Source organism: Paenibacillus guangzhouensis (assembly GCF_009363075.1).
Lineage (GTDB): Bacteria > Bacillota > Bacilli > Paenibacillales > Paenibacillaceae > Paenibacillus_K > Paenibacillus_K guangzhouensis.
In genome coordinates, this window is the sequence record NZ_CP045293.1 from 4,825,001 (window position 1) to 4,880,674 (window position 55,674).

The 55,674-nt window shown below is 45.8% G+C and carries 70 protein-coding genes and 2 other annotated features (2 of these 72 only partly in view); of the genes, 2 read left to right on the forward strand and 68 right to left on the reverse strand.

The window, feature by feature from the left end:
- On the forward strand, positions 1-216 hold the end of the coding sequence (gerD, locus tag GCU39_RS21655; protein ID WP_193726578.1) for a spore germination lipoprotein GerD. 474 nt of this gene lie to the left of the window's left edge; the window shows 216 of its 690 coding nt (coding positions 475-690); its start codon lies beyond the left edge, outside the window; the stop codon is at positions 214-216.
- 65 nt (positions 217-281) lie between these two features.
- Here gerD and GCU39_RS21665 read toward each other — a convergent pair whose 3' ends face one another.
- The 63 genes from GCU39_RS21665 to GCU39_RS21975 form a co-directional block, all read right to left on the reverse strand.
- Positions 282-1,379: an Mrp/NBP35 family ATP-binding protein gene (locus tag GCU39_RS21665; RefSeq protein ID WP_152395396.1), complete on the reverse strand. Its 1,098-nt coding sequence runs from the start codon at positions 1,377-1,379 to the stop codon at positions 282-284.
- Positions 1,380-1,445: 66 nt separating this feature from the next.
- On the reverse strand, positions 1,446-2,210 hold the full coding sequence (gene cwlD, locus GCU39_RS21670) for an N-acetylmuramoyl-L-alanine amidase CwlD (RefSeq protein ID WP_152395397.1): 765 nt from the start codon (positions 2,208-2,210) through the stop codon (positions 1,446-1,448).
- 133 nt (positions 2,211-2,343) lie between these two features.
- Positions 2,344-3,513, reverse strand: coding sequence for a sulfate adenylyltransferase (gene sat, locus GCU39_RS21675; RefSeq protein ID WP_152395398.1), 1,170 nt, complete (start codon positions 3,511-3,513; stop codon positions 2,344-2,346).
- A 29-nt stretch (positions 3,514-3,542) separates the two neighbouring features.
- Positions 3,543-4,235 carry a phosphoadenylyl-sulfate reductase gene (locus tag GCU39_RS21680; RefSeq protein ID WP_152395399.1) on the reverse strand — a complete coding sequence of 231 codons (693 nt, stop codon included), beginning with the start codon at positions 4,233-4,235 and terminating at the stop codon, positions 3,543-3,545.
- 281 nt (positions 4,236-4,516) lie between these two features.
- Positions 4,517-4,909 carry a 30S ribosomal protein S9 gene (gene rpsI / locus GCU39_RS21685; protein WP_018759684.1) on the reverse strand — a complete coding sequence of 131 codons (393 nt, stop codon included), beginning with the start codon at positions 4,907-4,909 and terminating at the stop codon, positions 4,517-4,519.
- Positions 4,910-4,929: 20 nt separating this feature from the next.
- The gene (gene rplM, locus GCU39_RS21690) at positions 4,930-5,367 is read right to left on the reverse strand and encodes a 50S ribosomal protein L13 (protein WP_152395400.1); all 438 of its coding nucleotides are present in this window, start codon (positions 5,365-5,367) and stop codon (positions 4,930-4,932) included.
- Positions 5,368-5,533: 166 nt separating this feature from the next.
- Positions 5,534-6,325 carry a tRNA pseudouridine(38-40) synthase TruA gene (gene truA, locus GCU39_RS21695; protein WP_152395401.1) on the reverse strand — a complete coding sequence of 264 codons (792 nt, stop codon included), beginning with the start codon at positions 6,323-6,325 and terminating at the stop codon, positions 5,534-5,536.
- Between the two features lie 478 nt (positions 6,326-6,803).
- Positions 6,804-7,169, reverse strand: a complete 366-nt coding sequence (gene rplQ, locus GCU39_RS21700; protein WP_018759687.1) for a 50S ribosomal protein L17 — start codon at positions 7,167-7,169, stop codon at positions 6,804-6,806.
- A gap of 28 nt (positions 7,170-7,197) precedes the next feature.
- A complete protein-coding gene (locus GCU39_RS21705) occupies positions 7,198-8,142 on the reverse strand; it encodes a DNA-directed RNA polymerase subunit alpha (RefSeq protein ID WP_152395402.1) in 945 nt (314 codons plus the stop codon).
- A 123-nt stretch (positions 8,143-8,265) separates the two neighbouring features.
- Complete coding sequence (rpsK, locus tag GCU39_RS21710) at positions 8,266-8,661, reverse strand: 30S ribosomal protein S11 (RefSeq protein WP_018753969.1); 396 nt, start codon at positions 8,659-8,661, stop codon at positions 8,266-8,268.
- Between the two features lie 18 nt (positions 8,662-8,679).
- Entirely contained in the window at positions 8,680-9,048 is a 369-nt protein-coding gene (gene rpsM, locus GCU39_RS21715) for a 30S ribosomal protein S13 (protein WP_018759689.1), read from the reverse strand.
- Positions 9,049-9,067: 19 nt separating this feature from the next.
- A complete protein-coding gene (gene rpmJ / locus GCU39_RS21720) occupies positions 9,068-9,181 on the reverse strand; it encodes a 50S ribosomal protein L36 (protein WP_003333770.1) in 114 nt (37 codons plus the stop codon).
- A gap of 61 nt (positions 9,182-9,242) precedes the next feature.
- On the reverse strand, positions 9,243-9,458 hold the full coding sequence (gene infA / locus GCU39_RS21725; RefSeq protein ID WP_015847200.1) for a translation initiation factor IF-1: 216 nt from the start codon (positions 9,456-9,458) through the stop codon (positions 9,243-9,245).
- A 2-nt stretch (positions 9,459-9,460) separates the two neighbouring features.
- The gene (locus GCU39_RS21730) at positions 9,461-9,751 is read right to left on the reverse strand and encodes a KOW domain-containing RNA-binding protein (protein WP_227793295.1); all 291 of its coding nucleotides are present in this window, start codon (positions 9,749-9,751) and stop codon (positions 9,461-9,463) included.
- A 24-nt stretch (positions 9,752-9,775) separates the two neighbouring features.
- Positions 9,776-10,528, reverse strand: a complete 753-nt coding sequence (gene map / locus GCU39_RS21735) for a type I methionyl aminopeptidase (protein WP_152395404.1) — start codon at positions 10,526-10,528, stop codon at positions 9,776-9,778.
- Between the two features lie 5 nt (positions 10,529-10,533).
- Positions 10,534-11,178 (reverse strand): adenylate kinase, encoded by a 645-nt coding sequence (locus GCU39_RS21740; protein WP_152395405.1) that lies wholly within the window; start codon positions 11,176-11,178, stop codon positions 10,534-10,536.
- Positions 11,179-11,264: 86 nt separating this feature from the next.
- Positions 11,265-12,566 carry a preprotein translocase subunit SecY gene (secY, locus tag GCU39_RS21745; RefSeq protein WP_152395406.1) on the reverse strand — a complete coding sequence of 434 codons (1,302 nt, stop codon included), beginning with the start codon at positions 12,564-12,566 and terminating at the stop codon, positions 11,265-11,267.
- Entirely contained in the window at positions 12,566-13,006 is a 441-nt protein-coding gene (gene rplO, locus GCU39_RS21750) for a 50S ribosomal protein L15 (RefSeq protein ID WP_152395407.1), read from the reverse strand. The genes secY and rplO overlap by 1 nt, the downstream gene beginning before the upstream one ends.
- Before the next feature lie 41 nt (positions 13,007-13,047).
- Positions 13,048-13,233 carry a 50S ribosomal protein L30 gene (rpmD, locus tag GCU39_RS21755; RefSeq protein WP_018759695.1) on the reverse strand — a complete coding sequence of 62 codons (186 nt, stop codon included), beginning with the start codon at positions 13,231-13,233 and terminating at the stop codon, positions 13,048-13,050.
- Positions 13,234-13,246: 13 nt separating this feature from the next.
- Positions 13,247-13,744: a 30S ribosomal protein S5 gene (gene rpsE, locus GCU39_RS21760; protein WP_018759696.1), complete on the reverse strand. Its 498-nt coding sequence runs from the start codon at positions 13,742-13,744 to the stop codon at positions 13,247-13,249.
- Positions 13,745-13,768: 24 nt separating this feature from the next.
- Positions 13,769-14,137, reverse strand: a complete 369-nt coding sequence (gene rplR, locus GCU39_RS21765; protein WP_152395408.1) for a 50S ribosomal protein L18 — start codon at positions 14,135-14,137, stop codon at positions 13,769-13,771.
- Positions 14,138-14,211: 74 nt separating this feature from the next.
- Complete coding sequence (gene rplF, locus GCU39_RS21770) at positions 14,212-14,754, reverse strand: 50S ribosomal protein L6 (protein WP_152395409.1); 543 nt, start codon at positions 14,752-14,754, stop codon at positions 14,212-14,214.
- A gap of 29 nt (positions 14,755-14,783) precedes the next feature.
- The gene (gene rpsH, locus GCU39_RS21775; RefSeq protein ID WP_018759699.1) at positions 14,784-15,182 is read right to left on the reverse strand and encodes a 30S ribosomal protein S8; all 399 of its coding nucleotides are present in this window, start codon (positions 15,180-15,182) and stop codon (positions 14,784-14,786) included.
- A 31-nt stretch (positions 15,183-15,213) separates the two neighbouring features.
- Positions 15,214-15,399, reverse strand: coding sequence for a type Z 30S ribosomal protein S14 (locus GCU39_RS21780; protein ID WP_013312154.1), 186 nt, complete (start codon positions 15,397-15,399; stop codon positions 15,214-15,216).
- Between the two features lie 50 nt (positions 15,400-15,449).
- The gene (gene rplE / locus GCU39_RS21785) at positions 15,450-15,992 is read right to left on the reverse strand and encodes a 50S ribosomal protein L5 (protein ID WP_152395410.1); all 543 of its coding nucleotides are present in this window, start codon (positions 15,990-15,992) and stop codon (positions 15,450-15,452) included.
- A 32-nt stretch (positions 15,993-16,024) separates the two neighbouring features.
- Positions 16,025-16,378: a 50S ribosomal protein L24 gene (gene rplX / locus GCU39_RS21790; RefSeq protein ID WP_227793296.1), complete on the reverse strand. Its 354-nt coding sequence runs from the start codon at positions 16,376-16,378 to the stop codon at positions 16,025-16,027.
- 63 nt (positions 16,379-16,441) lie between these two features.
- Positions 16,442-16,810 carry a 50S ribosomal protein L14 gene (rplN, locus tag GCU39_RS21795; protein ID WP_018759702.1) on the reverse strand — a complete coding sequence of 123 codons (369 nt, stop codon included), beginning with the start codon at positions 16,808-16,810 and terminating at the stop codon, positions 16,442-16,444.
- 35 nt (positions 16,811-16,845) lie between these two features.
- Positions 16,846-17,112: a 30S ribosomal protein S17 gene (rpsQ, locus tag GCU39_RS21800; RefSeq protein ID WP_152395411.1), complete on the reverse strand. Its 267-nt coding sequence runs from the start codon at positions 17,110-17,112 to the stop codon at positions 16,846-16,848.
- Positions 17,113-17,168: 56 nt separating this feature from the next.
- Positions 17,169-17,369, reverse strand: coding sequence for a 50S ribosomal protein L29 (rpmC, locus tag GCU39_RS21805; RefSeq protein ID WP_018759704.1), 201 nt, complete (start codon positions 17,367-17,369; stop codon positions 17,169-17,171).
- Positions 17,359-17,793 carry a 50S ribosomal protein L16 gene (rplP, locus tag GCU39_RS21810; RefSeq protein WP_152395412.1) on the reverse strand — a complete coding sequence of 145 codons (435 nt, stop codon included), beginning with the start codon at positions 17,791-17,793 and terminating at the stop codon, positions 17,359-17,361. Before rplP ends, rpmC begins: the two co-directional genes overlap by 11 nt.
- A gap of 2 nt (positions 17,794-17,795) precedes the next feature.
- The gene (rpsC, locus tag GCU39_RS21815; RefSeq protein WP_152395413.1) at positions 17,796-18,461 is read right to left on the reverse strand and encodes a 30S ribosomal protein S3; all 666 of its coding nucleotides are present in this window, start codon (positions 18,459-18,461) and stop codon (positions 17,796-17,798) included.
- Between the two features lie 13 nt (positions 18,462-18,474).
- The gene (gene rplV, locus GCU39_RS21820; RefSeq protein ID WP_152395414.1) at positions 18,475-18,807 is read right to left on the reverse strand and encodes a 50S ribosomal protein L22; all 333 of its coding nucleotides are present in this window, start codon (positions 18,805-18,807) and stop codon (positions 18,475-18,477) included.
- Positions 18,808-18,846: 39 nt separating this feature from the next.
- The gene (gene rpsS, locus GCU39_RS21825; protein ID WP_018759708.1) at positions 18,847-19,125 is read right to left on the reverse strand and encodes a 30S ribosomal protein S19; all 279 of its coding nucleotides are present in this window, start codon (positions 19,123-19,125) and stop codon (positions 18,847-18,849) included.
- 112 nt (positions 19,126-19,237) lie between these two features.
- Positions 19,238-20,068: a 50S ribosomal protein L2 gene (gene rplB / locus GCU39_RS21830; RefSeq protein ID WP_152395415.1), complete on the reverse strand. Its 831-nt coding sequence runs from the start codon at positions 20,066-20,068 to the stop codon at positions 19,238-19,240.
- A gap of 32 nt (positions 20,069-20,100) precedes the next feature.
- Complete coding sequence (rplW, locus tag GCU39_RS21835; RefSeq protein WP_078502949.1) at positions 20,101-20,391, reverse strand: 50S ribosomal protein L23; 291 nt, start codon at positions 20,389-20,391, stop codon at positions 20,101-20,103.
- Positions 20,391-21,014: a 50S ribosomal protein L4 gene (gene rplD / locus GCU39_RS21840; protein WP_152395416.1), complete on the reverse strand. Its 624-nt coding sequence runs from the start codon at positions 21,012-21,014 to the stop codon at positions 20,391-20,393. Before rplD ends, rplW begins: the two co-directional genes overlap by 1 nt.
- Positions 21,015-21,039: 25 nt before the next feature.
- Entirely contained in the window at positions 21,040-21,660 is a 621-nt protein-coding gene (rplC, locus tag GCU39_RS21845; protein ID WP_018759712.1) for a 50S ribosomal protein L3, read from the reverse strand.
- A gap of 38 nt (positions 21,661-21,698) precedes the next feature.
- Complete coding sequence (gene rpsJ, locus GCU39_RS21850; RefSeq protein ID WP_017692074.1) at positions 21,699-22,007, reverse strand: 30S ribosomal protein S10; 309 nt, start codon at positions 22,005-22,007, stop codon at positions 21,699-21,701.
- A gap of 277 nt (positions 22,008-22,284) precedes the next feature.
- A complete protein-coding gene (gene tuf, locus GCU39_RS21855) occupies positions 22,285-23,475 on the reverse strand; it encodes an elongation factor Tu (protein ID WP_152395417.1) in 1,191 nt (396 codons plus the stop codon).
- Positions 23,476-23,566: 91 nt separating this feature from the next.
- Positions 23,567-25,636: an elongation factor G gene (gene fusA / locus GCU39_RS21860; RefSeq protein WP_152395418.1), complete on the reverse strand. Its 2,070-nt coding sequence runs from the start codon at positions 25,634-25,636 to the stop codon at positions 23,567-23,569.
- Positions 25,637-25,705: 69 nt separating this feature from the next.
- Positions 25,706-26,176, reverse strand: a complete 471-nt coding sequence (rpsG, locus tag GCU39_RS21865) for a 30S ribosomal protein S7 (protein ID WP_018759715.1) — start codon at positions 26,174-26,176, stop codon at positions 25,706-25,708.
- 50 nt (positions 26,177-26,226) lie between these two features.
- Positions 26,227-26,646, reverse strand: a complete 420-nt coding sequence (gene rpsL, locus GCU39_RS21870) for a 30S ribosomal protein S12 (RefSeq protein WP_018759716.1) — start codon at positions 26,644-26,646, stop codon at positions 26,227-26,229.
- 129 nt (positions 26,647-26,775) lie between these two features.
- Positions 26,776-27,027: a ribosomal L7Ae/L30e/S12e/Gadd45 family protein gene (locus GCU39_RS21875; RefSeq protein WP_152395419.1), complete on the reverse strand. Its 252-nt coding sequence runs from the start codon at positions 27,025-27,027 to the stop codon at positions 26,776-26,778.
- Between the two features lie 150 nt (positions 27,028-27,177).
- The gene (gene rpoC, locus GCU39_RS21880; protein ID WP_152395420.1) at positions 27,178-30,813 is read right to left on the reverse strand and encodes a DNA-directed RNA polymerase subunit beta'; all 3,636 of its coding nucleotides are present in this window, start codon (positions 30,811-30,813) and stop codon (positions 27,178-27,180) included.
- Positions 30,814-30,864: 51 nt separating this feature from the next.
- A complete protein-coding gene (gene rpoB / locus GCU39_RS21885; protein ID WP_152395421.1) occupies positions 30,865-34,410 on the reverse strand; it encodes a DNA-directed RNA polymerase subunit beta in 3,546 nt (1,181 codons plus the stop codon).
- Between the two features lie 410 nt (positions 34,411-34,820).
- Positions 34,821-35,429, reverse strand: coding sequence for a class I SAM-dependent methyltransferase (locus GCU39_RS21890; RefSeq protein ID WP_152397374.1), 609 nt, complete (start codon positions 35,427-35,429; stop codon positions 34,821-34,823).
- A 355-nt stretch (positions 35,430-35,784) separates the two neighbouring features.
- Positions 35,785-36,150, reverse strand: a complete 366-nt coding sequence (rplL, locus tag GCU39_RS21895) for a 50S ribosomal protein L7/L12 (protein ID WP_152395422.1) — start codon at positions 36,148-36,150, stop codon at positions 35,785-35,787.
- A 52-nt stretch (positions 36,151-36,202) separates the two neighbouring features.
- Complete coding sequence (rplJ, locus tag GCU39_RS21900) at positions 36,203-36,706, reverse strand: 50S ribosomal protein L10 (protein WP_152395423.1); 504 nt, start codon at positions 36,704-36,706, stop codon at positions 36,203-36,205.
- 27 nt (positions 36,707-36,733) lie between these two features.
- Positions 36,734-36,887 (reverse strand) — a sequence feature (ribosomal protein L10 leader region).
- An 84-nt stretch (positions 36,888-36,971) separates the two neighbouring features.
- The gene (gene rplA, locus GCU39_RS21905; protein ID WP_152395424.1) at positions 36,972-37,664 is read right to left on the reverse strand and encodes a 50S ribosomal protein L1; all 693 of its coding nucleotides are present in this window, start codon (positions 37,662-37,664) and stop codon (positions 36,972-36,974) included.
- A gap of 165 nt (positions 37,665-37,829) precedes the next feature.
- Positions 37,830-38,255 (reverse strand): 50S ribosomal protein L11, encoded by a 426-nt coding sequence (rplK, locus tag GCU39_RS21910; protein WP_018759725.1) that lies wholly within the window; start codon positions 38,253-38,255, stop codon positions 37,830-37,832.
- 66 nt (positions 38,256-38,321) lie between these two features.
- A complete protein-coding gene (gene nusG / locus GCU39_RS21915) occupies positions 38,322-38,855 on the reverse strand; it encodes a transcription termination/antitermination protein NusG (protein ID WP_152395425.1) in 534 nt (177 codons plus the stop codon).
- 22 nt (positions 38,856-38,877) lie between these two features.
- On the reverse strand, positions 38,878-39,048 hold the full coding sequence (gene secE / locus GCU39_RS21920) for a preprotein translocase subunit SecE (RefSeq protein WP_152397375.1): 171 nt from the start codon (positions 39,046-39,048) through the stop codon (positions 38,878-38,880).
- Positions 39,049-39,105: 57 nt separating this feature from the next.
- Entirely contained in the window at positions 39,106-39,255 is a 150-nt protein-coding gene (gene rpmG / locus GCU39_RS21925) for a 50S ribosomal protein L33 (protein WP_078502963.1), read from the reverse strand.
- Positions 39,256-39,563: 308 nt separating this feature from the next.
- Entirely contained in the window at positions 39,564-40,214 is a 651-nt protein-coding gene (sigH, locus tag GCU39_RS21930; RefSeq protein ID WP_018759728.1) for an RNA polymerase sporulation sigma factor SigH, read from the reverse strand.
- Between the two features lie 169 nt (positions 40,215-40,383).
- A complete protein-coding gene (locus GCU39_RS21935; RefSeq protein ID WP_152395426.1) occupies positions 40,384-40,923 on the reverse strand; it encodes an NYN domain-containing protein in 540 nt (179 codons plus the stop codon).
- A 3-nt stretch (positions 40,924-40,926) separates the two neighbouring features.
- The gene (gene rlmB, locus GCU39_RS21940; RefSeq protein WP_152395427.1) at positions 40,927-41,670 is read right to left on the reverse strand and encodes a 23S rRNA (guanosine(2251)-2'-O)-methyltransferase RlmB; all 744 of its coding nucleotides are present in this window, start codon (positions 41,668-41,670) and stop codon (positions 40,927-40,929) included.
- A 21-nt stretch (positions 41,671-41,691) separates the two neighbouring features.
- Positions 41,692-42,138 carry a Mini-ribonuclease 3 gene (locus tag GCU39_RS21945; RefSeq protein ID WP_152395428.1) on the reverse strand — a complete coding sequence of 149 codons (447 nt, stop codon included), beginning with the start codon at positions 42,136-42,138 and terminating at the stop codon, positions 41,692-41,694.
- Between the two features lie 13 nt (positions 42,139-42,151).
- The gene (gene cysS, locus GCU39_RS21950) at positions 42,152-43,552 is read right to left on the reverse strand and encodes a cysteine--tRNA ligase (RefSeq protein ID WP_152395429.1); all 1,401 of its coding nucleotides are present in this window, start codon (positions 43,550-43,552) and stop codon (positions 42,152-42,154) included.
- 3 nt (positions 43,553-43,555) lie between these two features.
- Positions 43,556-44,212: a serine O-acetyltransferase gene (gene cysE, locus GCU39_RS21955; RefSeq protein WP_152395430.1), complete on the reverse strand. Its 657-nt coding sequence runs from the start codon at positions 44,210-44,212 to the stop codon at positions 43,556-43,558.
- Positions 44,213-44,273: 61 nt separating this feature from the next.
- Positions 44,274-44,518: a binding site (T-box leader), on the reverse strand.
- Positions 44,519-44,620: 102 nt separating this feature from the next.
- Positions 44,621-46,078: a glutamate--tRNA ligase gene (gene gltX / locus GCU39_RS21960; RefSeq protein ID WP_152395431.1), complete on the reverse strand. Its 1,458-nt coding sequence runs from the start codon at positions 46,076-46,078 to the stop codon at positions 44,621-44,623.
- Between the two features lie 60 nt (positions 46,079-46,138).
- Positions 46,139-46,621: a 2-C-methyl-D-erythritol 2,4-cyclodiphosphate synthase gene (ispF, locus tag GCU39_RS21965; protein WP_152395432.1), complete on the reverse strand. Its 483-nt coding sequence runs from the start codon at positions 46,619-46,621 to the stop codon at positions 46,139-46,141.
- Complete coding sequence (gene ispD / locus GCU39_RS21970) at positions 46,618-47,316, reverse strand: 2-C-methyl-D-erythritol 4-phosphate cytidylyltransferase (RefSeq protein WP_152395433.1); 699 nt, start codon at positions 47,314-47,316, stop codon at positions 46,618-46,620. The genes ispF and ispD overlap by 4 nt, the downstream gene beginning before the upstream one ends.
- 159 nt (positions 47,317-47,475) lie before the next feature.
- Entirely contained in the window at positions 47,476-48,558 is a 1,083-nt protein-coding gene (locus tag GCU39_RS21975) for a PIN/TRAM domain-containing protein (RefSeq protein WP_152395434.1), read from the reverse strand.
- Between the two features lie 167 nt (positions 48,559-48,725).
- Between GCU39_RS21975 and GCU39_RS21980 the strand changes: the two genes are divergently transcribed.
- Entirely contained in the window at positions 48,726-49,115 is a 390-nt protein-coding gene (locus GCU39_RS21980; RefSeq protein WP_152395435.1) for a DUF1573 domain-containing protein, read from the forward strand.
- An 84-nt stretch (positions 49,116-49,199) separates the two neighbouring features.
- Here the strand turns inward: GCU39_RS21980 and pssA are convergent, their stop codons facing one another.
- The 5 genes from pssA to GCU39_RS22005 all read right to left on the reverse strand — a co-directional run.
- Positions 49,200-49,943 carry a CDP-diacylglycerol--serine O-phosphatidyltransferase gene (gene pssA / locus GCU39_RS21985; protein WP_152395436.1) on the reverse strand — a complete coding sequence of 248 codons (744 nt, stop codon included), beginning with the start codon at positions 49,941-49,943 and terminating at the stop codon, positions 49,200-49,202.
- A 54-nt stretch (positions 49,944-49,997) separates the two neighbouring features.
- Positions 49,998-51,074 (reverse strand): DNA integrity scanning diadenylate cyclase DisA, encoded by a 1,077-nt coding sequence (gene disA / locus GCU39_RS21990; RefSeq protein ID WP_152395437.1) that lies wholly within the window; start codon positions 51,072-51,074, stop codon positions 49,998-50,000.
- A gap of 15 nt (positions 51,075-51,089) precedes the next feature.
- A complete protein-coding gene (gene radA / locus GCU39_RS21995; RefSeq protein WP_152395438.1) occupies positions 51,090-52,457 on the reverse strand; it encodes a DNA repair protein RadA in 1,368 nt (455 codons plus the stop codon).
- A gap of 163 nt (positions 52,458-52,620) precedes the next feature.
- Positions 52,621-55,044 carry an ATP-dependent protease ATP-binding subunit ClpC gene (clpC, locus tag GCU39_RS22000; protein WP_152395439.1) on the reverse strand — a complete coding sequence of 808 codons (2,424 nt, stop codon included), beginning with the start codon at positions 55,042-55,044 and terminating at the stop codon, positions 52,621-52,623.
- Positions 55,045-55,083: 39 nt separating this feature from the next.
- Positions 55,084-55,674 carry the 3' portion of a protein-arginine kinase McsB gene (locus GCU39_RS22005; RefSeq protein ID WP_152395440.1) on the reverse strand. It continues 471 nt past the right edge of the window, so 591 of the gene's 1,062 nt are visible here — the last part of the coding sequence; its start codon lies off the right edge, out of view — the gene reads right to left on this strand; its stop codon occupies positions 55,084-55,086.

Consider the following 55,674-nt stretch of genomic DNA (forward strand, 5'->3'; position numbering starts at 1 on the left):
AAACAGATCACGACGATTGTCAAAGACTCCATGCAGAGCCCATTGTTTAAAATGCAAATTATGGAGCTCTTGACCAAGGTCGTTCAAGAAGAACTGCAGCCAAAGCAGCAAGAACAAGGGAAAAAGAAAGGCGGCGGTGGCGGTGAGGGCGGCCAAGAAGGTGGTGGCGGCGGAGAAGGCGGCGGTGGCGGTGGTGGCAGCGGCGGTGGACAATAAAACGTCCCGGCTTATGCCTAACCAGAAATATCGCACGCAAATAACACAAAAGGTTGAGCATTCGCTCAACCTTTTTCATTCTTCGATATGATTTGCTTCGCAATCTCATCATAAATTTGACCTGTCTCTGTATTCGCGCGATACACAGAAGGCGAAAAATCCGGCTCAGACGGATGATTATCCGGCGCACCCAGCGGGATCTGTGCGAGTAAATCGCATTTCAGGGATTCCGCAAGGCGAGCACCGCCCCCACGTCCAAATACGTAGTCCTTGTGTCCGCATTCACCACACGCATAATAAGACATGTTCTCAACAACACCGATGATCTCATGTTTCGTATGAATCGCCATCGTACCTGCACGTGCTGCAACGAATGCTGCGGTCGCATGAGGCGTTGTGACGATAATCTCCTGGCTCTGAGGCAACATTTGGTGGACATCTAGCGCAATATCCCCAGTCCCTGGCGGCAAATCTAGGAGCATATAGTCCAGCTCGCCCCAATTAACTTCTTGGAAGAAGTTGCGAAGCATTTTGCCAAGCATCGGTCCGCGCCATACGATCGGGCTGTTATCCTCCACGAAGAATCCCATGGAGATGACTTTGACACCAAACCGTTCAATCGGTACGATACGCTCATCCACTATCTCTGGCCGTTCTTCAATACCCATCATATCCGGCACACTGAATCCATAGATATCTGCATCGATAATACCGACTTTACGTCCTTGCCGCGCAAGTGCTGCAGCAATGTTCACCGTAACTGTCGATTTCCCTACACCTCCTTTTCCACTCGCAATCGCGATAAAGGTAGTATTGGATTCTGGATGCAGCAGCGGATTACTCTCCATGCCGGCTCCATGCCCTTTAGGCGCTTCTTGATGTCCGGATTGACTCTTTCCCTCTGATTCAGCTCTCTCGTGCTCTGACATAACTCTGAAACGCACATGGATATCTTGTATACCTGCTTCCGTTAATTTCTCACGAATCGAACGTTCTAATTGAAAACGATGCTGCTCTTGCTCCGATGAAGTGACAACTGTTAAAGATACTTTGTTTTCTTTGGCCATAATATCCCGGACATAATGATGTTCAACGATATTCTGACCTGAGATCGGGTCGACGATATCTCGTAATGCTTCAAGCACTTGTTCTCTTGCCCCCATGATGCCAGCACCTCTACTTTATGGAATGGTTTACTTCTAACCTAGATTATACCATAAAACATCCTATTATTTGCCGATCTGTTCACCCGAGAGATATCGAAGAATTCCCGTATAGATGGAGGCAGATACTTTGCGTTGATACTTCTCATCGGCGAGCAGCTGCGACTCCTGCGGGTGCGAGAGGAATCCTACTTCCACAAGGGCTGTCGGAATTTGCAGAGCTTTCAATAAATACACATTGGTCGTGACGATCTTCGCAACGCGATCCGTATTCTCCAAATTACGCTTCATCTCTGTCTGAATGAATTTGGCCAGCCGTTCATTTTCCGGATGATTGGAGGTATAGAACGTCTGTGCACCGCTCCATCGATTCGAAGGGAAGCTGTTCATATGAATACTTATAAGCAGATCCACTTTGCGCTTCTCAATCATCTCCACGCGGCGATGCAGATCTTCTGTTTTGCGTTTACGCAGCTTGGTTGTCCCTTCTTGCGCTAGATCATAGTCCCCTTCGCGCGTCAATACGACAACCGCACCAGCCTGCTGCAGGAAATCTCTTAAATAGAGGGCAATCGTTAAATTAATATCTTTCTCAATCACACCTTGCTTGCTGACCGCGCCGCCATCAGGTCCGCCATGTCCTGCATCAATCGCAATGACTTTCCCGGACAGCGGTAAGGTCCAGTAGGTCCATGTTTTCGTGGAAGGCACTTCATATGTAAAAATTACAGTTAACAGGACGAGCAAGCACGCCGCAATTATCCATTTACGAATATCGCGAAGTGGAATCAGGATCACCGTCTTCTTACGACGCCCACCTCTTTTGCTCATAAAAAAACCACCTCCGTTCCCATACAGACTCCTAATCATCTATATGGGACGAGGTGGACAAATATACCTTTGACATACATGTTCAAAAAGTCGGCTTTTCAGCACCGAGAAAGTTGACTTTTTGACAACCACTTTAAGTTGTGACTTGTTCGGACATGCCTTCAATTAGTATTTTGGCAACGACCGGTCTTGAAAATTCAGGCGGCGGACAGATCCCATCTCGCAGCAAAGCGCGAACCTTTGTCCCCGACAGCGTTAAATGATCTTCCTTAGGATGTGGACAAGTCTTGCTAGATGCCATATTGCCACATGTCGTGCAGAAGAAGCTATGTTCGAAGAACAATAATGTTATCCCCAGCTCTTCGGACGTAAAGTTACTGAATATCTCTTGCGCTTCATACGTACCATAATAATCACCGACGCCTGCATGATCCCGGCCTACAATAAAGTGTGTACAACCGAAATTTTTGCGGACCATCGCGTGGAAAATCGCTTCTCGTGGACCTGCATAACGCATCGCTGCCGGGAATACACCGAGGAACGTACGATCCTGTGGATAATAATGCTCAAGAAGTGCAACATAACTCTTCATTCGAACATTCGCGGGCACATCATCAGATTTGGTCTCGCCGACAAGCGGATTTAAGAACAATGCATCCACAATTTCCATCGCACTCTTCTGAATATATTCATGTGCACGATGTACGGGATTACGTGTCTGGAAGCCTACAACGGTTCTCCAGCCCTTCTGCGCGAAGATTGCACGCGTCTCAGCCGGATCATAGTAGAACTCCTGGAACTTCTCAGGTTGTGGACGGTTAAGAACCGTAATTTCCCCGCCAACATAAGTGTTAGAGCGTTCAAACAGCTTCTGTACGCCGGGGTGTGCCGTATCATCCGTCTTGAACACTTGCTTCGCTTCATAAGCATGATCCACAGTATAAACACTACCAATGTGGATAATCCCATAAATCACATCATCTTGCTCTCCAACAAGCGCAACTTGTTCACCTGTGGATAACAATTTAGCCTGAATCGGATCTACAGCAAGTGTAATCGGAATACTCCATACCGTTCCATCAGCAAGTCTCATCCGGTCTACCACAGAGCGGTAATCCGCTTCGTTCAGGAAACCTGTCAAAGGGGAGAATGCGCCGACGCCGATTAAGTCTAAATCAGATATGGTCCATGTATTAATTCGTATGGATTGCAAGGATCCTGCTAGGGCCAATAGGCGCTCACGCTCTTCTCCCGTAGCTACTCGGTTAATCAATTGCCCGCCATGCGGTTGTATCTTCGTCATCGTACACTGTCCTCCTCGGTTCTAGTAGCTTATTTATGCAGACCGCACTCAGTCTTCTCATGCCCTGACCAACGCCCAGCACGTGGATCTTCCCCAGGCATAACTTGACGTGTGCAATAGGAACAGCCGATGCTCGGGTAGTGCTGATCATGCAATGGATTGTAGATGACATCGTTCGTGCGGATATAATTCCATACGTCATCGGATGTCCAATGTGCGATGGGATTAAATTTGATGAGTCCAAATTTATAATCGTATTCAATCTTCTTTGCGTTCGCCCGCGTAGGCGCCTGATCACGTCGAATGCCTGTAATCCATGCATCGTATTTGCCCAAGATCTCTGTTAGAGGTTCCACCTTGCGAATATTACAGCATTCATTCGGCGCGGACTTCCACAATTCTTCGCCATATTTCTCCGCTTGCTCCACAGGCGTCAATTTAGGGAATGCACGAACAAATTCGAGGTTATATCGTTCAGCCAAACGATCTCTAGTTGCATAGGTCTCAGGGAAATGAAAATCGGTATCCAGATAAAAAATGTCTGTCTTTGGACTGATTCGCTGCAGCATATCAACAAGCACGACATCTTCCGCACCAAAACTACAAGCAAAAGTAATGTTCGGGAAGGTCGTTACCGCCCATTCTAGAATGGCTTCAGGACTTGCATTTTCAAGCTCAACTGCTTTCTGTTCAACCAATGCTTCCTTCTCAAATAAGTTCATACGTATACTCCCTCTTTGCACTTAATTTCAATTCCGAGTAAACATCTATGAATATAATAATTATATTATAAATCTTGCCAGTTAAATGTCAATCCTTTTCCTTTGAAAATACTGGGCTATTTAGCATATCTATTCGATTGTGTATAAAGTGTGCATAGATGAATCGGGAGTCTTTATTGTGTTGTGGATAAAAGTCGAAGCTTTGTGAGGATCCGCTCCTCGGGGAAAAAGCAAAAAACACCTCTCCTGCCGAAGCAAGAAAGGTGTTCGATGTATAGATATTAACGTTTCGAGAATTGTGGCGCGCGACGAGCTGCTTTAAGACCGTATTTTTTACGCTCTTTCATACGAGGGTCACGAGTCAAGAATCCTGCTTTTTTAAGCGATGGACGGAACTCAGGGTCTGCTTTAAGCAATGCACGGGAAATACCGTGACGGATTGCTCCTGCTTGACCGGACATACCGCCACCATGAGCGATAACGAGAACATCGTACTTCGACAATGTTTCTGTTAGGTTCAAAGGTTGCTTAACGATCAATTTTAAAGTTTCCAAACCGAAATATTCGTTGATATCACGCTTATTGATTAGGATACGTCCTTCACCCGGTACAAGGCGAACACGAGCTACCGAATGTTTACGACGACCTGTACCATAGTATTGTACTTGTGCCATGAAACTGTCCTCCTTTTTTATTAACCGCGAAGTTCGTAAACTTCTGGTTTTTGTGCTGCGTGTGGATGCTCAGAACCTGCATAAACTTTCAATTTAAGCTTCATTGCGTTACCAAGACGGTTCTTAGGAAGCATGCCGTGGATAGCTTGTTCCAACACGCGCTCTGGGTGCTTCTTGATCATGTCTTGAGCTGGAGTTACTTTCAAACCGCCAGAGTAAAGGGAGTGACTGTAGTAGTTCTTGTCCGTCATTTTCTTACCAGTCAATACGATTTTCTCTGCATTGATGATAACTACAAAATCTCCTGTATCTACATGTGGAGTAAATTGTGGTTTGTGTTTACCGCGAATCAGGCTAGCAGCTTCTGTCGCAAGACGACCAAGAGTTTTGCCTTCAGCGTCAATGATGTACCATTTACGCTCAACTTCATTAGGCTTCGCCATATATGTGCTACGCATTGAATAGATCCTCCTTGTAATGTGGAAAAGCAAATTTCCGATTTATATTCGTTCATTATTATCGTTGTTAGATCTGTAATTCATAAAGTCATCTTAATTGGGGCTGTGGGAAAGCCATTAAGAAAACACAAGTTTTATCTTACTATATTCAGGCCTAAAAAGCAAGCTATTTTTCCAGTTTCATATCACTCAGATCATAACCGACTTCCCAAAGCGTTAAGCCGTGAGAAACGGCCGTAGGCCCTGCAGCAGCGCGGTCCATTTGAGCGATAATTCCGGGTATATCCTCACTCTTAAACTTGCCTTGTCCAACTCGGAGCAAGGTCCCCATCATGATCCGAACCATGTGTTGAAGAAACCCGTTCCCCGTCACATAGGTATGGATAATACCTTGATCTCTCGTGCCTGGAATCGCTGAACTCGTATCGTGCTCCATCCACGCTTTGTAGATCGTACGAACATGACTTGCTTTCGTCGATTTGCGGGAGGCGAACGAGGTATAGTCAAACGTTCCTACCATATGCGCTAGCGCTTTACGCATCTCCTCGATATCTAGCTTCGTAGGATGATGAAATTCATAAGATCGGTTGAAGACATCGGGAAAAGCATTCGCGTTAATCGTATAGCGGTATGTCTTCCAATGCGCGCTGTGGCGCGAATGGAATGACAGAGGCACTTCCTGAGCGGACCGAATAACGATGTCGTTCGGGAGTCGTGTATTAAGGGCAAGACACCATCGTTCGGTGGGGATGGCCGATTGCGTCTCGAAATTGAAGACCTGTGCTCGTGCGTGCACACCGGCATCGGTACGGCCGGAAGATATAATCTTCACCGTCTCGCCGGTTAGCGCCCGGATCGAGGCTTCAATATAATCTTGTATGGTATTCTCGCCAGGCTGCGTCTGAAAGCCGTGGTAACGAGTCCCGTCGTAGCTGACGACCATAAAAAGATTGCGCATTGGATCCCCTCCTGATGATGTATTACAAAGCTTCGAAGCGTTGATGTTGATCTATGATGTATTCTTCGAAGCATTGAACGCTACCAAAGGTAGTCGTTCCCCCTCAAAGACGTAACTGTGAGCACGAGCAGGAAGCGTGTCCAGCCAAAAAGGCTGGACGGTAGCGCTCCCCATGAGCCCCCGTAACTCCCCAGCATTCCCGCACGACTTCAAGCGTGTCCTGTAAACCTAAGCCGGTGCCGCAAGGCATTCGGTTTAGGTTTACAGGACAGACGCGGTCCCCCACCCCACGCCGCCATCGAAGCACCAAACAGCACTCCTATGAGCGACATTTCCGGGTGTCCAGAGGGTGGAGCCCTCTGGGGTCCCCCTTCCTGAGGAGGAAGGGGGATTTAGGGGGATGGTCGCCCCATGCGCAAAAGAAAAAAGGGCTTGTTCAGAACCCGAGGATTCTGTCCACCCTTTCTCATAAGGTCAATTAAGCGCGATCCACTAATTCTAAGTAAACCATAGGAGCTGAGTCTCCACGACGAGGCCCCAGTTTTAGAATACGAGTGTATCCACCTGGACGCTCCGAGTAACGAGTGGCTAATTCCGAGAACAATTTTTGAATTGCATCTTGCTCACCGTTAATGGTTTCGCGACGAACGTAAGCTGCTACTTGACGACGAGCGTGAAGATCACCTTGCTTCGCTTTCGTAATCAGCTTTTCAGCGATCGAACGAACTTCTTTCGCTTTTGCTTCAGTCGTTTGAATGCGCTCATATAAGAACAAGTCAGTAACCAAGTCACGGAACAATGCTTTACGTGCGCTAGAGTTACGACCTAACTTTTGGTATGCCATATTTTTCCCCTCCTTGCTGCAGTTAAGATTAGTCTTCCATCCGTAAACCCAAACCTAGTTCTTCGAGTTTCTCCTGAACTTCTTCCAAAGATTTGCGTCCGAGGTTACGGACTTTCATCATATCTTCTTCCGTTTTCGTGATCAACTCTTGAACGGTATTGATACCAGCGCGTTTCAAGCAGTTATAAGAACGAACCGAAAGGTCAAGTTCTTCGATAGTCATCTCAAGAACTTTTTCTTTCTTATCTTCTTCTTTCTCCACCATGATTTCCGCATCTTTCGCTTCGTCCGTCAATCCAACGAAGAGCAACAAGTGCTCTGTTAAGATTTTCGCACCAAGGCTTACTGCTTCTTCAGGGCGAATACTACCGTCAGTCCACACTTCGAGGGTCAGCTTGTCATAATTCGTTACTTGCCCGACACGAGTGTTCTCAATCGTGTAGTTCACACGTGAAATTGGCGTGTAGATCGAATCCACTGGAATCACACCGATTGGCTGATCCTCAGATTTGTTCCGATCCGCTTGCACATAACCGCGGCCACGATTTGCAAAGATACGCATATGCAAACGCGAACCAGGCGATAGTGTTGCAATGTGAAGATCTGGGTTCAAGATTTCAACATCGCTATCAGCGCGAATGTCTCCAGCTGTTACCGGACCCTCACCTTCCGCATCAATCTCGAGCACTTTCTCCTCGTCGGAATGAATTTTAAGCGATAGGCCTTTTAGGTTTAGAATAATTTCCGTTACGTCTTCAATGACGCCCGGAATCGTCGAGAACTCATGCAGTACACCATCGATTTGCACCGATGTTACTGCTGCACCTGGAAGCGATGATAGTAGAATACGACGCAATGAGTTACCAAGCGTTGTACCATAACCACGCTCAAGCGGTTCTACAACGAATTTTCCGTAAGTCCCCTCATCATTGAGATCAACGGTTTCTATTTTCGGCTTTTCGATTTCAATCACTGAATTACCCTCCTTCAAAACGTCGTTCCGTTTGAAACCTTCTTTTCAGTCGAGTCATGTAGTATGCCTAAGCAACCATTATTCACAGCTTCTTAGCAAATTATACCACACTAAGGTCTGCCATTAGACACGACGACGTTTTGGCGGGCGGCATCCGTTATGCGGGATAGGAGTAACGTCTTTGATCATGTTAACTTCAAGACCTGCTGCTTGCAAAGAGCGGATTGCCGCTTCGCGACCAGCACCTGGACCTTTAACCATAACCTCAACAGATTTCATCCCGTGTTCCATTGCTGCTTTAGCTGCAGATTCTGCTGCCATTTGCGCTGCGAATGGAGTACTTTTGCGCGATCCTTTGAATCCAAGACCGCCTGAGCTCGCCCAAGAAATTGCATTTCCGTGCGGGTCAGTAATCGTTACGATCGTGTTGTTGAACGTAGAACGAATATGTGCAACGCCGGACTCAATATTCTTGCGATCACGACGTTTCGTACGTACGACTTTTTTCGGTTTAGCCATGTCTGTTATCCTCCCTTCTTATTTCTTTTTATTCGCTACAGTACGACGAGGACCTTTACGCGTACGAGCGTTAGTTTTTGTACGTTGTCCACGAACCGGAAGACCACGACGGTGACGAACACCACGGTAGCAACCAATCTCGATTAAACGTTTAATATTCAAACTGATTTCACGACGAAGGTCACCTTCAACCTTGATCGTTTTGTCGATTACCTCACGAAGTTTACTAACTTCGTCCTCTGTTAGATCGCGAACACGAGTGTTCACATCAATGCCTGTTGTGCTTAGGATTTTCTGGGAAGTTGTTCTTCCGATACCGAAAATGTAAGTTAAGGCGATCTCAACGCGCTTATCACGTGGCAAATCCACACCAGCTATACGTGCCATTTTACGCTACACCCCCTTCTTAACCTTGTTTTTGTTTGTGCTTAGGATTTTCGCAAATTACCATTACGTTCCCTTTGCGGCGAATGACTTTGCATTTTTCGCAAATTGGTTTTACAGAAGGTCTCACCTTCATGTTAATTACCTCCTAAAAGTTTCTGCAATAGAAACTGGATTACACGATATAGATCCGGGACCTATTTGCGGTACGTTATACGACCTCTGGATAAATCATAAGGTGATAACTGTATGACCACTTTGTCTCCTGTTAGGATACGAATGAAGTGCATCCGCAGCTTACCAGAAACGTGGGCAAGAATTTGATGACCATTCTCCAGTTCAACTTTAAACATTGCATTCGGCAACGGCTCGATGACCGTACCTTCTACTTCAATGACATCTTCTTTAGCCACAGTTATTCTCCTTTCTGTGCATGGTTTGCGGTGGTTGCTATAAACTTGGAAATCGCAAAACGAAGTTTCCCGTTCGTTACCCGACCGCTCTCGTCTAAACTGTTAACAACTTCAGCACTTATCTCACTCAACAATTGCAAATGTATGAGGTTCTTCTTCTTAGGCTGGTCAAACTTTCGTTTGTCCCCATCGGCTAGGAGTACGAACTTGGAATCAACGATTCCGACGATTACCGCATACTGCCCAGCATCACGACCTCGTATTATTTCGACGATCTGACCGATTTGAGGCATTGGATTGTTATTCACATTCATCACCTAGCTATCCAGTCTCGTCAAAATTTCTAAGCCATCTGCTGTAACCGCAACGGTGTGTTCAAAGTGAGCACAGATATCGCCGTTAAGCGTTACAACCGTCCAATTATCTTGTAACGTCTTCACATACCGTTCACCTGCAATGACCATCGGCTCAATCGCCAAGACCATGCCAGGCTTAAGTCTCGGACCGCGATCGGGAGTACCATAGTTCGGAATCTGAGGTTCTTCATGGAGGTTCTCCCCAATGCCGTGCCCTACATATTCACGAACAACTGAAAAACCGGCATCTTCAATGCAACGTTGAATCGCGTAAGAAATTGTATATAAACGAACATCCGGTTTGACAAGCGCGAGTCCAGCATACAAGGATTGTTCTGTTACCTCTAAGAGCTTCTTAGCTGTATCAGATATTGCCCCAACCGGATAGGTCCATGCCGAATCGCCATGGTAACCACGATACTGAGCCCCGATGTCAATACTTATGATGTCGCCCTCGTTTAATTTCCGATCGCCGGGTATGCCATGAACCAACTCTTCATTGACTGAAGCGCAAATGCTTCCAGGAAAACCATTGTAGCCTTTGAAAGAAGGTGTAGCATTCTGACTGCGAATATAGTTCTCCGCAATGGCGTCTAACTCTCGCGTCGTAATGCCTGGTTGAACGGATTTTGCCATCAAACGATGCGTTTCCGCAACAATCCTACCTGCTTCCTTCATGAAGCCTAACTCCACTTCAGACTTACAAATGATCATTACGTCTAACCTCTCAGTAAAGATACAATCTCCGAAGTGACTGTATCAATTTCTTTCTCCCCGTCCACTTGGCGAAGCAGCCCTTTAGCTTCATAGTAAGCTAATAATGGAGCTGTTTTATTGATATACTCATCAAGACGCGTACCCACTTTTTCTTCCGAGTCGTCCGAACGTTGGTACAATTCGCCGGAGCATTTATCACATACACCGGATTGTTGTGGTGGATTGAAAATGACATGGTAGGTAGCGCCGCATGATTTACAAATCCGACGGCCTGTTAAGCGCGCAAGCAGTAAATCGCGATCCACCTTTAGGTCAATGACATGATCGAGTTTACGACTCATCGACGTAAGGATATCATCAAGAGCTTCGGCTTGAGATAGTGTTCTAGGGAATCCATCAAGTAGGAACCCTTTCTCACAATCCGGCTGCGCGAGTCTCTCGCGAACGATCCCAATCGTCACATCATCGGGTACAAGCAAACCTTGATCAATATATTCTTTGGCTTTAACACCAATTGGAGTACCTTGTTTCATCGCAAGACGAAATGCATCGCCTGTCGAAATGTGGGGAACACCGAATTCATTGACAATACGTTCTGCCTGCGTTCCTTTTCCTGCCCCAGGAGGCCCCATGAAAAGAATGTTCATTGAACTTCCTCCTCCTCTTAACGAAGAAACAGCACAATAGGTGCCAGAGCGAATGCCGCAAGCGGACTCGCATAGGAACCTATTGACTATTTGTTAATGAAACCTTTGTAATGGCGTTTCATTAATTGGCTTTCGATTTGCTTCATCGTATCCAAAGCAACCCCAATAACGATCAGTAGGGATGTTCCCCCGATTTGCACAGATTTAGGCAATCCAGCAAGTGCACCGAAAAATACAGGGAGAATCGAAACTGCCGCTAAGAAGATCGCACCAGATAACGTAATTCTCGACATGACTTTCGTCAAGTACGAAGAAGTTGGTTTACCTGGTCGGATACCTGGAATGTATCCACCGTTCTTTTTCATCTGGTCTGCCATCTGAACAGGATTGATCTGCACGAACGTATAGAAGAACGTGAAACCAACGATCATAAGGACATACAAGACCATACCGAGCGGTTTATCATGCGAGAAATTCTGGATAGTCCATTGCGCCCAGGCTTTATCAGCCCAGAAGTTCGCAATTGTAATCGGGAACATCAAGAGTGAGGATGCAAAGATTACCGGAATAACCCCAGCGCCGTTCACTTTGAGTGGAATGTGTGTATTTTGTCCACCGTACATTTTGTTCCCTACAACACGCTTCGCGTATTGAACAGGAATTTTGCGTACGCCTTGTTGGATAAAGATAACACCCACGATAACCGCAAAAATAACAAGCAGAATGATAATAACCTTTGCGATGCTCAAGAACAATTGGCTCTGAGAATCAACAAACTCCGCTTGGTATACTTCACGGGCCAATTCTGGAAAGCGGGATACGATCCCGGCAAAGATCAGAATTGAGATCCCGTTGCCGATCCCCTTCTCTGTGATTTGTTCACCAAGCCACATGAGGAAGGATACACCTGCCGTTAATACAATTGCAATAACGAGATACGTCGTTAAGCTTGCATTTGGAACCATCTTGAAGCTGTACAACCGATTAAACCCGATTGCTGTACCGTATGCTTGGATAAGACCAAGTATTACGGTACCATAACGAGTAATTTGGGCGAGTTTACGTTTACCGAGCTCGCCTTCCTTAGCCCATTCTGCGAACTTCGGAATGACATCCATCGACAGTAACTGTACGATGATGGATGCTGTGATATATGGCATAATCCCGAGAGCAAAGATAGAAAAGTGGAACAATGCGCCACCAGAGAATGTGTTCAGCAAGCCGAACAAGTCACTGCCCTGTTGGTTCGTCATTGTGAAAACCGATTTATCGACACCCGGTACTGGAATAAAAGCACCGATACGGTAGACGATCAAAATCATCAGTGTAAACAAGATTTTTTTTCTAAGGTCTTCAACTCGCCATATATTGGACAGCGTTTTAAACATTAGATCACCTCGGTTTTACCGCCGGCAGCCTCGATTTTCTCTACCGCAGATTGAGAGAACTTATTCGCTTTAACAGTAAGTTTAACAGTAACTTCACCGTTTCCTAGAACCTTGATTCCAGCTTTAGGATTGTTTACAATTCCGCGCTCCATAAGAACTTCTGGAGTCACTTCAGTACCTTCTGCAAAGTTGTTAAGTTCCTCGATGTTCACAATAGCAAACTCTTTACGAGTAGGGTTATTGAAACCGCGTTTCGGCAAGCGACGATATAGTGGATTTTGTCCACCCTCGAAGCCTGGGCGCACGCCACCGCCAGAACGTGAATTTTGACCTTTGTGACCGCGACCAGCCGTTTTACCCGTGCCGCTCGAAGTACCGCGACCTACACGCTTACGCTCTTTGCGGGCACCAGGAGAAGAAACAAGTTCATGTAACTTCATCGTTCGTTGCACCTCCTTCATAGTTCTAAACATTCATGTTATTAAGCTTCAACTTCTTGAACAGAAACCAAGTGGTTAACTTGATTAACCATTCCACGAATCGCCGGGCTATCGTTATGAACAACAGTTTGGTTGATTTTACGCAATCCAAGGCTATTGACCGTTTTACGTTGTGTTTCCGGACGACCAATCAAACTGCGAACGAGGGTAACTTGTAATTTAGCCAACGTGAATCCCTCCTTAACCTAACAGTTCTTCTACGGTTTTACCGCGCAATTTAGCAACATCTTCAGCACGTTTCAGACGAGACAAGCCTTCAAGTGTTGCGTTCACCATATTCATGGAGTTCGAAGAACCTAAAGATTTTGTTAAAATATCGCCTACACCAGCAAGCTCAAGAACCGCACGAACCGGTCCGCCTGCGATAACTCCAGTACCTTCAGAAGCTGGCTTCAAAAGAACATGGCCTGCTCCGAATTTGCCGTTAACAAGGTGAGGGATTGTAGTTCCTACGAATGGAACGTGGATCAGGTTTTTCTTCGCATCTTCGATACCTTTGCGAATCGCATCAGGTACTTCAGAAGCTTTACCGATACCAGCGCCAACCCAACCTTTGCCGTCGCCGACAACTACTAGCGCACTAAAGCTGAAACGGCGTCCGCCTTTTACAACTTTCGCTACGCGATTAATATTTACAACTTTTTCAGTTAGTTCTAAAGTGTTCGGATCTACACGCAAGTCGTTTACCTCCTTATAAATTGATTAGAATTCAAGACCTGCTTCGCGAGCTGCGTCAGCTAATGCTTGAATCCGTCCATGATACAAATATCCGCCACGGTCGAAAACGATCTGTACGTGTCCAGCTTCTTTCGCACGTTTAGCGACTAATTCGCCAACCTTACGAGCAGCTTCAACGTTACCACCGTTACTAACTTGGCCTTGTAGTTCTTTATCCATTGTGGATGCAGAAGCAACCGTTTTTCCAGTTACATCATCGATCAATTGTGCGTAAATGTGTTTCGATGAACGGAAAACGCTCAAACGTGGGCGAGCTGTTGTTCCTTCAATTTTCTTACGAACACGAAGGTGTCTTTTCAAACGAGCTTTGTTTTTATCTCCTTTGGTAATCATGCCTTGTTCACTCCCTTCTGTCTGCCATATGGCCCCAGGGCCTTTAAGCTACAAGCAAAAGATCAACGATGATCTTATTTTTTCTTACCAGCTTTACCTTCTTTACGGATAATGCGTTCGCCTTCGTACTTGATACCTTTACCTTTGTACGGCTCAGGTTCACGAACGGAACGGATTTTCGCAGCATAAGCACCTACGCGCTCTTTGTCGATCCCTTTAACGATGATTTTCGTGTTGGATGGAACTTCGAACTCGATGCCTGCTTCTGGTGTAATCTCAACTGGGTGAGAGTAACCAACGTTAAGAACGACTTTATCACCGGATTTATTAGCACGGTAACCAACGCCCACAAGCTCAAGGTTTTTAGAGAAACCTTCAGTTACACCACTAACCATGTTAGAGATGATGCTGCGTGTTGTTCCGTGTAACGAACGATGAAGTTTATTTTCAGAAGGACGAACAACCGTGATCACGTTCTCCTCAACAGATACTTGCATATCTTTGTGGACTTCACGAGTTAATGTTCCTTTAGGTCCTTTAACTGTAATGTTGCTGTTATCTAAAGTGACAGTTACGCCACTCGGTACTGTAATTGGTTTGCGACCAATACGAGACATATGTTGCACCTCCTATCTTTACGGTTGTATTACCAAACGTAGCAGACTACTTCTCCGCCGGATTTCGTTTGACGAGCTTCTTTATCTGTCATAACTCCTTTGGATGTGGAGATAATCGCAATACCCAGTCCGCCTAATACGCGAGGAACTTCATTGCTCTTCGTGTATACGCGTAGACCTGGCTTACTGATTCTCTTCAAACCGGAGATGACACGTTCATTGTTAGAGCCATATTTCAAGAAAATACGGATAATCCCTTGTTTGTTATCTTCGATGTACTCAGCGTCACGGATAAAGCCTTCACGCTTAAGGATTTCTGCGATTTGCTTCTTAATAGTCGAAGCAGGCATTTCAACCGTCTCATGACGCACTACGTTCGCGTTGCGAATGCGTGTTAGCATATCTGCAATCGGATCTGACATAACCATAAGTGTAAACCTCCTTCCCGTTGTAGGGTGATTACCAACTTGCTTTTTTAACGCCAGGGATCTGGCCTTTATACGCTAATTCGCGGAAACAAATCCGGCAAATTTTGAATTTCTGTAATACGGAATGTGGGCGACCACAACGCTCGCAACGTGTGTAAGCACGTACTTTGAATTTCGGTGTGCGTTGTTGTTTAACTTTCATCGAAGTTTTTGCCACTTATTTTTGCACCTCCTGCAAACTTGTCTACCAAGTTATCCTCGTAAGGATTATTTTACGAAAGGCATGCCAAGTTGAGTTAACAACTCGCGGGACTCTTCGTCAGTTTTAGCTGTTGTTACGATAACGATATCCATACCGCGTACTTTATCAACTTTATCGTATTCAACCTCAGGGAAAATTAATTGCTCTTTCAAGCCAAGTGTGTAGTTACCGCGACCATCAAATGCTTTGTTTGATACACCGCGGAAGTCACGTACACGCGGAAGCGTGATGTTGAACAATTTGTCTAAGAAGTAGTACATACGCTCGCCACGAAGTGTTACTTTAACACCGATTGGCATATTCTCACGAAGTTTGAATCCAGCAATGGATTTCTTCGCACGAGTGATAACCGGTTTTTGACCAGAGATTAACTGCATGTCTGCTACTGCTGCATCAAGCACTTTGGAGTTAGCAACCGCGTCGCCCACACCCATGTTGATTACAACTTTTTCGATTTTCGGTACTTGCATCACCGTCGTGTAGCTGAACTTTTGCATTAACGCTGGCGTAATTTCATTTAAGAAACGTTCTTTCATTCTTGCTGCCATGTTACATGGACCTCCTTTCTTTCAAAAGTGGATTAGTCGATAACTTCTCCGGATTTTTTCGCTACGCGAACTTTTTTACCGTTATCCAATACTTTGTATCCGATACGTGTTACGCCGCCGCTCTTTGGATCCACGTGCATGACGTTCGATACGTGAACTGGAGCTTCTTGCTCGATAATTCCGCCTTGTGGGTTCGCTTGCGATGGCTTCGCATGTTTCTTGATCATGTTTACGCCTTCCACGAGCACGCGGTTTTCACGAGGATATGCTGCGATAACGCGGCCTTTTTTGCCTTTATCTTTACCGGAAATAACAATAACCGTATCGTCTTTTTTCACGTGCAATTTATTGTTATGAGACTCGAGAATCTTCTTCAATCTCGGCATTTCGTTACACCTCCTGTTTCTTGCAACAAGCAAGTCGATCTGTTCATGTCCCTATAAAGGGAATTAGATTACTTCAGGAGCCAAGGAAACGATTTTCATGAAGTCCTTGTCGCGAAGTTCGCGAGCAACAGGTCCGAAAATACGAGTTCCGCGTGGTCCTTTATCGTCCTTAACAACAACCGCTGCATTCTCGTCAAATGCGATGTAAGAACCATCTTTACGACGAACAGAACGCTTCGTACGTACGATAACAGCTTTTACAACATCACCCTTTTTGACAACGCCGCCTGGTGTTGCTTGTTTGACGGAACATACAATTACATCACCGATGTGGCCTACACGACGTCCTGTGCCACCTAATACACGGATACACATTAATTCTTTTGCACCAGAGTTGTCAGCGACTGCCAAACGTGTAAATGGTTGAATCATTCGAATTTCCTCCTTTCGGAAAAATGAGCCGTCCTTTAGATAATTACTGCTTTCTCAACAATCTCAACGAGTCTCCAGCGTTTATCTTTAGAGATTGGACGAGTTTCCATGATTTTTACGGAATCGCCAATTTTAGCTTCATTGTTCTCATCATGCGCCTTAAATTTTTTCGTGTATTTAATACGCTTGTGGTACAAGTTGTGCATTTTGTATGTCTCAACAGCAACAACGATTGTTTTGTCCATCTTGTCACTTACCACTTTACCGATTTGCACTTTACGAGCATTACGTTCTTCGCTCATATTCTGCCTCCTTCCTGAATGCGTTATGTCCCATCATGATGACACATAAGCTTCAATTAACTGATGATCCCAAGTTCTCTTTCACGTAATACGGTTTTAGCACGAGCTATTTCTTTACGCACATCACGGATACGAGTCGGGTTATCAAGCTGACCAGTAGCTAATTGAAAACGGAGATTAAAGAGTTCTTCTTTAAATCCGGCAATTTTTTGTTCGATCTCAGCAGTGGTTAAGTTGCGAAGTTCATTAGCTTTCATTTGCTTCACCACCCAATTCTTCTCGTTTCACAAACTTCGTTTTGCATGGCAGTTTGTGAGCCGCAAGACGCATTGCTTCACGAGCAATCTCTTCGGAAACACCAGCAAGTTCAAACATGATCTTACCAGGTTTGACTACTGCCACCCATTTTTCTACGTTACCTTTACCGGAACCCATCCGCACCTCTAGAGGTTTTTGAGTAATCGGTTTATCAGGGAAAATTTTGATCCAAACTTGACCGCCACGTTTGATGTAACGAGTCATCGCGATACGAGCTGCTTCGATTTGGCGGTTAGTAATCCATGTAGGTTCCATAGCTACCAAACCGTATTGACCGAAGTTAATCTCAGTGCCGCCTTTAGCGCGACCTCTCATGCTACCGCGTTGTTGCTTACGATGCTTAACACGTTTAGGTACCAACATGATTAGTTTCCTCCTTCCTCAACAGCCTTTTTCTTAGCTGCAGGAAGAACTTCACCACGATAGATCCATACTTTTACGCCGATACGGCCGTAGGTTGTATGTGCTTCAGCTGTACCATAGTCGATATCTGCACGAAGCGTATGAAGTGGAACAGTTCCTTCACTGTAGCCTTCTGAACGAGCAATCTCAGCGCCGCCAAGACGACCGCTAACTGCTGTTTTAATACCTTTTGCGCCGGAACGCATAGTTCTTTGGATCGCTTGTTTCAATGCACGACGGAAAGAAACACGACGCTCCAATTGTTGTGCAATGCTCTCTGCAACCAAGATTGCATCAAGATCTGCTTGTTTGATTTCGTTGATGTTGATGTGTACTTTTTTGCCTTTGGAGATTTTAGCAATCTCTGTGCGAAGTACTTCAACTTCGGAGCCACCTTTACCGATAACCATACCTGGTTTCGCTGTGTGGATTGTTACATTCACACGGTTAGCCGCTCTCTCGATCTCAATACGAGAAACGGAAGAGTCTTTCAATTTATTTTTGAGGTATTCGCGGATTTTTACGTCCTCAAGCAGAAGATCTCCGAAATCTTTGTCTGCATACCATTTGGATTCCCAATCACGAATAACACCTACACGTAATCCGACTGGATTTACCTTTTGACCCACACCTTATCCCTCCTTATTTCTCAGATACCACCAAAGTAATGTGGCTTGTTCTCTTGTTGATCCGGCTTGCACGTCCCATTGCACGAGGGCGGAAACGTTTCATTGTCGGACCTTGGTTAGCGAATACTTCAGTAACAACTAATTTATTAACGTCCATGGAATAGTTGTGTTCTGCGTTAGCAATTGCCGAGTTAAGTAACTTCTCTACTACCGGAGAAGCAGCTTTAGGCGTGTGACGAAGAATCGCGATTGCTTCGCCTGCTTGTTTACCGCGGATCAAATCGATAACGAGTTTAACTTTGCGGGCAGAAATACGAATGTTCCTTGCATGTGCTTTCGCTTGCATTGAGTAACCTCCTCTCAAACATTTAGGCCACGCATTCTATTAGCGTTTGCCAGTTTTCTTGTCGTCATCGTGACCTTTGTACGTACGTGTTGGAGCAAATTCGCCGAGCTTGTGTCCAACCATATCTTCCGTTACGTATACAGGCACGTGTTTACGACCATCATATACTCCGAAAGTGTGTCCGATGAATTGTGGAAAAATCGTAGAACGACGGGACCAAGTTTTGATCACGGTTTTCTTACCAGACGCATCCACTTCTTCAACCTTTTTCAACATATAACCATCGATAAATGGTCCTTTTTTAAGACTGCGACCCATGTGTAAATCCTCCCTTCACCAATCCATTCGTTCCGCTATTCAAGCGGAACGTGATGAATATAAGAATTTATCTTTGTATTCATAAATCCTTATATTGTTAGGCAACCATATATTATTTCGTGCGACGACGAATGATATATTTATCAGAAGCTTTGTTTTTCTTACGCGTTTTGTAACCAAGAGTTGGTTTACCCCATGGAGACATCGGAGATTTACGTCCGATTGGAGCGCGGCCTTCACCACCACCGTGTGGGTGATCGTTCGGGTTCATTACTACCCCACGAACTTCAGGACGTTTACCTAACCAACGATTACGACCAGCTTTACCGATTTTCACGAGCTCATGATCTCCGTTACCTACAGATCCGATTGTCGCACGACAAACTTTGAGCAATTTGCGAACCTCGCCAGAGGACAAACGAACGGAAACATAACGTTCTTCTTTACCAAGTAGTTGTGCTTCTGTACCAGCTGCACGTACTAATTGTCCACCTTTACCTGGTTGAAGCTCGATATTGTGGATAACTGTACCTACTGGAATATTTTCAAGTGCAAGTGCGTTACCAATTTTGATGTCAGCTGTTGGGCCAGACATAACTTCGTCTCCAACTTTCAATCCTTTTGGAGCGATGATGTAACGTTTTTCACCATCCGCATAGTTGATCAACGCAATGTTGGAAGTACGGTTCGGGTCATACTCGATTGTAGCAACGCGACCTGGTATTCCATCTTTAGTACGTTTGAAATCGATGATACGGTATTTACGCTTGTGTCCACCACCATGGTGACGAGTCGTAATTTTACCTTGGTTGTTGCGGCCAGCAGTTTTGCTAAGTGGCGCTAGCAACGATTTTTCCGGCACGTTTGTTGTGATCTCTTCGAATGTCGATACGGACATTGCACGGCGAGCCGGGGATGTCGGTTTATACTTTTTAATTGGCACGTAGTTTCCCTCCTTACTTTAGGAATGTTTTATTATGCTTGTTCAAAAATTTCAATCGCTTTGCTGTCCGCGCTTAACGATACGATAGCTTTTTTCCACTCGGAAGTATATCCGGAGTGACGGCCATAGCGTTTCGGTTTCGCAGGAACGCGCATTACGTTAACTTTCTTAACTTTAACGCCGAAGATTGCTTCGATCGCTTGTTTAACCTCGGTTTTGTTCGAACGCATATCAACTTCGAATGCATATTTCATCTCAGCCATATAGTCGCTCGTACGTTCCGTGATTACGGGGCGCTTGATAATATCGCGAGGATCCTTCATTACGCGAACACCTCCTCTACTTTCTGAACTGCTTCTTTCGTAATGATCAATTGATCATAAACCATTACGTCCAAAACGTTAATGCCGTCAGCTGCTACGAATTTAACACCTGGGATGTTACGAGCAGATAGAGCAACATTGTCATCATAGCTAGGCGTCACAACTAAAGCTTTACGATCCACTTTCAAGTTGTTCAAGATAGCTACGATTTCTTTTGTTTTTGGTGCGTTAAGTGCTAGTTGATCCAATACAATGATTTGGTTTTCCAATACTTTGGAAGACAAAGCAGATTTGATCGCTAGACGACGAACCTTTTTAGGCAATTTAAAGGAATAGCTGCGAGGTGTTGGTCCAAATACGATACCGCCGCCTTTCCATTGTGGGGCACGAATCGAACCTTGACGAGCACGTCCAGTTCCTTTTTGTTTCCATGGTTTACGACCACCGCCGCGAACCTCAGAACGACCTTTAACTTTGTGAGTACCTTGACGTACTGCAGCTTGTTGAAGCAACACCATCTCATGCAATGCATGAACGTGAGGCTCGATACCAAACACGCTGTCCGCCAATTCGATTTCACCAACTTGAGCTCCGCTCACGTTATATAAAGATACTTTTGGCATTTCTAGTTCCTCCTTCCTTTAGCGATTACTTCTTCACCGTGGATTTTATTTTCACGAAGCTGTTTTTCGCACCTGGAATGGAACCTTTAACGAGAATTACGTTACGTTCTGCATCCACACGAACAACTTCTAATTTTTGAATTGTAACAGTCTCAGCACCCATGTGACCTGGAAGGTGTTTACCTTTTGGCACGCGGTTCGCTTGAATCGAACCCATGGAACCTGGGCCGCGGTGGTAACGAGAACCGTGAGTCATAGGACCACGACTTTGTCCCCAACGTTTGATCGTACCCGTGAAACCTTTACCTTTGGAAATACCAGTTACGTCAACAAACTCGCCTGCTGCAAATAGATCAGCTTTCAATTCCTGGCCAACTTCATATGCTGCGAAATCAACACCGCGGAATTCACGAACGTAGCGCTTAGGAGCCGTATTGGCTTTTTTAGCGTGTGCAGTTTCCGGTTTGTTAGCATTCTTCTTCTTGTCGACGAAACCAAGCTGAATTGCTTCGTATCCATCATTCTCAAGATCTTTCTTTTGAAGAACCACACAAGGACCTACTTCGATTACAGTAACAGGCAATACGTTACCTTCAGGAGTAAATACTTGAGTCATTCCTAATTTTTTACCTAAGATACCTTTCATGTTGACACCTCATTCCCTTTCATAAATACAAGCTTGAATTACAATTTGATTTCGATATCTACACCGGACGGTAAATCCAAGCGCATAAGAGCATCCACAGTTTGTGGCGTTGGGTTAACAATGTCGATCAAACGCTTGTGTGTGCGTTGCTCGAATTGCTCCCGAGAATCCTTATACTTGTGTACCGCACGGAGAATAGTAATGATTTGTTTCTCAGTCGGAAGCGGAATCGGTCCGGATACACCTGCACCAGAACGTTTTGCCGTTTCAACGATTTTCTCTGCGGATTGATCAAGAATTCTGTGATCATAAGCTTTCAAACGAATACGAATTTTTTGCTTTGCCATTTTAGTCCCTCCTTCTATCGCCCAATTTGGTATCGGACATACTCCGTGAAAATTCTCTAACACACTCCCCATGGCAAAGGGGCCGGGTGTGTCAGCAACCTCTCACATCATCGCAACGTCTCAGAACAACATTAGTAATTATACATAAAATCGTAGGCGAATGCAAGCGAAAATATCGAATGCAAAATTACATCCGATTTCTTCTATATATATGTGATCCCGAAGAAAACAAAAGCCCACATCCGAGGACGTGGGCTTCTTAAATTCGTCAAACGAATTATTTGTTGATTGTAGCAACCGCACCTGCACCAACTGTACGTCCGCCTTCACGGATCGCAAAGCGAGTACCTTCTTCGATCGCGATTGGAGCGATCAAATCAACAGTTACAGTGATGTTGTCACCAGGCATAACCATTTCAGTACCTTCTGGCAAGTTGATGATACCAGTTACGTCAGTTGTACGGAAGTAGAACTGTGGACGGTATCCAGTGAAGAATGGCTTATGACGGCCACCCTCTTCTTTTGTCAAAACATAGATTTGTGCGGAGAAGTTTGTGTGTGGTTTAACAGAACCCACTTTCGCCAATACTTGACCACGCTCGATGTCTTTGCGGTCTACACCACGAAGAAGGGCACCGATGTTGTCGCCCGCTTGTGCGGAATCGAGCAATTTACGGAACATTTCTACGCCTGTAACTACGCATTTGCGAGTTTCTTCAGCGATACCAACGATTTCAACTTCGTCTTGTACTTTAACAGTACCACGCTCTACACGACCTGTAGCAACAGTACCACGGCCAGTGATGGAGAATACGTCCTCGACAGGCATCAAGAAAGGCTTGTCAGTGTCGCGCTCTGGTTGTGGGATGTAGCTGTCAACTTGTTCGAACAACTCAACAATTTTGTCAGCCCATGCGCCATCAGGGTTTTGCAACGCTTCACGAGCAGAACCACGGATGATTGGAGTGTCGTCGCCTGGGAATTCGTATTCGCTAAGAAGGTCACGAATTTCCATTTCAACTAGCTCTAGCAACTCTTCGTCTTCAACCATGTCACATTTGTTCATGAACACAACGATGTATGGAACGCCTACTTGGCGGGACAACAAGATGTGCTCACGAGTTTGTGGCATAGGACCGTCGGAAGCGGATACTACTAGGATCGCTCCGTCCATTTGTGCTGCACCAGTGATCATGTTTTTAACATAGTCGGCGTGACCTGGGCAGTCAACGTGTGCATAGTGACGGTTAGGTGTTTCATACTCAACGTGTGCAGTCGAGATTGTGATACCGCGCTCGCGCTCTTCTGGAGCTTTGTCGATTTGGTCGAATGCTACTGCAGCACCGCCATATCTTTTGGACAATACAGTTGTGATTGCAGCTGTAAGAGTTGTTTTACCATGGTCAACGTGACCGATTGTACCGATGTTAACATGCGGTTTATTACGTTCAAACTTAGCCTTTGCCATTTGAAACGATGCCTCCTTAATATATAGGAAATTATATTTTGCCTCGCAGGGTTCAGACGTATCCTCCGCCTACGCGGTTAGTAAACAAGTATTAGCCTTTTTTCGATACGATCTCTTCAGCGATGCTGCGTGGTACTTCTTCATAGTGAGAAAGTTCCATTGCGAACACGCCGCGTCCTTGTGTACCGGAACGAAGAGTTGTGGAATAACCAAACATCTCAGCGAGAGGTACCTTAGCACGGATAATTTGAGCTCCACCACGGGAATCCATACCTTCGATACGACCACGACGGGAGTTCAACATACCCATAACGTCGCCCATGTACTCTTCAGGAACTGTAACTTCAACTTTCATGATTGGCTCAAGAAGCACTGGGTTACATTTGTCTTTCGCCGCTTTAAGCGCCATGGAACCCGCGATCTTAAACGCCATCTCATTGGAGTCAACGTCATGGTAAGATCCGTCGAATACTGTAGCTTTGATATCAACAAGCGGGAATCCAGCAAGTACGCCGTTCTTCATCGCTTCTTCGATACCAGCAAGTGCCGGTGCGATGTATTCACGAGGAACCGATCCACCAACAACTTTACTTTCGAACTTGGAGCCTGCACCAGCTTCTTGTGGTTCGAACTCGACCCATACGTGACCGTATTGACCGCGACCACCAGACTGACGTACAAACTTACCTTCAACCTTAGCTGCAGTTTTGAATGTCTCACGGTAAGCAACTTGTGGTTTACCTACGTTCGTCTCAACCTTGAATTCGCGACGCATACGGTCAACGATGATATCAAGGTGAAGCTCACCCATACCCGCTAGGATTGTCTGACCAGTCTCTTCATCTGTGTGTGCACGTAATGTCGGATCTTCTTCCGTCAATTTACCAAGTGCAACACCCATTTTGTCTTGGTCAGCTTTTGTTTTTGGTTCTACAGCGATTTGAATTACCGGATCAGGGAAGTTCATGGACTCCAAGATGATCGGTGCTTTCTCATCACAAAGTGTATCACCAGTACCTGTATCTTTCAAACCTACCGCAGCAGCGATATCACCCGAATAAACAACATCAATTTCTTGACGGCTATTCGCATGCATTTGAAGGATACGGCCGATACGCTCACGTTTGCCTTTTGTTGCATTCAACACGTATGATCCGGAGTTAAGAACACCAGAGTATACGCGGAAGAATGTCAATTTACCAACGTAAGGATCCGTCATAATTTTGAATGCAAGAGCTGAGAACGGCTCTTCATCGGAAGAATGACGAACTTCTTCTGTCCCATCTTCAAGATGACCGTTGATCGCAGGAACATCGATCGGAGCTGGCAAGTAATCAATAACTGCGTCCAACATCAATTGAACACCTTTATTTTTGTACGAAGAACCACAAATTACCGGGAAGATTTTAACTTCACATACACCTTTGCGAAGCGCTGCTTTCAGCTCAGGAACTGTGATTTCTTCACCTTCAAGGTATTTCATAGTTAATTCTTCGTCAAGCTCAGCAACTTTCTCGATCAATTCGTTGCGCAGTTCTTCTACTTTGTCTTTGAACTCAGCAGGAACTTCAACGACATCGATATCTTTACCAAGATCGTCTTTGAACATATGAGCTACGTTCTCAACGATATCGATAATACCGATGAAATCATTTTCTGCGCCAATTGGAAGCTGAATAGCAACCGCATTCGCTTGAAGACGATCTTTCATCGTTTGGATTACATTTAAGTAGTCCGCACCGATGATGTCCATTTTATTGACATAAGCAATACGTGGAACACCGTAACGGTCAGCTTGTCTCCAAACTGTCTCGGACTGAGGCTCAACGCCTTCTTTAGCACTGAAAACACCAACTGCCCCATCTAATACGCGAAGGGAACGCTCTACTTCAACCGTGAAGTCAACGTGACCCGGAGTATCAATGATATTAACGCGGTTACCTTTCCAAGCAGCAGTCGTAGCAGCGGAAGTAATCGTAATTCCGCGCTCTTGTTCTTGCTCCATCCAGTCCATTGTCGCAGCACCTTCGTGAACCTCACCGATCTTGTGCGTACGGCCTGTATAGAACAAAATGCGCTCAGTCGTAGTTGTCTTACCAGCGTCAATATGCGCCATGATCCCGATATTGCGGGTATTAGCTAAGGAGAACTCTCTTGACATGAAACGGTCTCCCTTCAAAATCTCAATTTATAGTGGCGCGGGCACGAAAGTACCCACGCTATTATGATTCTACCAACGGTAGTGAGCAAACGCTTTGTTCGCTTCTGCCATTTTGTGCGTGTCTTCACGTTTCTTAACGGAAGCACCTGTGTTGTTGGATGCATCTAGAATTTCAGCTGCTAGACGCTCTTCCATTGTTTTCTCACCGCGATTGCGGGAGTAGTTCACGAGCCAACGTAAGCCTAATGCTGTACGTCTCTCAGGTTTAACTTCGATCGGAACTTGATAGTTCGCACCACCAACACGACGAGCTTTAACCTCAAGAACTGGCATGATATTTTTGATCGCTGCTTCAAACACTTCCATAGGATCTTTACCGGAACGTTCTTGAATCAACTTGAACGCATCATAAAGAATTGTTTGGGCAACGCCTCTTTTACCATCAAGCATGATGCGGTTGATCAAGCGAGTAACCAACTTGCTGTTATACACCGGATCTGGCAACACGTCTCTTTTTGTAACTGGACCTTTGCGTGGCATTGTAATCCCCCTTTCCCAAATAATCGTTTTAGAAATTTACGTTACGTAAATTATTTTTTAGCTTTTGGACGTTTCGTACCGTATTTCGAACGAGCCTGCATACGGTTATTCACACCTGCAGTATCAAGCGCACCGCGAACGATATGGTAACGCACCCCTGGAAGGTCTTTTACCCGTCCTCCACGTACTAATACGACACTGTGCTCTTGCAAGTTGTGACCGATACCTCCGATATAAGCTGTAACCTCTACACGGTTCGTCAAACGAACACGGGCATATTTACGAAGCGCGGAGTTCGGTTTTTTCGGAGTCATTGTACCTACACGAGTACAAACACCACGTTTTTGTGGAGCGCTCAAATCAGTCTCTTCACGCTTAAGTGCGTTGAATCCTTTTTGAAGTGCTGGGGATTTCGACTTAGTGATTTTCGCTTGACGTCCTTTACGAACTAGCTGGTTAATTGTTGGCATGTTGCCACCCCCTTCCCATATTTTTAACCTTCATAAACCTTCAACATAAGTCCACAGACCCAGGTGGTTCATTAAAAGACAAATGAAAAGTCTTTGCAATACTTTCGCATCACAAAAACATCGGTTTAACTAATCATTTACAATGGCAACCATCGCTGCACCAACATCAATCCCGCAAGCCTTGCCGAGATTCTTCATCGTGTCCACGTAGGTAATCTTCACACCCTTGTCCTCACAGAGAAGAACAACTTTAGATGTAATTCTCGAATCGGCATCTTGCGCAACATATACTTCCGTCGCTTTACCGAGCTCTACCATTCGAATTGTTTGTTTCGTGCCAACGCGAATATTCTCTTCCTGTAGTCCTTTGTCATTAGACATAAACTTCATCCTCCAAAAGAACAGGTGACAATCTCTCAGGCACACTACGATATATTATCACCTAGAAATACTATTGTCAAGAATAAAAGATGCAAGAAACGCATTTTTTGCGAGAACTGCCAAACCATACGTTCCTTGCATCCTATTTAATTACTCTACAGTAACAGTTTCTAGTGCTGCTTCAACGGTTTCTTCCGATTCCGGCTCCACAAACTTCACGCTGCGGTAACGGTTCATACCTGTACCCGCAGGGATCAGTTTACCAATGATGACATTCTCTTTCAAGCCGAGCAACTTATCGACTTTTCCTTTGATTGCGGCATCTGTAAGAACACGTGTTGTCTCTTGGAAGGATGCAGCAGACAAGAAGGAATCTGTCTCAAGGGATGCTTTGGTAATACCAAGCAATACCGGTTTCGCAACCGCAGGTTCTTTATCCGAAAGAATTGCTTCTTTGTTCGCAGCTTCATATTCATGAATATCCACGAAGGAACCTGGCAAGAGCGTCGTTTCACCCGCATCGATAATACGGATTTTACGAAGCATTTGCTTGATCATAACCTCAACGTGCTTATCGTTAATTTCTACCCCTTGGTTACGATATACGCGTTGAACTTCTTGGAGAATATAGTTCTGAACCCCACGGATACCTTTGATACGAAGCATTTCCTTCGGATCGATGGAACCGTCTGTCAGCTCATCACCAGCTTCAATCGCTTTACCTTCATAGACGCGAATACGGGATCCATATGTGACGGAGTAGACTTTCGTCTCTGCTTCACCTTGAACTTCGATTTCACGACGATCTTTGGTCTCGCGGATTTCTTTGACGACACCATCGATTTCGGTAATGATTGCTTGACCTTTCGGATTACGCGCTTCGAAAAGCTCTTGGATACGCGGCAAACCTTGCGTGATATCGTCTCCGGCAACGCCCCCGGTATGGAATGTACGCATCGTAAGCTGTGTTCCTGGTTCCCCGATGGATTGAGCTGCGATAATACCAACCGCTTCCCCGATCTCAACGTGTTTACCAGTCGCAAGGTTACGACCGTAACATTTCTTACAAATACCATGACGCGCACGGCAACTAAGAACAGAACGAATTTGTAATCTTTCAACGCCATCAGGACGCATCAACGCACCGGAACTGAGCAATTCTTCGGCTTTATCCGAATCGATCAGGTCATTGCGGTTCACGATGATTTCGCCTGTCTGCGGATGTTTGATCGTCTCGAAGGAATAACGTCCTTCAATACGGTCGTACAGATCCTCGATAACTTCTTTACCGTCTTGAATACGGCTAACGGTGAAGCCTTTATCCGTTCCGCAATCTTCTTCACGGATGATCACATCTTGGGCAACGTCAACGAGACGACGAGTCAAGTAACCCGAATCGGCTGTACGAAGAGCTGTATCGGCCAAACCTTTACGCGCTCCATGCGTCGAAATAAAGTATTCCAAGACCGTAAGACCTTCACGGAAGTTCGATTTGATCGGCAACTCGATGATTCGACCGGATGGGTTGGCCATGAGACCACGCATACCGCCGAGCTGCGTAATCTGGGATTTGTTACCCCGTGCTTTGGAATCAACCATGAGCATGATGGAGTTATAGCGATCCATCGATTTCATGAGGATATCTGTCAGCTGATCTTTTGTCTTACTCCAAATCTCGATCACTCGGTCATAACGCTCTTCCGTTGTGATAAGTCCACGACGGTACTGATTCGTAACAACGCGTACTTTCTCATCGGATTCTTTGAGCAATTGTACTTTTTCTGGTGGTACGATAACGTCCGAAACGGCGATACTGATACCAGCCTTCGTGGAGTACGTAAAACCGAGCTGCTTGATTGCATCCAATATAACAGATGTTTTTGTTGTATGGTAAGTTTCAAAGCATCTTGCGATGATTTGACCCAAATAATCTTTACCTACTGCACCCGTCTGCGGTACTTCATTAATGATATCAAGTACATTTGCACCTTTTTCATAAATGAAATAGTGATCCGGTGTGCCGTAGAACAAATTGTTCTTCGTTGGTTCATTGATGTAAGGGAAGTCAGCTGGGAAAATCTCGTTAAAGATAATCCGTCCAACCGTCGTTACGATCAATGCTTCTTGCTGTTTATCCGTAAAGGATGTTTTGCTCAAAGCTTTAACAGGGATCGCTACACGTGCATGCAAGGATGCTGTTCCACGTTGGTAAGCAGATACCGCTTCGTTCACATTCGCGAAGATCAGACCTGATCCCTTCGCTTCTTTGTTATCCATTGTCAAGTAGAAACTACCTAGAACCATATCCTGAGACGGCGTAACAACTGGCTTACCATCTTTAGGGTTCAAAATATTACCGGATGCGAGCATCAAGATGCGTGCCTCCGCTTGTGCTTCTGCGGACAATGGAACGTGAACCGCCATTTGGTCACCGTCGAAGTCGGCGTTGTAAGCCGTACATACAAGCGGATGAAGTTTAATTGCGCGTCCTTCAACAAGGGTTGGCTCGAACGCCTGGATACCAAGTCTGTGAAGCGTCGGGGCACGGTTCAGAAGAACTGGATGTTCTTTGATAACCTCTTCGAGGACATCCCATACTTCAGCACTTACGCGTTCCACTTTGCGCTTCGCACTCTTAATATTATGTGCAAGGCCTTTATTCACAAGTTCTTTCATCACAAATGGCTTGAACAATTCAAGCGCCATTTCTTTTGGAAGACCACATTGATACATTTTCAAGCTAGGACCTACGACGATAACGGAACGACCAGAGTAGTCAACCCGTTTACCGAGCAAGTTCTGACGGAAACGTCCTTGTTTACCTTTAAGCATGTGGCTAAGAGACTTCAATGGACGGTTACCTGGACCTGTTACCGGACGGCCGCGACGACCATTATCGATCAATGCGTCTACCGCTTCTTGCAGCATCCGCTTCTCGTTCTGAACGATAATATCAGGTGCGCCAAGATCCAGAAGGCGTTTCAAACGGTTATTCCGGTTAATAACGCGGCGGTACAAATCATTCAAGTCGGAAGTCGCAAAACGTCCGCCATCAAGCTGTACCATCGGGCGAAGCTCCGGTGGAATAACCGGTAATACATCAAGAATCATCCAATCCGGGAAGTTCCCGGAGTTACGGAATGCTTCGATAACTTCAAGGCGTTTGATCGCACGATTACGACGTTGGCCTTGCGCAGTGCGAAGCTCTTCCTTCAAGAATTCCAGTTCTTTGTTCACATCGATGTCTTGAAGCAATTTTTTAACCGCTTCAGCACCCATGCCTGCTTGGAATCCGTAGCCGTATTTCTCACGATAGCTGCGGTACTCTTTCTCCGAGAGAAGTTGTTTTTTCTCAAGCGGTGTATCTCCTGGATCCGTTACAACATAAGATGCGAAATAGATAATTTCCTCGAGCGAACGAGGGGACATATCTAACGCAAGACCCATGCGGCTAGGAATTCCTTTGAAGTACCAGATGTGGGAGACAGGGGCAGCAAGCTCAATATGCCCCATACGCTCACGACGCACTTTCGCGCGTGTTACTTCTACGCCGCAACGGTCACAAACAACGCCTTTATAACGAACCCGTTTATATTTACCGCAATGACATTCCCAGTCCTTCGTTGGGCCGAAAATCTTCTCACAGAACAGCCCTTCTTTTTCCGGTTTCAAGGTACGATAGTTAATCGTTTCCGGCTTTTTTACTTCTCCGCGGGACCAGGACCGAATTTTCTCTGGCGATGCTAATCCAATCTTCATAAACTCAAAATTGTTTACGTCCAACAAGGAGCAACCCTCCTTAACCCTGTACTATTTGGCCAAGCTATATACCATGAATTACTCAACGCCAGCCTCTGAACCCTCAAGGTTCAAGTTCAGCTTATCGCTTGTTACGTCGTCTTCATCATCAATTTCTTTCATTTCGATCTCTTCTTCATTTTCAGATAGGATTTTCACATCCATACCTAAACTCTGAAGCTCTTTGATCAATACTTTAAACGATTCTGGAACACCTGGCTCAGGAACATTCTCGCCCTTCACAATCGATTCGTATGTCTTCACGCGGCCGACGATATCGTCAGACTTGACGGTAAGAATCTCTTGCAATGTGTAAGCTGCACCGTAGGCCTCAAGCGCCCAAACCTCCATCTCCCCGAAACGCTGTCCACCGAACTGTGCTTTACCACCGAGCGGTTGCTGTGTAACAAGTGAGTATGGCCCTGTCGAACGGGCATGGATTTTATCATCAACCATGTGCGCTAGTTTGATCATGTACATGACGCCGACAGTCACTTCACGCTCGAAGCGGTCCCCAGTACGACCATCGTACAATACGGTTTTACCGTTCCGCTGCATGCCTGCTTCTTCCATGGTATCAAATACGTCTTCCTCGTTCGCGCCGTCGAATACCGGCGTCGCACAGTGAATGCCGAGTGCTTTCGCGGCCATCCCAAGGTGAACCTCGAGTACCTGACCGATGTTCATACGCGACGGAACCCCTAGTGGGTTAAGGACAACCTCTACAGGTGTACCATCCGGCAAGAACGGCATATCCTCTTCTGGAAGTATACGCGCGATAACCCCTTTGTTACCGTGGCGTCCCGCCATTTTGTCACCCTCAGAGATCTTACGCTTCTGAGCGATGTATGCACGTACAAGCTGGTTCACGCCTGGTGGCAATTCATCGCCATTCTCACGTGTAAATACTTTAACATCAACGACGATACCATCTGTACCATGCGGTACGCGAAGGGATGTATCACGAACTTCACGCGCTTTCTCACCGAAGATCGCATGCAATAGACGTTCTTCCGCCGTAAGCTCCGTAACCCCTTTAGGTGTTACTTTACCGACGAGAATGTCGCCAGCGCCGATTTCAGCACCGACACGGATAATACCGCGCTCATCGAGATTCTTAAGCGCTTCTTCCCCGACGTTCGGGATATCGCGAGTGATTTCTTCCGGTCCAAGCTTTGTATCACGAGCTTCGGATTCGTATTCCTCGATATGGATCGATGTATACACATCTTCCTTAACGAGTTTCTCATTCAAGAGGATGGCATCCTCATAGTTGTAACCTTCCCAAGTCATAAAGGCAACGACAACGTTGCGCCCAAGCGCCAATTCACCTTGCTCAGTGGACGGACCATCTGCAAGAATATCGCCTTTCTTGACGATATCGCCTTTGCGCGCCAATGGACGTTGGTTAATGCAAGTCCCTTGGTTCGAACGCATGAATTTGTGCAATTTATGTTTAATCAAGTCACCTTTAACTTCTTTGCCATCGATCACTTCAACGCGACGCACTTGGATTTCATTCGCAGATACGCGCTCTACGATTCCATCATGCTTCGATACGATACATACCCCGGAATCTTTTGCAGACTTATGTTCCATACCTGTACCGATAAGCGGAGCTTTCGGAATAAGAAGAGGAACAGCCTGCCGCTGCATGTTCGATCCCATGAGCGCACGGTTGGAGTCATCGTTCTCTAGGAACGGAATGAGCGCTGTCGCTACGGACACAACCTGTTTCGGCGATACGTCCATGTAGTCAACGCGATCAATCGGCATCGTCAAGATGTTATCAGACTGTTTGTTATAACGAACGATAACACTTTCTTCTGCAAATGTGTTGTCTTCATTCAATCTCGCGTTCGCTTGCGCGACAACATAGTTGTACTCTTCATCTGCCGTTAGATAAGAGATCTGATCCGTTACTTTACCTGTCTTCGGATCTACCCAACGATATGGTGCTTCAATGAAGCCATATTCATTAATGCGAGCGAATGTCGACAAGGAGTTGATCAAACCGATGTTCGGTCCCTCTGGCGTCTCGATCGGACACATACGACCATAATGCGATGGATGTACGTCACGAACTTCGAAGCCAGCACGTTCCCGTGTCAAACCGCCCGGTCCGAGTGCTGATAGACGACGTTTGTGCGTCAACTCAGCTAGCGGATTCGTCTGGTCCATGAACTGGGACAACTGAGAGCTACCGAAGAACTCTTTGATCGATGCAATAACAGGACGAATATTGATAAGCGCCTGTGGCGTGATTACATTCGCATCCTGGATGGACATTCTCTCACGAACAACACGCTCCATACGGGAAAGACCAATACGGAATTGGTTCTGCAGCAATTCACCAACAGAACGCAGACGACGGTTACCTAGGTGATCGATGTCATCCGTGTCGCCAATACCATGCAACAAGTTAATGAAATAGTTGATGGAAGCCACGATATCCGCAGGTGTAATGTTCTTCACCGACTTGTCGATGATCGCATTAGAGATAACCTTAATCACGCGGGACTCGTCATCTGGTGAGAATACATTCACACACTGCAGAGGAATACTATCTGCATCAAGCACACCATTCGCAACATGGTATGTCTTGTAGTTCACATTCTCCTCCAAGTGAGGAATCAGTTCATCCAGTAGACGACGGTCAATCATTTGACCAGCTTCTGCAAGAATCTCACCTGTCGTTGGATTGATTAATGTCTCCGCCAGACGCTGGTTAAATAGACGATTCTTGATATGAAGCTTTTTATTAATTTTGTAACGACCCACATTCGCAAGATCATAGCGCTTTGGATCGAAGAAACGCGCAACAAGCAAGCTCTTCGCATTATCAAGCGTAGGCGGCTCACCTGGACGCAATCTCTCGTAGATCTCGATTAACGCCTTCTCCGTCGAATCTGTGTTGTCTTTATCGAGTGTGTTACGAATATATTCATCATTACCGAGCAAATCCAGAATCTCAGCATCCGTGCCAAAGCCCAAAGCTCTGAGCAACACCGTTACTGGAATCTTCCGCGTGCGGTCAATACGAACATAGATGATGTCTTTCGCATCCGTCTCAAGTTCGAGCCAAGCACCACGGTTCGGAATCACTGTCGCCGTATATGTTTTCTTCGCGTTCTTATCCACTTTAGTGCTAAAATAGACGCTAGGAGAGCGAACCAACTGGCTGACAATTACCCGTTCTGCACCGTTAATAATAAACGTACCGGTCTCCGTCATTAGCGGAAAATCGCCCATGAAAACTTCTTGTTCTTTTACCTCACCGGTTTCTTTGTTAATCAGCCGTACTTTGACACGTAATGGAGCTGCATAAGTTACATCGCGCTCCTTCGAATCGTCTACGGAATATTTCGGTTCACCCAGATTGTAATCGATAAATTCCAAAACCAAGTTACCTGTAAAATCCTGAATTGGCGAAATATCTTGGAACATTTCACGCAATCCTTCATCCAAAAACCATTGGTATGATTTTTGTTGGATTTCAATCAGGTTCGGAATCTCGAGCACCTCGTTAATGCGTGCATAACTCCTCCGAGTGCGTCGACCATACTGAACAAGTTGTCCTGCCAACTTTAACTCACCCCTCATGTCTACTCACTAAAAATTTCATTGCGAATCCATCCCATTATCCTTTATAATCCTGCCATACAGCATTTTCATGCTGACAGTTTACAAAAGCCCATGAAAATGATTCAAAAGGACAAATAAAGAAAAGCCCTTATCGAATGTTTTTTCGAAAAAAGAGCGTATTTCGCAACTAATCCTTTCGTTTCTGATTCATTTCCTTCATATCCAGTAGATTTACCCAAAATGTAAACATTATACGTCAAACATCAAATTTCTATGCATTTAGCACCGAAAAATTTAGGCTTGACATTTTAACGCGATAAAGACATTTAGGTCATCCTAATACTGACATTTTATAATAATAACATACCTGAAAAGTCAAGTCAAGATTTCAATCTCGCCCTATAAATGGGTTAAGTTCTCTTAGTCGACTTGAAAATACGGTACCCTTTATCTTTCCCTACCTCTTCAACCGCATCTTCTCCGAATAACTCTTCTAGCTTCGCTCGTGCCGATGGCGCGCCTTGTTTCTTCTGAATGACGATCCATAACGTACCGTCTGCATTTAAATGATCATAAGCCTCTGTGAAAATACGATGCACCGTCTCTTTACCTGCTCGGATCGGCGGATTCGTGAGAATGACATCGAATGTCTTGCCCGCCACCTTCTCAAATAAATCACTCTGTTCAATGGTCACGTTCTGTATGCCATTGGCTCTCGCATTCTCCTTCGCAAGTTCAACAGCTCTCTCATTCACATCAACCATCGTCACATGCCCTTTGGGCGCCATGAGTGCTGCCGAGAATCCTATCGGCCCATAACCGCAGCCCACATCCAGTACCTTCGCATCCTCCGGCATCTCCATCATATCAATTAACACTTTACTGCCGTAATCTACCCCCGCTTTCGAAAACACCCCTGCATCCGTTACAAAGCGAAGCTTCTTGCCGCGGAGCGTCTCTTCTATCGTGTTACGTTGATGGGCTACGGTAGGCTTGTTCGAGTAATAATGCTCTGACATCATCCGTCCTCCTGTTCTTATCCTGTTTTGTATTATACAATAAACGCCCCCTAACTCAAATGTTCTATGATCTCTTTTTGTTAGTCCAATATACGTCGTACCACACAAGTATATTGATTTCTCTTAAACACCAAAAGTCGAAGCGTGTCCGAAGGACGAAAGCGGTCACTGCACACCGTAACTCTACTACACATCTCCTGCTCATTCGACAAACTTTCGGGTGTCCAGAGGGCGAGCCCCCTAAATCCCCCTTGTAAAGGGGGATTTAGGGGGATGACTACAAAGAGGTACAAGGATTCTTCCTCTCAACGCAAAAAGAGCCCTCCCTGTTGCCAGGGAAGGCTCTTTATCGAAATTACTTAACTTCGATTGCTGCGCCAGCTTCTTCAAGCTTAGCTTTAACTGCTTCTGCTTCTTCTTTGCTAACTTTTTCTTTAAGTGGTTTTGGTGCGTTGTCAACAAGATCTTTAGCTTCTTTCAAGCCAAGGCCTGTTACTTCACGAACAACTTTGATAACGTTGATTTTGGATGCACCAGCGTTAGTCAAGATTACGTCGAATTCTGTTTGCTCAGCTGCACCAGCATCGCCAGCGCCACCAGCCATAACTGCTACAGGAGCTGCAGCTGTTACGCCGAATTCTTCTTCGATTGCTTTAACAAGTTCGTTCAATTCTAAAACGTTCATGCCTTTGATGGCTTCTAAGATTTGTTCTTTACTCATGGTAGAACCTCCAATAATTTTATAGTTTTAGGATGCGAGTCGCATCGCTTGATTAAGCAGTTTCTTCTTGTTTCTCAGCAACAGCTTTAACTGCAAGTGCGAAGTTACGCACTGGAGCTTGAAGCACGCTAAGCAACATGGAGAGCAAGCCTTCGCGGGAAGGTAGTTCAGCAAGAGCTTTGATCGCTTCTACGCCCACAACTTGTCCTTCTACAACGCCACCTTTAATTTTAAGAGCGTCGTTTTTCTTTGCGAAACTGTTAAGAATTTTCGCAGGAGCAACAGCATCTTCTGTACTGAAAGCGATCGCTGTAGGACCTGTTAATACTTCATCCAATTCCGTCAAATTAGCTTCAGCAGTCGCACGACGTACCAAAGTGTTTTTCAATACTTGGAATTCAACACCAGCTTCACGAAGTTGTTTACGAAGCTCAGTTACTTGAGCAACGTTCAATCCGCGGTAATCTGCAACAACTGTACTCGCACTCTCGCGAAGTTTCGCAGTTACAACTTCAACAGCTTCTTGTTTAGCTTGAATAACTTTTGCGTTTGCCAATCTGTACACCTCCTATAAAAATCTACACGAAGCATGAAAAAAGCCTCCGTAGAAACTACGAAGGCATGATGACTGTTATCGAAATTGCATAGCAATTCAATTACAACACTTTATCATAACACCTCGGTAGGAAATTAAGCTTTGTAGCACCTACTGTCTACGGTCAGCATATTCAACTTGAACAACTTTTACAGATTATCATGGCACATCCTAAAAGTCAATGCCATTTGATCAATCACCACCATTTACCATGGCGCAAAAGATCTTATCTGTAGTTCGCTGTGTTAACGCGCGCGCCAGGACCCATAGTTGAAGATACAGCAATGTTCTTCAAGTATACGCCTTTTGCTGCAGCCGGTTTAGCACGGTTCAATGCATCGATTAACGATTTCAAGTTATCGTTCAATTTCTCAGCATCGAAAGATACTTTACCGATTGGAGCGTGAATTTGACCCGCTTTATCAAGACGGTACTCAATTTTACCCGCTTTGATCTCTTGGACCGCTTGGGCAACGTTGAAAGTAACTGTTCCTGCTTTCGGGTTTGGCATTAGGCCTTTACCACCAAGTAGACGACCCAATTTACCAACTTCACTCATCATGTCAGGTGTAGCTACGCAGACATCGAAGTCGAACCAGCCTTGTTGAATTTTGTTGATCATGTCAGCATCACCAACGAAATCCGCGCCAGCAGCTTCTGCCTCTTTCGCTTTATCACCTTTTGCAAATACAAGAACGCGTTTTGTTTTACCTGTTCCGTGAGGAAGGACAACAACACCGCGAACTGCTTGGTCTTGTTTACGTGGGTCTACACCCAAACGAACAGCAACTTCAACAGATTCGTCGAATTTTGCAGTCGCAGCCTTCTTAACAAGCTCGATCGCTTCTAGAGGCTCGTAAGTTGCTTCGCTATCAATAAGCTTAGCAGCTTCTAGGTATTTTTTACCGTGTTTAGCCATTTGTTTCTCCTCCTTTGTGGTTTTAGCGGAAAATCCTCCCACTTAGGCGCCTACGAAGTAGGTCGCCAACACGCTTGCGAAGCAAGTCGTGAAACATGCTTGCTGAGCAAGTCATGCGAATAAGTCTACAGCGTAGACCATGATATGCTTACAGATCCCTCAGGATTAGTCAGCGATTGTGATGCCCATACTGCGAGCAGTACCTTCGACCATACGCATTGCAGCTTCAACAGATGCAGCGTTCAAGTCTGGCATTTTTTGTTCTGCAATTTCACGAACAGTCGCACGTTTAACTGTAGCAACTTTCTTCTTGTTCGGTTCGCCAGATCCTTTTTCGATCTTAGCAGCAACGCGAAGCAATACTGCAGCTGGTGGAGTTTTAGTGATGAACGTAAAGGAACGATCCTCAAACACAGTGATTTCAACAGGAATGATTAGACCTGCTTGATCTGCTGTACGAGCATTGAACTCTTTACAGAAAGCCATAATGTTAACACCCGCTTGACCCAAAGCTGGACCGATTGGTGGTGCTGGATTCGCTTTCCCTGCAGGAACTTGCAATTTCACCATTTTAATTACCTTTTTAGCCATGTGAAAAACCTCCTTGCTCTAGAATGTGGTAGACGGGATGATTCCCTCCCACAAGAAACCAGATCGTTAAATCTTCTCCACTTGAGTGTAATCCAGCTCCAATGGGGTTTCTCGCCCAAACATATTGACGTGAACTTTCAACTTGCTCTTCTCGGTAATAATTTCTTCTACCGATCCAACAAAATTCGCAAAAGGACCCACTTTGATACGCACAGATTCCTTCAAATCGAATTCGATTTTCGGTTTCGGTTCTTCCATGCCCATGTGCTTCAGAATTTGTTCCACTTCTTCAGGCAACAAAGGTGTTGGTTTGGAACCAGATCCGGTAGAACCTACGAATCCAGTAACCCCTGGTGTATTGCGAACAACATACCAAGAATCATCTGTCTGGATCATTTCGACCAAGACATATCCGGGGTAAACTTTACGCATGACAGTCTTTTTCTTACCGTCTTTGTTCACCACTTCTTCTTCCATAGGAACAAGAACACGGAAAATCTTGTCCTTCATGTCCATCGATTCGACGCGCTTCTCTAAATTGGCTTTTACTTTGTTTTCATACCCAGAGTAGGTATGAACGACGTACCATCTTTTCTCCATATCTAGTCACCTGGGACCCTTCTTAAATTATCGCTTCGACCAACGAAGAGATTCCGATGTCGAGAACCCAGAAGTAAAAAGTGATAACGAGGATTGTGAATACTACAACAATCGTATAGCTCGTCAACTCTTTACGACTTGGCCAGCGAACCTTTTTAAGCTCAGCCCAACTTTCTGAGATGTAGGAAAACATAGAACCAAAGCTGCGTTTTACACTACCTACGAAAGACACGACGACACCTCCAAAAAACTATCTTGTTTCGCGATGAGAAGTCTGCTCGTTGCAATACTTGCAAAATTTCTTCATCTCCATGCGGTCGGGGTGATTTCGCTTGTTTTTGCTGGTCGTGTAATTTCTTTGCTTACAATTCGTACAAGCCAACGTTATAATTACCCGCATGATGTGCACCTCCCGAAGACATTCTATAAGTAGATATGTCTAAATTCATCCTAAAAAAACGTACGCATATTTAGGGCTACCTAAAACACTTTATCATACAGGGGAACCCATGTCAACGAAGGGCTGAGCTTCTCTCGATTAATATCAGTATGGGTCAGCCCCGGGAAAGATAAACCTACGCACCGATTTTATTGATCTATCAAAGCGTATATACGATTCGTATACAGTCCAGATTACCAATAAATACATCATGCCCCATCGGAGCCGCTCTCAAAATAAAAAAAAGACTCTCCCGAGTCTCCTTCCGCCTACAATCCTAAATCTCGATCTTCCAAGTAACGTTCCAGCTTACGCTTCACACGCTGCAATGCGTTATCGATCGATTTCACATGCCGCTTCAGATCTACTGCAATCTCTTGATACGAACGGCCGTCCAAATATAACATTAATACTTTGCGTTCAAGATCGCTAAGGATCTCCGACATCTTATCTTCCAGTCCCACGAATTCCTCTTGATTAATAATCAATTCTTCCGGGTCCGACACTCTCGAGCCGCAAATGACATCCATCAACGTGCGATCGGAATCTTCATCATAGATGGGCTTGTCGAGGGATACATAAGAATTCAGCGGAATATGCTTCTGCCGTGTCGCCGTCTTAATTGCCGTAATGATCTGCCGCGTAATGCAGAGCTCAGCAAAGGCTTTGAAGGACGAAAACTTGTCCCCTTTAAAATCACGAATCGATTTATATAAACCTATCATACCTTCTTGAATAATATCTTCTCTATCAGCACCAATTAGAAAATAAGAGCGGGCTTTGGCGCGCACAAAATTACGGTACTTATTAATCAAGTACTCGAGTGCATCACTGTCGCCTTCGCGGACGGCATCAACGATATCTTCGTCTGCTCTGATGTCATAATCGAACATTTTTAAATCTTTGAGGTCGACACTCACCAACTATCCCTCCGCCCAGCAACGTCAGCACGAAACTCTCTTTAAAGTATAGACTCCAGTATATATTATGTAACCTATACCGTCAACCAAGGCTATCCAAATTCTATTACAGTTAGCAAAATATCACTTTAATAACTATAAATTTCATTTTATTACATTTTAAAGGATACTATTTGCCTCGCCGCATTTGTTCCAGCTTCGAGAGGATATCTGCACTCATCTTGCTCTCTAGTGGATTTCTCTTATTGCTTGGTTGGTCTCGTTCAATAAACGTCTTCACTTCGCGTTTGCTATGCTCGATCTCGATCAATAGCTCTCTGGCAGATACCCGCAAGGCACCTTGTCCAAAAGCGACATGCTGTTCCACCGAATCCGAGGTCGCAACATAGATCTGCCTGCGTCGATGTGTTAAGTCATGAACGAAGCGTTCTATACATTCATCGGCTGTTTCCTTCTCTTTTGTGAAATGAACGGAAATTTGATTCTGAGCAAATGCCCCGCCAAGCCCAGGAACACGATAGGCATCAAAGACAACGATCACACGTCTTCCCGAAAAAGCTTGATAGTCTGCCAATCGGTTTAACAGATGATCCCTTGCTTCCTGCAGACTGATACTCGACAAGGTGACCAGCTCCGGCCAGGAGCCGATCATATTGTAACCGTCGACGAGCATCACATCCCGCAAATCCGGTGTTCGCTTCTTCCCCATGATCTAGCCTTGCTGCTTGCGCTGTCTCACAACCTCGTACATGAACACGCCTGCCGCAACGGAAGCATTCAAGGAATTAATCTGTCCAGCCATAGGCAATTTGATGAGAAAATCACATTTATCCTTGAGCAGTCGTCCCATACCTTTGCTCTCATTCCCGATGATAACGGCAATTGGCATATTAAAATGATTTGCTTCGAACAGCTCTTGCTGCGCTTCCACATCTGTACCGATGACCCAGATGCCTTCCTTCTTAAGCTGATCAATCGTCTGCGCAAGATTCGTCACTCGTGCAACTGGAACGTATTCCACCGCGCCTGCCGAAGTTTTCGATACAGTTGCAGTTAGGCCTACCGATCGGCGCTTCGGAATGATAACACCATGCACACCAGTGCAATCCGCTGTACGCAAGATTGAGCCCAAGTTATGCGGATCTTCAATTTCATCCAAGATGAGAAGGAAAGGCATTTCCCCCCGCTCCTGTGCAGAAGCTAGAATATCCTCAACCTCTACATATTCATAGGCTGCGACCTGTGCAACAACTCCCTGATGCTGTAAGCCTGGAACCATCTGATCCAGCTTACGCTTGTCCGCATTTTGAACGACGATCTTCGCATTCTTCGCCTCAGCTAAGATCGGCATCGTCAGATGCTTCTGCGCGTTGTCCGCGATCCATATTTTGTTGATTGTGCGACCGGAGCGAAGCGCCTCCATAACCGAATGCTTCCCGGCAATAAATTCTTCCATTTGTGATAGCCTCCCGAGCTTTTATGTCTTTGGATTCTCTTGCTGTGACTGTTCAATCGCGAGTCCAATTAAATACTGCAGCCGATCCATATGTTTGTTGTAATACAAAAACCCAACAAGACATTCAAACGCCGTCGCATGCCGGTACTCCAGTACATCCGCATTTTTGGGGATGCTTCCGGATTTCGCATTGCGCCCTTGACGCACAACATCTTGTTCCTCTTCCGTTAGCAACGGCATCCATAACCCGAGGAATTTGCATTGTGCCTTAGCAGACACGTATTGTGTTGCTTGCCGATGCAAATGATGCGGCCGCTGATTCGGCTGGGATATTAAATATTGCCGAATCGCGACCTCATAAATCGCATCACCGATGTAAGCCAGTACGATCGGATTCATCAGTTGCGGTTTCTTCGCCGGCGGAAAGTCAAACCAATATTCCGCTTCTTTCTCTTCATTGTTACTCATACTTCACCTGCTCTCATTTCCGGCGCCAACGCATCCCTTGCGGCGTATCCTCTAATACGATGTTCTTCTCTGCTAGGAGATCACGAATCTCATCCGCCCGCGCCCAATTTTTTGCCTTCCGCGCTTCGACCCGCTCCGCAATCAGGTTCTCAATCTCTTCATCAAGCATTTCTTCCGATTTGAGCTCCATTAGACCGAGTACGTTATTAAAATGATCGAACAACACCGCAATCGCTTGTAATTCGCCGGCTTTCACGATAGCCCGCTGTAAAACCAGATTCGTCTCGCTCACCAGATCAAACCACGCTGTAATCGCATCCGCTGTATTAAAGTCGTCATCCATTTTGGCGTGGAATTGCTCACGGATGTGACTAAGCCGTTCGGTAAGCTCCTCGCTTGCCTCTCCCGGATCAACAGCAGACTGTAGACGGTGCTGTAAATTCGCATATGCATTCTCAATACGCGATACACTGTTCTCCGCTTGCGCCATCACTTCTTCGGTGAAGTTGAGCGGATTGCGGTAATGTCCCGACAGCATGAAGTAGCGAATCGCAGGCGCTTTATATCTTTTACGAAGCTCGACAACTGATATGCCGTTGCCAAGCGATTTGGACATTTTTTCATTATCGATATTGATATAGCCGTTATGCATCCAGTAGTTCGCCAGCGATTTACCGGTTAACGCTTCCGACTGCGCAATTTCGCACTCGTGATGCGGGAACTGCAAATCTTGTCCGCCGCCGTGGATATCCAGAGTATCCCCCAAATAACGCTTTACCATCGCCGAGCACTCGATATGCCATCCTGGACGGCCATCGCCCCATGGGCTGCTCCAATAGATCTCACCTGGTTTGGCGCCTTTCCAAAGGACAAAATCCTCTGCATTTTCTTTGCGCTCATCGACTTCAATCCGGATACCGAACTGCAGCTCTTCAATATTCTGATGTGACAACTTCCCGTATTCCTTGAACTTCTGCGTACGGAAATAGACATCCCCTTGGTTCGCATATGCAAAGTCTTGATCGACTAGCTTCTGAATGAATTCCACAATCTCCGTAATGTTGTCCGTTACGCGCGGATTCGTCGTTGCTGGACGAACGCTTAACCCCTCAATATCCTCTTCAAAAGCTTGAATGAAACGATCCGCTACTTCAGGGACGGTTGTTCCGAGCTGCTCTGCCTTACGAATTAATTTATCATCAACATCTGTAAAATTCGATACATAGTTCACTTCATAGCCAATCGCTTCTAAATAGCGACGAACAACATCGAAGAAAATCACTGGACGCGCATTTCCGATATGAATGTAATCATATACCGTAGGACCGCATGTATACATACGAACCTTCCCCGCTTCAAGCGGTTCAAAAAGCTCCTTCGTTCGATTCATCGTGTTGTAGATGTGCAACGCCATGATTTACACGCCCTCTTTCGTTTGTTGTTGTTCCTGTACGATGCTGAGTTCCTTCTTCAGCCGATCGATTTGTTCTTGCATCTGCCTAAATTGATCAATAATCGGGTCCGATACTTGATTGTGACTTAAGCGATCCAGCCGTTTACCATCCTGCTTCACGATCCGTCCAGGGATCCCGACAACCGTGCTGTTCGGCGGCACTTCATTCAGCACGACCGAATTCGCACCGATCATCGCGTTATCTCCTACACGAAAAGACCCGAGCACCTTCGCCCCAGAAGCAATAACGACGTTATTGCCAATCGTTGGATGACGTTTGCCTTTTTCCTTCCCGGTTCCCCCAAGTGTAACACCCTGATAGATCACCACATTGTTGCCGATCTCACATGTCTCACCAATGACGACCCCCATGCCATGGTCAATGAACAGCCGCTCTCCCAGTGTTGCGCCAGGATGAATCTCGATCCCTGTAAAAAATCGACTTGTCTGCGATATCACGCGCGCTACACTATACCACCGGTGTCTGAATAGCCAATTCGCCAAGCGATGCGCCCAAATGGCATGCAGCCCGGAGTACGTAAAGACCACTTCAAATTTGCTTCTTGCCGCCGGGTCGTTCTCGAACACCGTCTGAATATCCGACCTCATTCTCTGAAACATGTTGATCCCCTTCTATCCCCTCAAAATAGAAAACGCCCCTACAGCAATATCACAATATTGCTGCAGAGACGTACTAACGCGGTCCCACTCTGCTTAAACATTTAGATGATGCTACATGATCATCTTAAATATTTCACTTAGCGTCCTTAACGCGGACGATACGTTATTCCCTACCCTGCGCGGCAGATCGGAAATACAGCTCCCAGGCGCATGTTCAGCTCACTAAGGATTAGGCAACTTCCAGCCATGGTTGCCCTCTCTGAAACCCTTGCAATAAAGCTTACTTCTCCTGTTCTTCGCTTTTAGAGGTTTTTATCAAATTGGAATGATGTTGATTGTAATTATATCCAACAGGTGCCACTCTGACAAGAGACGAAAATCTGTTAATTGAGGGTTCTCGTCTTATGCTTATGCCAAGAATGCACGAAGTCTAGCAACGACCTTATCCTGTCCAAGAAGTGCGATCGTCTCGTTCAAGTCGCGTCCATGCGTCTGTCCCGTTAACGCGACACGGATCGGCATGAACAATTGCTTGCCTTTCGTACCTGTTTCTTTCTGCACTTCCTTGATTGCTGTTTTCATCGCTTCAGCCGTGAACTCCGTCAGAGCCTCCGCTTTGCTTAGGAATGCTGCGAGTACCGCTGGTACTTGCTCCTCTGCGAGTACCGCTGTTCCTTCTTCATCCATTTGGATCTCATCTTGGAAGAACAATGCAGACAGTTCAACAATATCGGAAGCGGAGCGCATCTGCTCTTGGTATAGCGCCACGAGTGAATTCGCCCAGGCTTGCTCTGCTTCAGTTAAAGTCGCTGGCAGCAATCCAGCTTTTTGCAGATGAGGAATGGACATCGCTGCGATACGCGCTGGTTCCGCGTTCTTAATATAGTGATTATTTAACCAGCTTAATTTGTTCGTATCGAACACCGCTGGACTCTTCGATAAGCGCCCTGCATCGAAGATTTCAATAAATTGTTCGCGTGAGAAGATCTCTTCTTCACCTTTAGGTGACCAACCAAGCAATGCAATGAAATTGAATAGCGCTTCCGGCAAATAACCCAATTGATCATATTGTTCGATAAATTGAATAATCGATTCATCACGTTTACTTAATTTCTTATGATGCTCATTCACGATTAATGTCATATGGCCGAATACCGGAGGTTTCCAGCCTAACGCATCATAGATCATCAATTGGCGAGGCGTATTGGAGACATGATCCTCACCGCGCAATACGTGCGAAATTTTCATCAGATAGTCATCGATAACAACAGCGAAGTTGTACGTCGCGATCCCATCCTTCTTCACAATAACGAAGTCGCCTGACACATCAGACTCGAACGAGATCGTTCCTTTGACCATATCATCGAATGTGAAGGTTCTGCCCTCAGGTACGCGGAACCGAATGCTCGGCACACGGCCTTCGGCTTCGAATGCGGCACGCTGCTCCTCTGTTAGATCGCGATGGCGTCCAGAGTAACGCGGCATTTCACCGCGGGCCGTCTGCTCCTCACGCTCTTGCTCCAGCTCTTCTTCTGTGCAATAGCATTTGTACGCAAATCCACCGTCAATTAACTGCTGTGCATATTTATTATAAATATCCAGGCGTTCTGTCTGACGGTATGGACCGTATTCTCCGCCTACATCAATACTTTCATCCCAACTGATACCCAGCCATTTCAGGTAAGTAAGCTGACTCTCTTCCCCACCCTCGATATTCCGTTTCAAATCCGTATCTTCAATACGAATAATTAATTTGCCGTTATGATGACGTGCGAACAAATAGTTGAACAGCGCCGTTCTTGCATTACCAATATGTAAATGTCCCGTTGGGCTTGGCGCATAACGTACACGAACTTCTTGTGTCATAGGACTTAGCTCCTTTTCCTTGCCGAGAATTGCGACTGCATCGCCTTTAAATACCCTTAATCATAGCACATTCTGAAGGAGACAGACAACCGATTGGGCTGCAATTCCTTCGCCGCGGCCTGTGAATCCGAGCTGCTCTGTCGTCGTCGCCTTCACATTGATCTGCGACACATCGGCTTCCAGTACTTGAGCAATTCGCTCCTGCATTTCCGGAATGTATGGAAGCATCTTCGGCTTCTGAGCGATAATCGTGCAATCCAAATTACCAAGCTTATACCCTGCTTCCTTGGCCATCACCCAGATTTCCTCCAGCAGCTTCACGCTGTCAGCATCCTTGAACTGCTGATCCGTATCCGGAAAATGCTTGCCAATATCCCCAAGTCCAAGTGCACCAAGGATCGCATCGCTAATCGCATGTAGCAATACGTCAGCATCCGAATGCCCAAGCAGCCCTTTCTCATAAGGAATCGTAATCCCCCCGATAATACATGGTCTACCTTCCACCAATTGATGTACATCAAAGCCTTGTCCAACTCGAATCATTGCTGTTCCTCCCTCATTTGTTGTAACCAGAACGATGCCGTTACCAGATCATCTGGCGTTGTAATTTTGATATTCGTATATTCCCCTTCAACCACATACACAGGTAATCCGAGCCTTTCTACCAGCATCGAATCATCGGTGCCGACGAACTGCTCTTGCTGCGCCTCTTCATGGGCCCGAACCACATCGGCATAGCGAAAAGCTTGTGGGGTCTGGATAGCCCACAAGCTGCGACGGTCTGGTGTATGTTCGATGCGACCTGCTTCATTCACTTGTTTGATCGTATCCTTCACCGGTACGGCAAGAACGGCTGCCCCATGACGCATCGCTGCTTCATAACAAGCACGAACCCGCTCCTCCGTCACGAATGGACGGACACCATCATGGATGAATACCCAATCGGCATCCAGAGCGAGCAGCCCTTGATAGACCGAATATTGGCGCTCCGCTCCACCTGCGACGATTTTCGTTATTTTCTGAAGACCATAGATCTTAACCCACGCTGTACAACGTTCAACATCCTGCGCACCGACGACGAGTACGATCTCATCGATCAGGGTCATCTGTTCGAATTGTAATAGGGTATAGACCAGAATCGGCTTCCCTTCCAACTGCAAATATTGCTTGCTCTCCGGGGTTCCCATCCTTGAACCTTTACCCGCGGCGACGATGACTGCGCCAACCCGATTGTTCATGCCTATCCCTGCCTTGCTCTATCGCATAATTTGATCTACCTTATAGATTCGACATTTGCGATGAACAACCCTTTTCACGCGATGAACTTTATATAATAACAAGGCCCTCCGCAAAGCAATTGAATCATCAACGATGCGAAGATCTCCTTTTGGACTTCGTTACTGGGCTTTTTCCAGCAATTTCGGCTTCGCGAAGATCATCCGTCCTGCAGACGTCTGCAGCACACTCGTCACGAGCACTTCCATCGTCGTTCCGATGTACTCTCGTCCACCCTCGACAACGATCATCGTTCCATCATCTAAGTACGCTACGCCTTGGCCGTGTTCCTTGCCATCTTTAATCACTTGCACGATAATTTCCTCACCAGGCAATACCACTGGCTTCACAGCGTTAGCCAAATCATTAATATTAAGTACGGATACCCCTTGCAGCTCACATACTTTGTTCAAGTTAAAGTCATTCGTGACCACTTTACCCTGGAGCACCTTGGCCAGCTTCACCAGCTTACTATCCACCTCGGAAATTTCATCGAAATCACCTTCGTAGATCAACACCTTCACTTCAAGCTCTTTCTGAATTTTGTTCAGAATATCCAGTCCTCTTCGACCCCGATTCCGCTTGAGCAAATCCGATGAATCCGCAATATGCTGCAGTTCTTCGAGTACAAACTCCGGAATAACAATCGTGCCTTCGATAAAGCCCGTCTTACAGATATCTGCAATCCGACCATCGATAATAACGCTCGTATCCAGAATCTTATGCTCCTCGTTCCCGCGATTCGAATGGCTCTCTCCATTACCGCCTCTTCCACGCGTCAGAATGGCTACCAATTCTTCTCTCCGTTGCAATCCCAGCCATAATCCTGCAGTACCGCAAGCGAGTGTTAACACGATGCCCAATATGGCACCCAGCGACTCTACAATTGGCTCTAACAGATACGCCACACCTAGACCACCAACAAGTCCAAGGAATGCAGCAAATACATGCTCAAATGGAAGGCTTGTTACTTTATCGAGTCCCGTCCGAATCCGGCCCAGAACCGAATCCCCACCTAGCGAAAATAAGACCAAAAATACCGTCATACTGATACCCATAAATAACACCGTTCCAACCCATGTGCTTGCATCACCGAACATCGATTGCAGCCAATCTGTTGTCCGAATGCCTGCAAATGTGTACACTTCAAATCCGACCCATGCCCCTAACAGCAGCCATAACATCTGTATTCCTTTTTTTAACATAGGATTCACCTCCTTTACAATTATGGTCCAATTTCATCCAAGCTAATCTTGGTGAGAACAACTTTTTTCATTGATAACTGGTAATTCATTCACTTATAATTGAGTTAATTTCGGATTCGATGACGAAGCAGGTTATCAAGAATACTAATAAATCGAGGTGTATACACATGAGTGAGTCGACTTTACAAGCGTTTCAGGAGCAGGTCTCCGAATTGTTACTACGTCACCGCAGTCTCTTGGATGTTCTCTCGAAATATGGCCAGTCCAATGCATCCGTCAACCGTTCTGTCGTGAAAGCGATTACGGAATGTGGATGTATCGAACTGAATGCAAGTAAACAATGTTATCCGGAAGAAATGACACAGACGAGCCATCAGCTCTCAAGCCACTTGCATGGCGAGCTCTGTGAGAATTGTAAAGAAGTGGTCACTGCAGAGCTCGGTAGGAACTTGTTCTATATGTCCGCGCTATGCAATCTGCTCGATGTGAAGATGAATGATGTCGTGCAGAGCGAATCGAAGAAATGTTCCACGCTCGGATTTTTCAATTTATCGTAATGCCAACGCTCAAATAAAACACAAAAAAGCATTTATTCGAATCTCCGTAGAGAGCGAAATAAATGCTTTTTATTGTCGATACAACTAACTATTCAGTTGATCAGAACGCGATGCATCCTCTTTGGAAGCTGTACGTTTGCTCTTGCGACGCGTGGTGAACACAAGCTCAACGTTTTTTTTTAAGCCATACAACGCATAAAATGCGAGTGGAATTAGAATCAATTTTGGAGTCTGAGCCGGGAATTTAATCGCGAGTACGAGCGCAAGAATAATGACGATCGGCGCAATCCAGAATGCTTTCTTAGGAATGCCAACCTTCTTGAAATTCGGATATTTCACACGGCTAACCATCAGATACGACAATAATAATGAACTAATCACCAGATAAGGCGTAGCCAAGTCCGCATGGAACAATGCTAATGTACATAGTACACCACCCGCAGCCGGAATCGGAAGCCCGATGAAATATCCTGGCGTTCCGGATATGACATTAAATCTGGCAAGACGAAGCGCACCACAAATCGGGAATATTGCCGTTACCGACCATGCGAGCAACGGATTCAAATGCGTAAACGCAGTCACATACATAATAAAAGCTGGAGCTACACCAAACGAAATTACATCAGACAGGGAATCAAGCTCTTTCCCGAATTCACTCTGCACATTGAGTGCACGAGCAACCCGGCCATCCAGCCCATCCATTAGCATAGCAATAATCACCATAATAGCGGCATAATCGTTCTCACCGTTAAAAACTAATATGATGGAAATAATTCCGAGTACCAAGTTACTAATCGTAAACAAGTTCGGAATCGATTTTGTTATCATAGACTCACCTCATATTTACTATGCCCCAGTGTCATTCATTGATTGTATGACAATTTATATTTGTCTGTCAATAAACACCTGTTCTTGGATACGCTTAAGACCTTCCTTAATCGTACGGGCACGCACTTCACCAATTCCATCCACTTCATCCAATTCTTCGATCGTCGCCATCGTCACATGCGGCAGCTGGTAGAACCGCTGAACCAGGTTATTAATAATAACATTCGGCAATCGTGGGATCTTGCTGAGAACGCGATAACCGCGCGGCGCAACCGATTCTTCCGTCATTAAGTTCGAGGACTGATACCCTAATAATCGAATAATAAAATGTGCATCCAGCAATTCGTCCGAGCTGCATTTCTTCAAGCATACGAAAATTTCCTTCAATTTCTCTTCGGATGAATCCTTCGCATAGTCTTTGATTAACAGCCTTGCGTCTTCCTCCGTATTTCCCACTAGCTCTTCCATCTGCATGCTGATCAACCGGCCTTCGTTGCCTAGCTCATGGATGTAACGTTTGATCTCCTGCTTGATCCGAAGAGCCATCTCGAAGCGCTGTACGACATGCACAACCTCCTGTAACGTCACAAGCTCTTCAAATTCCGAAGCTGTCAGATTCGTCAGCGCCTGATTGAGCACCACTTTATACCGTTCCAACGTCTGTATAGCTTGATTTGCTTTCGTTAAGATGACGCCAATCTCCTTGAGGGAATACCGCAAATTCCCTTGATAGAGCGTAATCACGTTACGACGCTGAGAAATGGACACGACGAGCTTCCCTGTCTGCTTCGCTACCCGCTCCGCTGTCCGGTGTCTAATTCCCGTCTCAATGGAGGATATCGATGAATCGGGTATCAGCTGAGTGTTTGCATAGAGGATACGTTTTAAGTCTTCACTTAAAATGATCGCGCCATCCATCTTCGCTAGCTCGTACAGATAGTTCGGTGAGAAATCACAGTTAATGGAGAAACCCCCATCTACAACTTCCATCACTTCTGGACTGTATCCAACAACGATCAATCCCCCGGTTTTGGCGCGAAGGACGTTCTCCAGCCCATCTCGAAACGGCGTCCCCGGCGATACCAATCGAAGAAGATCATTTACATTATCTTGTTGAACCGCTTCTTTCATTCTCTATTATGCCCCCTAACCTAATGCAGCTCTTAGCGCTTCCGCTACGGTGTTCACACCGATAATTTCGATCCCCTTGGGCGCTTTCCACCCCTTTATACTTTTCTCAGGCATAATCACACGCTTGAACCCAAGCTTGTGCGCCTCTTTAACCCGCTGCTCCACGCGAGATACAGCCCGCACTTCCCCAGTTAGTCCAATTTCGCCGAAAAACACATCGTATGGCTGAGTTGGCGCATCCTTAAAACTCGATGCAATACTTACGGCGATCGCGAGGTCAACGGCAGGCTCATCGAGCTTCACGCCACCCGCAACATTCAGATAAGCATCTTGATTCTGCAAGAACATGCCCATTCGTTTCTCAAGCACCGCAATAATGAGCGACATCCGCTGATGATCGACACCTGTCGACATTCGCCGCGGCGACGGGAAATTCGTCGAAGCGACTAAGGCTTGGAGTTCAACTAGAACAGGACGAGTCCCTTCCACACTAGCGACGACGGTCGAACCGGCTACTCCAAGCGGACGTTCGGACAAAAACAGCTCCGATGGGTTGGACACTTCCTCAAGCCCCGTCTCTTGCATCTCGAAAATACCGATCTCATTCGTTGAACCGAACCGATTCTTCACCGCACGCAGCAATCGATAGGTATGATGCCGCTCCCCTTCGAAGTACAATACGCAATCCACCATATGTTCCAATAAACGCGGACCTGCGATCGCTCCTTCTTTGGTGACATGCCCTACAAGCACGGTCGCAATTCCCTTTACCTTAGCAATACGCATAAAGTGCGCCGTACATTCACGAACTTGGGAGACACTCCCTGGCGCCGAAGCAACAGAAGGCTGATAGACCGTCTGAATCGAGTCGATGACCAGAAAATCAGGCTGGATCTCATCAATCGCTTCCTCAATTTGCTCGAGGTTCGTCTCACATAAGACGAATAAAGATTCAGACAATGCATTTAATCGATCCGCACGCAGCCTTGTCTGTCGAACAGATTCCTCGCCAGATACATAGAGAACCTTGAGTCCTGCCGTTGTAAGCGCGTGTGATGTCTGCAGCAATAATGTGGATTTCCCGATCCCGGGATCACCGCCTACAAGAATTAATGAGCCAGGAACGAACCCGCCGCCGAGGACACGATTCAGCTCAGCGATATGCGTCTGAATGCGAGGTTCTTTACCACTCTCTATATGTATGATGGATTGCGGTTTTTCTTTCGTATGAAAAATGGGCGATTGCATGCCTTGCGTCTTGACAACCGTCTGCGTCTCTTCGACCATCGTGTTCCAGCTCATGCATCCTGGGCATTTGCCGAACCATTTTGCTGTCTCATGACCGCATTCTGTACAGTAAAACTTTGTTTTGACTTTCGCCATTTCGATCTCCTAACTAACCTTCATCTCGTACAAAAATTGACTGTTTTCGCAAATTTCGTACTTCTTTCAATTTTAACATTTTTACGCTAGAGATAAAAGGAAAACCCGAAACCTTATAGGCTTCGGGTTCTATTTATGCAGAATACGTAAGAATCAAGTTATTTTAATGATGCAGTACAACAAGGCTGCCTTCCTGCTCATCAATCGTTAGGCTGTCACCTTTCGAAATTTTGCCCATCAAGAGCTCTTCTGATAGACGGTCTTCAATATGCTTCTGAATCGCACGACGCAGTGGACGCGCACCGTAAGCAGGATCGAACCCTTCCTTCGCTAGGAAAGCTTTCGCTTTGTCCGTTAAGATGAAATCAACTTCCTGCTCTTTCAGACGGTTGCGAAGATCTTCGGCCATCAACGACACGATCTGTGCAATATGCTCTTCGCTGAGCGAATGGAAGACAATGATCTCATCAATCCGGTTCAAGAACTCTGGACGGAAGCTTTTCTTCAGCTCGCCCATGACTTTATCCTTCATGTTGTTATAATCTTTGCCGGAATCATTCGCTGCTGTGAAGCCAAGCGTCGAATTCCGCTTGATCGCTTCTGCCCCTACGTTCGAAGTCAGAATAATTAACGTATTGCGGAAGTCTACGACACGACCTTTGGAATCCGTAAGTCGCCCGTCCTCCAGCACTTGAAGCAAGATGTTGAATACTTCAGGATGTGCCTTCTCGATTTCATCAAGCAGCACAACCGAGTATGGTTTACGTCTTACTTTCTCCGTTAATTGACCGCCTTCTTCATAACCAACATATCCTGGAGGCGCACCGACTAGGCGTGATGTCGAATGTTTCTCCATATACTCAGACATATCGATACGAATAACAGCATTCTCATCTCCAAACAGAGATTCTGCAAGGGCACGTGCCAATTCCGTCTTACCTACCCCGGTTGGACCTAAGAAAATGAATGATCCCATCGGACGTTTCGGATCTTTCAGGCCGGCACGAGCACGACGTACGGCACGGCTAACTGCTTTGACCGCTTCTTCTTGGCCAATCACACGCTCATGAAGGATAGACTCCATCTTAAGCAAGCGCTCGGATTCTTCTTCTGCCAGCTTACGAACTGGAATTCCAGTCCAGCTTGCTACGATCTGTGCGATATCATCAGGTGTTACTTCAGAATCCGTACGGCCTTGCTTTTCTTTCCACTGATTCTTCGTTAGATCAAGCTCTTCACGCATTTTCTGTTCTGTATCACGAAGTGCTGCTGCTTTCTCGAACTCTTGGCTCTGTACAGCGGCATCTTTTTCTTTGCGAATATCTTCAAGACGATTCTCGAGCTGTTTCAAATTCGGCGGTACCGTATAAGAGTTAAGCCTTACCTTCGAACCAGCTTCATCAATCAAATCGATCGCTTTGTCCGGTAAGAACCGATCCGTAATGTAACGGTCCGACAATTTGACTGCTGCTTCAATCGCCTCATCCGTAATTTTCACCCGGTGGTGGGCTTCATAACGGTCACGTAGTCCATGCAAGATCTGAATCGCTTCCTCCGGAGATGGTTGATCAACTGTAATCGGCTGGAATCTGCGTTCAAGCGCAGCGTCTTTCTCAATGTATTTGCGGTATTCATCCAGTGTCGTCGCACCAATACATTGGAGCTCGCCACGTGCTAGAGAAGGTTTGAGAATATTCGATGCGTCAATAGCGCCTTCTGCTCCGCCTGCGCCGATTAGAGTATGAAGTTCATCGATGAACAGAATGATATTGCCTGCTTGACGAATTTCGTCCATGATCTTCTTCAGACGATCTTCGAATTCACCGCGGTATTTGGTCCCTGCAACGACAGAGCCCATATCCAAGGTCATGACACGCTTATCGCGAAGCGTCTCAGGAATTTCGTTCTGGATGATACGTTGTGCAAGCCCTTCAGCAATCGCCGTCTTACCAACCCCCGGTTCCCCGATCAGGACTGGATTGTTCTTCGTTCTACGGCTCAACACTTGAATGACGCGTTCAATTTCATTACTGCGGCCAATGACAGGATCTAAGTTCCCGTCCTTCGCGAATGCCGTTAAGTCACGGGCAAGCGAATCAAGTGTCGGTGTGCTGACATTGGCAGGTGTTCCATGATGGCTCGATACTGCTTCACTGCTGCCTAAGAGCTGCAGAACTTGCTGACGCGCCTTATTTAAACTGATACCCAGGTTATTGAGTACACGTGCAGCGACACCTTCGCCCTCACGAATCAACCCGAGAAGGATATGCTCTGTACCTACATACGTATGACCAAGCTTACGAGCTTCGTCCATGGATAGTTCAATGACTTTTTTAGCACGAGGCGTATAAGCAATATTCGTTGGTTGCTCCTGTCCACGACCAATCAAAGATTCGACTTCGTCTTGAATCTTCTCAAGCCCTAGTCCAAGCGCAATCAAGGCTTTAGCTGCAATACCTTCTCCTTCACGAATCAGTCCAAGAAGGATATGCTCCGTGCCAATATTGTTGTGACCTAGTCGCACGGCTTCTTCTTGTGCTAGTGCCAATACTTTCTGTGCTCGCTCTGTAAATCTTCCAAACATCATATCTATACACCTCCGCTTAAACTTAATTATAGCTAGAATTTATGATTTAGAAAGTTTATCGCGAATTAATGCAGCGCGATAAATATCTCTTTCTTCGGTATTTAACTTGCGACCGTATACTTGCTGCAGGAATCCCGTCTGAGACATCACAATCAACTCATTCAATACATCGGATGATACATGATCGATGAGACCGAGATCTAGTCCAAGACGCACATCGGAGAGCCGTTGTGACGCTTCCTTCGAATCCATGACTTCCGCATGTGTTAAGATACCGAGAGATCTCCGGATACGGTCTTTGATGCGAATCGGAGATTCTTGCATAATCTTCTCCCGCGCAGCCTTCTCATGTTCAATGATTTGCCTTGCCACACTATGCAAATTATCGATAATTTCTTTCTCGGACTGACCCAACGTAATCTGATTCGATATCTGGAACAGATTCCCGATGGATTCACTGCCTTCACCATAGATGCCGCGAACAGCCAAACCTACCTGTGTAATTGCCGGCAGCAGCCGATTCATCTGCTGCGTTAAGACGAGTGCTGGGAGATGGATCATCACGGATGCCCGAATGCCAGTACCCACATTGGTAGGACAGCTGGTCAAATATCCTCGAACCTCATCAAA

What these genes read in the sequence shown, in the direction of transcription:
- tuf (WP_152395417.1), bottom strand. Translation starts at nt 23,475, where the DNA reads ATGGCAAAGGCTAAGTTTGAACGTAATAAACCGCATGTTAACATCGGT.
- sat (WP_152395398.1), bottom strand. Translation starts at nt 3,513, where the DNA reads ATGACGAAGATACAACCGCATGGCGGGCAATTGATTAACCGAGTAGCT.
- rplP (WP_152395412.1), bottom strand. Translation starts at nt 17,793, where the DNA reads ATGTTGGTACCTAAACGTGTTAAGCATCGTAAGCAACAACGCGGTAGC.
- rplA (WP_152395424.1), bottom strand. Translation starts at nt 37,664, where the DNA reads ATGGCTAAACACGGTAAAAAATACCTAGAAGCTGCTAAGCTTATTGAT.
- rpsI (WP_018759684.1), bottom strand. Translation starts at nt 4,909, where the DNA reads ATGGCACAAGTACAATACTATGGTACAGGTCGTCGTAAACATTCGGTA.
- rplL (WP_152395422.1), bottom strand. Translation starts at nt 36,150, where the DNA reads ATGAGTAAAGAACAAATCTTAGAAGCCATCAAAGGCATGAACGTTTTA.
- rplM (WP_152395400.1), bottom strand. Translation starts at nt 5,367, where the DNA reads ATGCGTAGCACATATATGGCGAAGCCTAATGAAGTTGAGCGTAAATGG.
- gltX (WP_152395431.1), bottom strand. Translation starts at nt 46,078, where the DNA reads ATGACACAAGAAGTTCGTGTACGTTATGCGCCAAGCCCAACGGGACAT.
- cysS (WP_152395429.1), bottom strand. Translation starts at nt 43,552, where the DNA reads ATGGCGTTGCACATCTACAACACGATGAATCGAACGAAGGAGCTTTTT.
- rplX (WP_227793296.1), bottom strand. Translation starts at nt 16,378, where the DNA reads ATGCCGAGATTGAAGAAGATTCTCGAGTCTCATAACAATAAATTGCAC.
- pssA (WP_152395436.1), bottom strand. Translation starts at nt 49,943, where the DNA reads ATGATAACAAAATCGATTCCGAACTTGTTTACGATTAGTAACTTGGTA.
- GCU39_RS21935 (WP_152395426.1), bottom strand. Translation starts at nt 40,923, where the DNA reads ATGGGGAAGAAGCGAACACCGGATTTGCGGGATGTGATGCTCGTCGAC.
- rpmG (WP_078502963.1), bottom strand. Translation starts at nt 39,255, where the DNA reads ATGCGGGTAATTATAACGTTGGCTTGTACGAATTGTAAGCAAAGAAAT.
- rplQ (WP_018759687.1), bottom strand. Translation starts at nt 7,169, where the DNA reads ATGGCATACCAAAAGTTAGGTCGTAACTCTAGCGCACGTAAAGCATTG.
- ispD (WP_152395433.1), bottom strand. Translation starts at nt 47,316, where the DNA reads ATGAACAATCGGGTTGGCGCAGTCATCGTCGCCGCGGGTAAAGGTTCA.
- rplO (WP_152395407.1), bottom strand. Translation starts at nt 13,006, where the DNA reads ATGAAGTTACATGAACTTGTTTCTTCTCCTGGTGCCCGCAAAGAGCGT.
- rplN (WP_018759702.1), bottom strand. Translation starts at nt 16,810, where the DNA reads ATGATTCAACCATTTACACGTTTGGCAGTCGCTGACAACTCTGGTGCA.
- radA (WP_152395438.1), bottom strand. Translation starts at nt 52,457, where the DNA reads ATGGCGAAAGTCAAAACAAAGTTTTACTGTACAGAATGCGGTCATGAG.
- GCU39_RS21980 (WP_152395435.1), top strand. Translation starts at nt 48,726, where the DNA reads ATGAGTGAGTCGACTTTACAAGCGTTTCAGGAGCAGGTCTCCGAATTG.
- rplC (WP_018759712.1), bottom strand. Translation starts at nt 21,660, where the DNA reads ATGAAAGGTATCTTAGGTAAAAAATTAGGAATGACTCAAGTATTTACT.
- GCU39_RS21945 (WP_152395428.1), bottom strand. Translation starts at nt 42,138, where the DNA reads ATGAGTAACAATGAAGAGAAAGAAGCGGAATATTGGTTTGACTTTCCG.
- clpC (WP_152395439.1), bottom strand. Translation starts at nt 55,044, where the DNA reads ATGATGTTTGGAAGATTTACAGAGCGAGCACAGAAAGTATTGGCACTA.
- rpsM (WP_018759689.1), bottom strand. Translation starts at nt 9,048, where the DNA reads ATGGCACGTATAGCTGGTGTGGATTTGCCACGTGATAAGCGCGTTGAG.
- cysE (WP_152395430.1), bottom strand. Translation starts at nt 44,212, where the DNA reads ATGTTTCAGAGAATGAGGTCGGATATTCAGACGGTGTTCGAGAACGAC.
- rpmC (WP_018759704.1), bottom strand. Translation starts at nt 17,369, where the DNA reads ATGAAAGCTAATGAACTTCGCAACTTAACCACTGCTGAGATCGAACAA.
- rplR (WP_152395408.1), bottom strand. Translation starts at nt 14,137, where the DNA reads ATGATTACCAAAGGAGATAAAAACAAAGCTCGTTTGAAAAGACACCTT.
- truA (WP_152395401.1), bottom strand. Translation starts at nt 6,325, where the DNA reads ATGCGCAATCTTTTTATGGTCGTCAGCTACGACGGGACTCGTTACCAC.
- ispF (WP_152395432.1), bottom strand. Translation starts at nt 46,621, where the DNA reads ATGATTCGAGTTGGACAAGGCTTTGATGTACATCAATTGGTGGAAGGT.
- GCU39_RS21740 (WP_152395405.1), bottom strand. Translation starts at nt 11,178, where the DNA reads ATGAACATTCTTTTCATGGGGCCTCCTGGGGCAGGAAAAGGAACGCAG.
- GCU39_RS21890 (WP_152397374.1), bottom strand. Translation starts at nt 35,429, where the DNA reads ATGTCAGAGCATTATTACTCGAACAAGCCTACCGTAGCCCATCAACGT.
- fusA (WP_152395418.1), bottom strand. Translation starts at nt 25,636, where the DNA reads ATGTCAAGAGAGTTCTCCTTAGCTAATACCCGCAATATCGGGATCATG.
- GCU39_RS21975 (WP_152395434.1), bottom strand. Translation starts at nt 48,558, where the DNA reads ATGTTAAAAAAAGGAATACAGATGTTATGGCTGCTGTTAGGGGCATGG.
- rplK (WP_018759725.1), bottom strand. Translation starts at nt 38,255, where the DNA reads ATGGCTAAAAAGGTAATTAAAATGGTGAAATTGCAAGTTCCTGCAGGG.
- rlmB (WP_152395427.1), bottom strand. Translation starts at nt 41,670, where the DNA reads ATGGAAGAATTTATTGCCGGGAAGCATTCGGTTATGGAGGCGCTTCGC.
- rpmJ (WP_003333770.1), bottom strand. Translation starts at nt 9,181, where the DNA reads ATGAAGGTGAGACCTTCTGTAAAACCAATTTGCGAAAAATGCAAAGTC.
- rpsG (WP_018759715.1), bottom strand. Translation starts at nt 26,176, where the DNA reads ATGCCACGCAAAGGTCCAGTTACAAAAAGAGACGTGTTGCCAGATCCG.
- rpsS (WP_018759708.1), bottom strand. Translation starts at nt 19,125, where the DNA reads ATGGGTCGCAGTCTTAAAAAAGGACCATTTATCGATGGTTATATGTTG.
- rplD (WP_152395416.1), bottom strand. Translation starts at nt 21,014, where the DNA reads ATGCCAAAAGTATCTTTATATAACGTGAGCGGAGCTCAAGTTGGTGAA.
- cwlD (WP_152395397.1), bottom strand. Translation starts at nt 2,210, where the DNA reads ATGAGCAAAAGAGGTGGGCGTCGTAAGAAGACGGTGATCCTGATTCCA.
- GCU39_RS21680 (WP_152395399.1), bottom strand. Translation starts at nt 4,235, where the DNA reads ATGAACTTATTTGAGAAGGAAGCATTGGTTGAACAGAAAGCAGTTGAG.
- GCU39_RS21665 (WP_152395396.1), bottom strand. Translation starts at nt 1,379, where the DNA reads ATGGGGGCAAGAGAACAAGTGCTTGAAGCATTACGAGATATCGTCGAC.
- rpsQ (WP_152395411.1), bottom strand. Translation starts at nt 17,112, where the DNA reads ATGAGCGAAGAACGTAATGCTCGTAAAGTGCAAATCGGTAAAGTGGTA.
- rpsK (WP_018753969.1), bottom strand. Translation starts at nt 8,661, where the DNA reads ATGGCTAAACCGAAAAAAGTCGTACGTACGAAACGTCGTGATCGCAAG.
- rplF (WP_152395409.1), bottom strand. Translation starts at nt 14,754, where the DNA reads ATGTCTCGTATTGGTCGCAAACCAATTACAGTACCGAGTGGCGTAACT.
- rpsJ (WP_017692074.1), bottom strand. Translation starts at nt 22,007, where the DNA reads ATGGCAAAGCAAAAAATTCGTATTCGTTTGAAAGCTTATGATCACAGA.
- rplW (WP_078502949.1), bottom strand. Translation starts at nt 20,391, where the DNA reads ATGAAGGATCCTCGCGATATTATCAAGCGCCCCGTAATCACGGAACGT.
- rplE (WP_152395410.1), bottom strand. Translation starts at nt 15,992, where the DNA reads ATGGCAGCAAGAATGAAAGAACGTTTCTTAAATGAAATTACGCCAGCG.
- secY (WP_152395406.1), bottom strand. Translation starts at nt 12,566, where the DNA reads ATGTTTAAAACGCTGTCCAATATATGGCGAGTTGAAGACCTTAGAAAA.
- rpsH (WP_018759699.1), bottom strand. Translation starts at nt 15,182, where the DNA reads ATGGTTATGTCAGATCCGATTGCAGATATGCTAACACGCATTCGCAAC.
- rpsL (WP_018759716.1), bottom strand. Translation starts at nt 26,646, where the DNA reads ATGCCAACAATTAACCAGCTAGTTCGTAAAGGACGTCAAGCGAAAATC.
- GCU39_RS21730 (WP_227793295.1), bottom strand. Translation starts at nt 9,751, where the DNA reads ATGCCTCAAATCGGTCAGATCGTCGAAATAATACGAGGTCGTGATGCT.
- GCU39_RS21875 (WP_152395419.1), bottom strand. Translation starts at nt 27,027, where the DNA reads ATGTCTAATGACAAAGGACTACAGGAAGAGAATATTCGCGTTGGCACG.
- rplV (WP_152395414.1), bottom strand. Translation starts at nt 18,807, where the DNA reads ATGCAAGCGAAAGCACATGCAAGGAACATTCGTATTTCTGCCCGCAAA.
- secE (WP_152397375.1), bottom strand. Translation starts at nt 39,048, where the DNA reads ATGTTTTCCTACATCTCAGAAAGTTGGGCTGAGCTTAAAAAGGTTCGC.
- nusG (WP_152395425.1), bottom strand. Translation starts at nt 38,855, where the DNA reads ATGGAGAAAAGATGGTACGTCGTTCATACCTACTCTGGGTATGAAAAC.
- map (WP_152395404.1), bottom strand. Translation starts at nt 10,528, where the DNA reads ATGATCATTTGTAAGTCTGAAGTGGAGTTAGGCTTCATGAAGGAAGCA.
- disA (WP_152395437.1), bottom strand. Translation starts at nt 51,074, where the DNA reads ATGAAAGAAGCGGTTCAACAAGATAATGTAAATGATCTTCTTCGATTG.